Raw genomic sequence first — 57671 nt, 5'->3', positions numbered from 1 at the left:
ATGCGGGTCGCTGACATCGTAGAGCCGCAACATGCCCGGAGAAGCGTTGTAGTTGATGGTGGCGAGGGTGCGTCCGTCCGGGCTGTACGCGAGTCCTTCGAGGGGCTGGTCGTCGATGACGGCGGTGCGGGTGGGGTTACGCGGGACGGCGAGATCGTAGAGGCGCAACCGGCCCCCGGCCCCTCCAGTCACGTCGCTGCTGGTGGTGACGAGGGTGCGTCCGTCGGGGCTGAAAGCGAGACCGGTGACGGCCTCGTCGTCGTCGACGCTTGCCGTGGGGACGCGCGGGTCGCTGACCGCGAAGAACCGCAGCCGCCCCTTGCTCGCCGATCCGACCTTGCTGATGGTGGCGAGAGTGCGCCCGTCCGGGCTGAAAGCGAGACCGTCGAGGTCCTGGTCGTCGTCGACGCTGGCGGTGAGCGCGGGGTGGTGCGGGTCGCTGACGTCGTAAAACCGCAGCCAGCCGCCGTCCCCACTAAAACCGACCGTGGCGAGGGTGTGCCCGTCGGGGCTGGCGGCGATGCGGCCGGGAGTCTGGTCGACGTCGACGCTCGCGGTCACCGTGGGACGGTGCGGGTTGCTGACGTCGTAGAAACGTAGCCGGCCGCCGCCTCGGTCCCCCGTGTCGTAGCTGATGGTGACGAGTGTGTGGCCGTCGTGGCTGAAGGCGAGTCCGACGAGAACCTGGCCGTCGTCGAGGCTCGCGATCGGGACGCGCGGATCGCTCGGGTCGTAAAGCCGCAGCCGGCCGCCGTCCTGGCTCCCGTCCAGCTGGCTGACGGTGGCGAGGATCCGCCCGTCGGGACTGAACGCGAGACCGTTGAGAAGCTGATCGTCGTCGACGCTCGCCGGTGGACGCCGAGGGTCGCGGGTGTCATAGAGCCGAAGCCGACCGCCGGTCCTGCCCGCCACCTGGTCCTCGATGGAGCTGACGGTCGCGACGGTATGCCCGTCGGGGCTGAAAGCGACATCGGCGAGAGGCCGGTCGTCGTTGAGGCTCGCTGCCGGGACGCGAGGGTCGGCGGCGTCGTACAGCCGAAGCTGGGCCTGGGCGCCGGTGCCGCCGATGGTGGCGAGCGTTCCTCCGTCCGGGCTGAACGCGACCCCGTTCAGGTTCTGGTCTTCCTCGGTGGTTGCCGTCCACGGGGTGGTGGCAAGGGCTGACGCGAGGTTGGTCCGGGTGTCGAAGGTCGAGGTGAGGCGTTCCGCGGCGATGTCGAGGCGGAGCGCGGTCTCGGGATCATCGGTCCGCTGCTGATCGGCCCGTGTGTCCAGCTGCTGCGCCGTGGCGAGTGCGCGTTGCCGGGCTGTCTGCGCTCGCTGGCTCCGGGCGTCGCTCCGCTGGCTGATCGCGACGAAACCAACGGCGGTGGCGAGCAGCAGGAGCGTGCTGAGCAGGGCGACGCGCCGGCGGCGGCGCTGCCGGCCGTGGCGGCGGCTGGTGTGCAGGAAGTCGCGGCCGGTCGAGGTGAGCTCGTCGATGCCCAGGGCGGCGAGTGTGGCCGTGGCCCGGGCGAGGTTCCAGAGCCGGTCGGTGGGTCGGCCACGGCGGATCCAGTCGTCGCCGGCCGACTCCACCTCGCCGCGCAGGCGCAGCAGTTCGGCGGACTCGGTGATCGCGGCGGCCAGGGGGGGCCAGACCGTCAGGAGGCTCTCATGTGCGACGTCGATGGCGACGTCACCGTCGGGCGTGGTGTCGACGACCAGCAGCCGGCGCGCGACGAACGGCGTCAGGTCACCGCGAGTGGTCGCCGGGAGATGATCGAGGGGTACTCGTCGCCGGACTGGCTGGCCATCGGCGTCGATGGTCACCAGCCGCAGCAGGGACGCCAGCACCTGGGCGTCGGTGTGCCCGGTGGCCGCCCTGGCATCGGCGAGCGCGTTCGCGGCCTGCCGGATCAGCGCGCCTCGGACGCCGCCGACCTCCTCGTACAGCGCCGGCGACAGGGTCGCGCTGTTCGCGTCGCGGGCGGCGAGGTCGAGCTGCTGCAGGGTGTAGGCGAGCAGCGGAAGCGCCTGACCGTCGACGGTATCGAAGACCATGCGTCGGACCAGGTCATCGTCGATGGTCAGCCCGGCCAGCCGGGTCGGCCCGGCGATGACCGCCGGAAGCAGAGCGCGATCAAGCGGCGGAAGGAACTCCGCGCGCACCCGGAGCCCGACCGCCGTCGCGAATCCCACCAGCCGGTCAAGGTATTCCGACCGCAGCGTCACGACGACCCTGGTCCGGCCAACGGCCAGGTCCGCGATCGCCGCGAGGAAAGCCGTCCGCGCGGTGTCGTTGACCTGAAGGAGCTCGTCGGCCTGGTCGATGACGAGCAGCAGCCGGTCAGCAGCCGGAACTGCCGCCAGGAGCTCCTCGGCCAGCCTCGTCGCCGCGCCGGGCTCGGTGAGGATCCCCGTCAGCTCGCGGACGTCCCAGGCGAGGCCGTGTAGTCCACCGGCGCCGGCCAACGCGTCGGCGAGCGCCCTCGACGGCTCGCCGCCCGGGACGACAGGTGGGAGGACGAGCCACTGCGGCCTGCGAGCGAGTGCCGCTGCCAGTCCGGCGGCAGCCAGCGAGGACTTGCCGCACCCCGACGGGCCGACGAGGGCCAGCACCTCGTTGGTGTTCTCGCCCAGCGCGGTCACCTGCTCGACGAGGCGGTGGGTCTCCTGGTCACGGCCTTTGAACACCAACGCGCGGCTGACGTCGAACGCGGCCAATCCGGGAAACGGCGACCGGCTCTTATCCCACTCGGCGCCCCATGGCCGTGACCACCCGGGAAACCGCGGCGGCTCACCAGCCGGTTCTTCCGCGCCGAGAAACCAGGCGGAGGAAGCCGTCCCGCCCAGCGCCACGGCATCCAACAGCCTCGCGCGGGCAGCGTCCTGATCGAGAGTGAACAGGTCAAGGCAACCTACCGGCGGACCCAGCAGTCCCGGCCGCGGGCAGTCCTCCACCCGGACCGTCAACAGGCTGCGGCCCGTCGGCTCCCACACAGCCTGCCATTCCGCGTTTCCCGCAGCCGAGGTCAGATAGGCCGCGGACAGAACCGCGACAGTCCGCGGCGCCGTCGAGACGGCCCGATGAAGCTCCGCGACCTCCCGCGAGCCGGCGGTGAAGTCCCACGCCCGCAACAGGATCCGCAGACCGCTCTCACCGAGCTGCCAGCCAATCCACTCGGCCCACGCCTCGTCCGCCTCCGTATACGACACGAACACGTCGACCCCGCCCAAGGCACCGCCCGACCCTTGGCCGCCCCCCGTGACCATGCACGGAGCGTGTCACAGCCGCCGTCGAGCGCACACCCCCCGGGCAGGCATTTCCCGGCTATTCGGGTGCCTTTACCACCGTGTGGGCCATTGGCCCGGCGCATACTAGGCGACTTGTCTTGGGTCGATCACCGTAGTCGTTCGCTGATCCGCGCCGGGACCGCGCTGGCCGACCGTCGTCAACGCGGCCGTGTTCCTGGTCGTACCGTTCGTCCTGTCGGTGCGCGCGACCGCGCGGTTCACGTGGGCGTGGAGTATGAGCATGCGGACCCGCGCCTGGGACCACTGCCACACAAAGATTCGTGCGATAGCTGGGGCCAGCAGACACCGCACCAGCAGCGGTCGGTCGCACCGCCCTCAGGGCGGACGATCACTGAAGCGGAAGGCCCACGAACGTGACTAGCTGGCCCGGCTAGTCGGCTCGGCTGGCGATGTGGCCCAGGCGCTCTGGACCGGGGGCCGACACACGGTCGCCACAGCGTCCGCCGATGGCACACTTCGGCACTGGGACGTTTCCGACGCCGAAGGCGACCCACTGTCCGGGCCGCCGCCCTCCGGCGCGGATGGGCTCGGGACCGACGCCACCGAGCTTCTGGTCCAGGACGGGCGGCTGCGGCTCGGGTGATAACCAGGCGCGCGACGACATCGACCGGGACAAACGCGGCGAATCACCGTAGGGACCAGGTCCCCGGGACTCGCGGATCAGATCGGGCTTGCTCTGCAGCAAGATCTCTGCCGAAGCCCCTTTCGGCACCGACTTCTTCCCATCTGATCCAATTGATCAGCCGCACCTGTTCCACGGCCGGAACTTCCTTGGAAGCTTCAGCCGCTCCACGCCGAGCCGGACCGTGATCGTGCGCCGCGGCAAGCAGTCGCGGGTCGCGTCGAACCAGGAATCTACGAGGTCCGCCAGGCGTCCGGCCGAGATCAGCACGACCACCGCGTCGAGAGATTGGCTGATGTCAGACCACTTACGACGCTGAGGCAGCCGGTGTCGCGACGAAACGCACGCAGCGTGTCGCGGCTGCGGCATCCGCGGGCGCGTGCACGACCTGGACCGTGAGTGGGCCGTGGCCGCGACACGGACGACTCACGACTGCGGCGGCCACCCGATATTGCCATAGGCGCACCGGAGCACGGCGACAGGCGCTCGCTACAATCGACCGACATTCGAGGCGATGCGGCGGGAGCCAATGCCGAGCGGAGACAGGTCGACGGAGGATCGATCCGGTACGGACGCCACAGTCGACTTTTTCATCTCCTACACCGCGGTCGACCAGACGTGGGCGGAATGGGTCGGCGCCGAACTCGAGCACGCTGGCCACCGCGTCCAGCTGCGGGCCTGGGACCTGCTCGTCGGGATGGACATCGTCGGCTGGGTCAGCGCCCAGCTGGCGGCGGCGCGGTGCACCATCGCGCTTCTCTCAGAGGCGTATCTGGCTGCCGGACCGTGGTCTCGCGAATGGACGTCGTCGCTGGACGTGGATCGCCTCATCCCGCTGCGCGTCGCGCCGTGCGACCCGCCTCCGACGCTGGCCGGCCTCAGCAGCGAGGACCTCTTCGACGTCGACGCGCCGACCGCGCGACGACGCTTGTTGAAGGCCGCCGGGATCGTCCCCGTCCAGCGCGTCGCGCTCGCGGGTTTCCCGGGTGCCGCGCCGGTGGCACATTTTCCAGCGCGGCTACCCAAAGTCTGGAACGTTCCGGCGCGCTATCGCTGGTTCGTCGGTCGAGACCGAGAAATGACCGACCTGCGGAGACGTTTCCGCGACGAGCGGCTCGACGTCGTCACGCAGGTCGTGCAGGGAATGGGTGGATCCGGAAAGACCAGGTTCGCGGCCGAGTACGCCCATCGTTTTGCCGCGGACTACCAGCTCGTGTGGTGGATCTCGGCCGAGACTCCAGACGAGATCGCCGAATCGTTCGACGAACTCGCGACCGAGTTCGGCTTGCCGGAGGATGTCGACCTCGTCAGTCGGGCTCGGCGGGCGCTGCGGTCGCTGCGATCCCAGCCAGACTGGCTGCTGGTCTTCGATAACGTCACCGATCCGACGGCGCTCGCGCGATGGTGGCCTAGCGGGAACGGCCACGTCCTCGTGACGGCCCGGAGTCGATCCGCGGACGCGCTAGGCGAGCTTCTCAGCCTCGGCGATCTCAGCGAGGCCGAGGCCGCGCTGGTGCTACGGCGCCGGGCAGGTCACCTGACCGAGGCCGCCGCCGCACCGATCGCGCGGGCCCTCGGCTACCTGCCCCTCGCGGTAGACCAGGCCGCCGCCTACCTCGCTGTCGGCCGCACCGATCCGGACGTCTATCTGCGCCTGCTCGATCGCGGTATCAGCCACGCGATGCCGCAGGCCACCTTCAACTACCCGCCCGGAGTCTGCGGATCGGTGACGCTCGCGGTCGACGCGCTGCGCACGTCCGATCCCGTAGCGCACACGGTCGCCATCACGCTGAGCTACTTCGCCCCGGCCCCGGTACCACTCGACGTCCTTGCGCCGCTGGCCGAAGCGGATCCCGGCTCTGACGCTCTCGTCCCTCATCTACACGCGCTCGACCGGTACGCGCTCGCCGAGACCGACGGGCCGGTCATCCAAATGCACCGGTTCACTCAACAGGTCATCCGCGATCAGCTCGCCCAGGACGAGAAGAAGTTGGGCACGCTTCTTCGGGCACGCGATCTCCTCGCTACCGCCGTGACTCGCGTCGGCGACCCAGAGGATCCCACGACCTGGCCGAGGCTGAGTGCCTTGACCGAACATGTCTCTGCCCTGATCGCCTACCTGCGGCGGGCGACCGGACCGGACGACCGCCCGAGCGACACCGCCACGCATCAGCCCTCGAACGTCCCGGCCTACCGGGACGTCGAAACCCCTGAGCTACGCGCCGCCGCGCTCGTCGCGGGGTGGTACCTGGAGCACAGCGGACAACTCGACGCCGCCCGACGGCTCACCGAGACCGTGATGGGCCTGTGGTCAGGCCCGGAGCCGGGCATCCGCCCGGACATGCTCCGCGCAGCCCGTCTCTGGGCGTCGATCGTGCGACGCTCAGGCCGCCCGGCTGAGGCACACGGACGCAACCAAGAAGTCCTCGCCGAATGGCACGAACTCGCCCGGCAACGCCATTTAGTCGTGGCTGACGGAAGGGACGCGACGTCCGTGCCCAAAGACAGCTGGGTTCGAGGCCTCGCGGACCTGGGCGTTCTCACCGAGGGGGAACAGCGCGAGATGTTGCTCAGCGCCGACGCAGTCGCTAGTGGACTGCGGGACACCGGGCAGCGGGCAACGGCCAGGGACCGACGCCGGGACGCCTACGATGCGGCGTACGCCGCGTTCGGCCCGGACGACCCGCTGACGCTACGGCTCGCGAACAACCTCGCCTTCGACCTGTACGGTCTCGACGACGTCCAGGCAGCCCACGACCTCGATGACCAGACGCTACGGCGCCGACGGGCCGTGCTCGGCGACGACCATCCCGACACGCTCGCCTCACAGTTCGGCCTTGCCCGTGACCTGCGGTCGCTCGGGAAGGTAACCGCGGCGCGCGAGCAGCATGCCGACGTCTACGCCCGGGCGTGCCGAGTTCTGGGCGACTCCCACCCAGAGACGCTGCGCTTCGGCAAAGCGCTCGCCGTCGACCGTTACAGGCTCGGCGACTACGCCGAAGCGAGAGAGCTGCACACGGTGCTCCTCGAGCGGGCCCGTAACACGCACGGCGACGAGCACCCGTTCACCGTTCGAGTCGCCAACGACCTGGGACTCGACCAGTTCCGACTCGGCGACCTCGACGAGGCGCTGCGCACCCACGAGCGTGGGCACGCCCAGGCCGTCGCGCTCCTCGGCGCGGACCATCCCGACACGCTGCACGTGGCGCACAACCTCGCGCGCGACCTCGAGTCTCTCGGCCGTACCGACGAGGCGGCCGCACTGCTGCGCGACACGCTGACCCGTCGGACCGCAGTTCTCGGCGCCGACCACACCGAGACCCGCCGTACGGCCCGCAAGCTGACCGAGCTCGCGGGCGAGCCGTAGGACTGACGGATCTCATTCGGTCCAAGCCGTCCTCGTGGGCCTGCACCACGGCGACCTCGACGTTGAGGACGTGGCGCATGGGCCAACGATCGCTGAGGGTAAGCGGCTGGAAGCGGTCGAGGACTCGTCGCCAGCGGAGCTCCTCACGGATCTCTGACGCCACCGCGGCGATCTCCCCCGGCAAGCTGCAATACCTTCAGCACGCCACGGGCCTCGGCCGCGCCAATCGCGGTCTCCAGCTCATCAAACCCGGGCACCACCGACTGTCGAGGCGATCACGACGCTGCGCGCGCTGCCCGCCCCGGGATAACCCGGGCCGCCGACCTCCCACCCGCCGACCAGAAGCGAAACCCCGCCGAGGACGTGGAGCAGGCGCCCACCTGAGCGACAACGGGCACGTCGCCACAACCAGACAGCACGATTCAACATCAACACCGGTGGCAGGTCAGCCCGCGATCACACCTGGCCAAGACACGAAGATCTGGGTTAGCTCGCGGCGGACACCATCGTCCGGACCTGCGGTTCAGTGCCCCGCCAGGGCCGCCGCGTCGCTGCTACACCGTTTCGCTGCGGGACAGAAAAGCACCTCGCTTCTGTTCGCGTCTTCAGTGGGTCTGGTCGATGCCACCAATGCGGGGTCCCGCTCAAAGGACACACGGGGTCCGGTGCTACTGTTGGGCGGCCCAGGGGGAGGGTGAGTCGATGGTGCTTGGGAAGGCTCGCAACGGCCGTACCGTGTCTCGGCGCTTGCTGATAGACAAATCGAATAGGCCCCGACTCGGGCCGCTCCGGGACTACAAGTACAACGTCTTTATCTCGTACACCCACCAGGAGCCTGACAAGACCTGGGCGGTCGGCATTCAGCGGGCTCTGCACCGCCTCGGCCATCGTTGGCCAAAGACGCGCGCGCTGAGTGTCTTTCTGGACAAGTCGAACATCACGCCGAGCGGAAACCTCGAGTCCTACCTGCGCAGAAAGCTGGACGCCGCCGAGTTTCTCGTGCTCGTCGCCAGCCCGACGGCCGCGTGTTCCGACTGGGTGAAACTGGAGACCGAGCACTGGCTGGCCACCCGTGGCACGGCGGAGAAGATGCTGATCGCGTTGGTCGGCAACGAGCTGGAGCCGTCGCTTCCCCCCGCCGTGCTCCAGCTGGTGCGGCAGCGGACGCTGCAGCAACGCCCGTTGTACGTCCGCCTCGTCGACCGTGACGGGCCGCTAGACACCTCACGCAGAAACGAGCGGTTTCCCGACGCCGTCGCGCGACTCGCCGCAGCCGTGCACGGTGTCGACAAGGACGTGCTCATCGACCGGGACCTTCGCGAGGAACGCCGCAACAGGCGGCTCCTGGTGGGTGCGGTCGCGGCCGGCATCGCGCTGCTTCTGTTCGCGTGCAGTACGGCGGGGCTCGCCTGGGCACAGCGCGGTCACGCGCTCGCGGAGACGCGCCGCGCCGTGCAACTGCGCAACCTCGCCGAGTCACGCCAGCTCGCGGCGCAGGCGGCGACGCTGCGCCAGTCGGACCCGAACCAGGCAAGCCTGCTCAGCGTCGGCGCCTACCGTCTCGCCCCCACCGCCGAGGCTCGCGGCGCACTGTTCGCCTCCCTCGGCACCCCCGGTTTCATCTCAGCCGTCGACCCATCGGGGGCCGTCTTCAGCCCGGACGGAACCCTCATCGCGATCCCGATCGGGGACGGCATCAAGACCCCCCGCGCGGTCATCGTGTGGGACCGGCGCACACACCGGCAGCGCTCCCTCATACCGGTGTTCTCGGCAACGGTCGCGTTCCTGGATTCCGCGGGGCGATATCTCGCGACCGGTGGGGCCATCGGAAAGATCCAGATCTGGGACACAGAACACCCTGCCAAGCCGACCGCCGTCGTACCTCTGCCAAGCGACATCGGCGAGCTGAGTTCGAACCCATCTCGAGGGGTGCTCGTTGTGACGGGCAGAGGCTACGAGATCAGCATCTGGGACATCCGCGATCCTCTACGACCGGTGAGAACCGCAGCCCTGTCGGCGACAGGACCTCAGGCAGCGGCGCTTTCCGCCGACGGCAAGACTCTCGCGCGCTCGGTCGGGGATGAAGCGGAGGTCTGGGATATCACGGACCTGGCTCGGCCGAAGAAGCTGAGCGAGGTGAGAACCGGTTGGCGAGTGATCGAGATGATTCTCGCGGTCAGCGCGACGTCGTTGCTGACGTCGAGTTCGGTGGATCCGCTGGAGTCCGTGCTGTGGGACGTCACATCGGCTCGGCCACGAAAGGTCGCGACCCTACCGGTCACTATGGGTGCCTTTGCACCGGAGCGTCCGCTCCTTGCCGTTCCGTCCGGCCATCAGATCACGGTCTACGACGCCTCCCAGCCGGCAGCGCTGAGCCCGATTGCCCAGCTTACGGCGCCCGGCGCTTTGACGGGCCTGGCGTTCAGCCCGGACGGACAGATGCTCATGGCATTGGCCGCCGACGGTGTCTGGCTGTGGGACGTGTCCACGATTCCGGACCAGGGCGCAGTCGCGAGCTTCGTCGACGCTACCGGCAGCGATGTCACCGCGCTGGCGCTCGCCCCGCAGCGCGGCATGCTCGCGGTCGGGACCACCGCCGGGACCGTCGAAGCCTGGAGCGTCACGAACGAACGCAGCCCCCATCTCGTGGCGACGACCCACGAGCCGGCCGCCGTTCGCCACTTGGCATTCAGCGCGGACGGACTTACGCTCGTCGCGGCCGGGAGCAGATATGCGTCCGGAGATTTGGACTACAACGCTGACAGCAACACCAGCTACGTCCAAGTCTGGGATATGACGACCGTACCATTCGGCGCCTCGCTCGACCTTCCCGCCCAACCCTCGATCAAATCTCTGGAATTCTCCGCGGACGGCTCTCTCGTGGCGACTGCCGGTAACAACGGTGTCGATGTCTGGGAAATCGACCCGAAAAGGCTCTCCCGCAAAGGCCACTGGGCGGACGCAGCGGATAGAGAAAGGACCTTTCTCGCTGGTGACTCCAGCGGCCGCACGCTCCTCGTGGACGAGGGTGTGAACACGGTTTCGGTAGGCCCGAACGTTGTTCCGGTCGCCACATCGCCGGTGCCCGCCACTGGACCCTTCGCGCATCATGACTCGTTGCTCGCACTCGGCTCGGGCGACGATGACCGAGTTCGTCTGCTCGACGTCGGCGACCCCGCCCGGCCGACAGCGCTCGGCGTGACGGCGCCGCTAGCGGGTCCGGCGCGCTCGCTCGGCTTCGTCGCAGGCGGCCTTCTCGTAGCGGGCTCCGACGACGCGGCCCCCCAGATCTGGGATGTGGGCACGCCGGGTTCGCCCCGTACCGTCGCATCCCTTCCCGCGGTTGGCGCGTTGCCTGCCGTGGCCGCTGCGCCCAGCACGAGCCTCGTCGCCGCGGGTGGGACCAAGGGGCGAATCTCCCTGTGGGAGACGGACCCACATCGCCAGATTGCCGAGATCTGCTCCGCGGTGGGCGACTTGGTAGACCTGCGGACCTGGGGTGACCTCCAGACTGACGGGACCGCGCCGTGCGCCTGATCGATCGCGTCCTGCCTCATGCAGAGCTTCGGCCAGCCGTCGAGCGAAACGCCACCAGCCGTAGAGCGCGCGCGGTCCGCACGATGGTCGTCCTGGTTGTGTCGCTTCTCGCGGCCGGCGGGTTCGCGGTCATCGTCCTGCCACGCGCGCCCGTTGGGCAGACCTCGGCGCAGCTGTCGGACGGCACGGCGTGGCTCGTGAGCAACCCGATCGGCGAGATCTCCCGGGTCAACGGGCTCGCAGCGACCGTTGAGGCCAGTCGCGCGTTCCCGAAAGCGGGTTCCTACCGCATCGTCCCGACATCACGGGACGATGCGGTGTTTGCCGTCAGCTCTACGTCGGCCGACGTCGTCAGGCTTGACTCGTCCGACCTCGCCTTCGCGTCGACCGTGGTCGCGCCGAAGAACCCGAGCCCGGTCCTGCTCGTCGGAGACAGCACACGGATGTATGCGGTCGTCCCCGCTAGCGGAACGGTGATCCGCCTGGATCCCAGCACATTGCATGTGATGGGCTCACCGGTGCGGCTCGGCGGGAAGCTGGCCGAGACCCTCGTCGCGGCGGACAGCTCGCTGTGGGTGAGCGACGCCACCTCAGGCGCGGTCACCCGTGTCGCTCTGAATGGCGCCATTACACGCGTCACCCGCGGGGACGGCGACCTCGTCGCTCTCGGCCTGGCCGCTGGGCAGGTGGTCTCGGTCGATGCCCGGACCGGTGCACTGAGTGAGCTGACGACCGCCGGACCGAGCAGCGCCGGGAGCTCTCAGATGGGCAGTGCTCCTGCGCCGCCGCTGCTCCCCTCGGCCGACCCAGGAAGCATCCTGCCGGCACTGGCGAGCGACGGAACCTTGTACCTGCTCGACATGAGGTCGCACACGATTGCGCGGTATCACATTGCCGACATCAATCCAGCAGACCTTGGCCGGCCGGTGGTCGGAGATGGGCGCGTCTATGTACCCGACAACGCGAACGGGACTGTTCTAGCCGTCGACCTCACGACGCGCCATCCGACCCCTCCCGTCGTCATTCCCGGCGCAAAGGCGCTGGAAGTGTTCGCGAAGGATGGCATGGTGTGGGTCAACGATCCGGACGGCCCAAACGCCGCGGTGATCTACCACGGCCGGCTGCGGCCAATCGTGAAGTATCGAGACCTTCCGACCCCGCTGACCGGCACCCACGCCCCGACCAGCGCCGTCAACGTCAGCCAGGACTCGCCAGGCAACGCGACCGCCGCGACACCTCCCCCCAGCCCAGTCACGGAACCCACCGTCTCGCCGCGGCCGGCGGCCGTCTCGCCGCAGCAGTCGGCTGCCACGAGCCATACCCCCGCCGGTCCGGGCTCCCCAAGACCCGTCACGAGCCCCCCAGACCAGCCGTCGGCCAGCCAGATCCCCGGCGGCTCCGCGGCCGGCGACCTCAACGCAGGCCAGGGGAGATCGGCAGGCGACGATGGCACGAAAGGCACGGGGACAGGCGGCACGGTCGACGGAGACGCCGGGCGAGGCAACCCGGCGGCGCCCGGCGGCGCCGATGCCGCGCCCGCGTCAGCCGTCGGTCCCACACTGACGGTCACGCTCCAGCCGGACCTCGTCCGGATCACGGTCAACTCCGCTGGCAGCGGCTACCCCTTCACCTCCTACGCCGTGACCGGAGAGAATCCGGCATCAGCGAGCGGCCCGGCGACCCAGGTCACGCCACGTCAACAGGGGCGACAGACCTTTGTGCTCGATATGTCCGATTGCACCAACGGCGTGACTTTCCGGGTGCTTGGCCAGGACTCGTCCGGCAAGCGGACCGAGCTCTACTCGATGTCGGCCAGCGGTTGCCTGAGCAGTGGCCAATCGTTCTCGGCTACACCCGGGAACGGCGTGGCTGACGTCTCCTGGGAGAACCTGTCGGACGCAGCTGGATCCATCACCGTGTCGATCGGCGGTGACGGCAACAACTATCCCCGAACCCTGCCGGCCTCGGCCACGTCCGCACACCTAACTATGGGCAACGGAAACACTGCCGTGGGGTATCGGAACAGCTACGCGGCAGTCGGCGAGGATGCCAATCAGCCGGACATGAAGATCGGTTTCGGGCCGCTGTGGCGGGCATGCCGAGTCCGCGACTACTACTGCCCCTTCGGGTACTCGAGCCCGCTGTCGCTGCGGGACACCCCGGGTGGCTCTCCAACAGGGGTCTACATACCGCTACCGGGCCCAGACGGCTTTGGCCCTCCCGTCCAACTCGTCTGCCAGGCCCAAGGAGCGTCCGATGAAAGCGTCGATGGCGTCTGGGACAAGATTTTCTATTCCGGCCAGACCGGCTATATCAATGACGATTACCTCAACACACCATCGAACTCGGGCGAGCGCGGAATCCATCCCGATGCTCTTTGGGCCGGCTTCGGCGGTCTACCGATCTGCTCATGACGCTGATAGAGGACTCAGGCAGGGGGACGATGTCAAGTTTTGCCGACGGGTTCGCGGAGCTGGTCGCGAGCCTCGACAGTGTGATCCTCGGGAAGACCTCGGTGACGAGGATGGCAGCGATCTGCGTCTTTGCCGAGGGCCATCTTCTTCTGGAGGACTACCCCGGCGTCGGAAAAACCTCGCTCGCGAAGAGCCTCGCCGCGTCGATGGGGACGGTCTCGCGCCGCATCCAGTTCACCCCGGACATGCTGCCGACCGATGTGACCGGGACGAACATCTTCAACGAGAAGACGCGGGACTTCGAGTTCCATGAGGGTCCGGTCTTCGGGCACGTCATCATCGGCGACGAGATCAACAGAGCCTCGCCGCGGACCCAGTCGGCTCTCCTTGAGGTGATGGAGGAGCGTCAGGTGACGACCGATACGGGCACCCTGCGTCTTCCCGGGCCGTTCATCGTCCTCGCTACCCAGAACCCGATCGACATGGAGGGCACGTACGCCCTACCTGAAGCGCAACTAGACCGCTTCCTCATGAAACTGCGAATCGGCTATCCCGATCTCGACGCCGAAACGCAGATGCTTGCCCAAGGCCGCGGTCACGAGGCCATCGCGTCGCTGGAGCCGGTGTTGTCCCTCACCCAGGTGCGTCAGATGATCGGCGATGCGCGGTCGAGGCACCTCTCGGAGTCGCTGCGCCGCTATGTCGCGAGCGTGGTCGCGGCGACACGCGAACATCCGGACGTCATGCTGGGGGCCAGCCCGCGGGCCAGCCTGGCGCTGGCGCGGGCGGCCCAGGTCCATGCGGCGGCGGCCGGCCGCGACTTCGTCGAGCCGGATGATGTGAAGACCCTGGCGGAGTCGGTGCTGGCACACCGGCTCGTTCTCACGGCGGATGCGCGGCTGCGCGAGCGGAAACCCGAGAGCGTTGTCCGGTCGGTGCTCGCGACCGTCCGCGTCCCCCGCTGGCCGGGCCGCGGGTAGTGGGCGTGGCCTTCCCTCGCCCACCGGGCCTGGCCGGTTTCGCACTGACCTGGGCTGGTCGCACGCTGCTCGCCGGTGGCGCCGCCGGGTGTGTGACGGCGTATGTTCTGGCGTATCCGGAACTCGCGGTCCTCGCTCTGGCTGTCTGGTTGGTTCTCGCGGGTGCCCTGGCGCTGCTTCTGATCGGCCCGGCCGCGGGAGCCACGCTGTCGCTCGACACCAATCGGGTGCGGCGAGGCATGGCTGCATCCGCGGTTGTCACCGTGCACGAGACCCGGCGCGGCGCGGTGGGCGTGATTCTGCAGAAGCTCGGGCGCGGCCGAGGACGGGGCCGACGCGGCTTCGCCGTCGACCTGCCGGTCGGTACGCGACTCGTCACTGGTTATGTCCGCGCTGCACCTGCTGGTCAGGTGACAACGATGACGATCGCGCTGCCGACCGCTGTTCGGGGTGTGCACACGGTCGGTCCGGCCGCCGCAAGCCTCCTGGATCCGTTCGGCGCGCTCCGCCGCCGGATCGGCCTCACGACGACTGAGACGCTGATAGTTCACCCGGAGGTCCATGACACGTCCCCCGCTCCCTCGCGGCGCCGGGTCGGCCACGCCGATCTCGACGGTGGCCGTGCCGCGGGTGCGGGACTCGCGTTCGTCTCCGTCCGCGAGTACGTACAGGACGACCGGCGGCAGGTTCACTGGCGGCTCAGCGCCCACGCAGGGCGCCTTATGGTCCGTCAAGGCGTACTGCCGCCGGAGTCCGCGACCGCTGTCGTCCTGGACACCTGCGCGGCCTCCTACCCGGCCGGCGAACGCGACAGCGCCTTCGAAGCAGCGGTGGACGCGGCCGCCTCGCTGGTCGTCGCCTCGGCCGCGGCCGGAGCATCCGTCCATCTCCTGACGACGACTGGGGGCGCCATCGACATCTCACGGGGTCGCATGGATCCGACGCCGGCGCTCGACCTGCTCGCCGCCGTCGCGCCAAGCGAGCAGGACAGCGTCAAGCGCGCGCTCCACACCGTCGCGCAGGCCGCGCGCCGCCCCTCGGCCGCCGTCCTGATCACCGGGACGGCCCGGGAGAAGGCGTCGGCTGAGTTGTTCGGGCTGAGCCAGAGAATCGAGACGGTCGTAGTCATGCGGATCGGCGCCGGGATGAACACTGCCCGCCACGTGGGTCGCACGATCGAGTTGGACGGTCGCGACGCGGCCGCCGCCGTCCTCGCCTGGGATCGGATCGTCGTGCACGGGGCAGGCGCTCGGTGACGGCGGCTTCCGTTCGGTCCGCGGCGATCCTGACGGCGAACGCTGCGTGCGCCGGCCTCGCGTTCGGGGGCGCGTTCTCGCCGCGCACGGTGCTCGTACCAGTCCTGACGGCTGCGGTGGGGGCGGCGGCCTGTGCCTGGGCTCCGCTCCCGCGCCGTCGGCCGCCACTCGCTGTGGCGGTGACGCTCAGCGCCGCTGGCTTCGCCGCCGCCTGGTGGCTCGTGCTCGGACGACACGACGGCGACCCCTTCGCCATCGGAACCTGGGCAGCGCTCCGCTACGGGCTGGTGGACGGCTGGGGGCTGCTGCTCGACACCGCGCCTCCCGCCTCGTCCAGCCTGCTCGTGATTCCGATGGCGCTGACGTGGGCCGCGGCCGCCGCCGCGACGCTGGTCGCCACGAGAACGCGGTTGCGGGTCGCGCCCGTGTTCATCCCCGCGGCGTTGTTCGCCGTCGCGACCGGTATGTCGTTCCCGGGCCGGCACCCGGCCGCGCTTCTCGGCGCGGCGCTCGCGGCCTGCGGGGCACTGTTCGTCCTGGCGCGGCGATCCGAGCTTGACGGGGCGCAGACATCGACGGGTGCTCGGCCTCTCTCACTCAGGTCAGGCGCTGCGCCTGGCGTGCTCATCGCCGTCGCCGCCGTCGCTCTCGCCCTGGCCGTCGCGCCACAGCTGCCGGCGCTTTCCGGGCGAACGCCCTGGGACCCGCGCGCCTCGAGACCGGTCCGGCCGGTGGCCGACGTCAATCCCCTCACCGCACTGACGGCCTGGCGAACCGGGCCCGACCAGGTGCTGTTCGAGGCCCAGGCCCCGGCGCCGACACGGTGGTCGCTCGCCGTCCTCGACCGGTTCGACGGGTACGAGTGGACGTCGTCCGGACGCTACCTGCGCGCCCCGGCCGGCGACAGCGCCGGCGACGGTCACCCCATGGGCTACCGGATCGAGGTCCGAGGCCTCACCGGGACATTTCTGCCCACCGCGCCCGGCCTCGTGCGGGTCAGCGGGCCGGGCCTGGCGATCAACACCTCGCTACTTACGGTCATCGCGCCCGCCAGCATCCGTGGGCCACTCGCGTACAGCGTCTACTCCTCGCCCCACCACAGCCTGAGCCGGCAGCAGTTGGAAGCACTACAAGTAGCCGACGACGCAACGACGCAGGTCGACCTAAAGCTACCGAGCCAGATCGACGACCTGACACAGCTCGCGCGCAACATCACCCAGGGAACCCCGGCCCCCTACAGCAAGGCCATGCTCATCGAGCAGTACCTGCGGGCGTCTCTCGGCTACGACCCCACCGCCCCTGGGGGTCACTCGGTGGGCGACATCGACGACTTCATCACGCGGTCCCACCGCGGCAGTTCCGAACAGTTCGCGGTCAGCTTCGCCGTCCTGGCCCGGGCGGTCGGCCTGCCGACCCGGGTCGTCGTGGGCTTTGAACAGGGCAGCCGGGTCGCAGGCACGGACAGGTACCAGGTGCACGCCCGCGACGCGGTCGCCTGGGACGAGGTCGACTTCACCGGGATGGGGTGGACGTCGTTCTACCCGACGCCGGACACCACCAAGGTCGTCGACGACACCTCACTTCAGGGCGGCAACGCGTCGGCCGCAGCACCCGTCCAACCGCCGTCACCCGCCTCCCACGTCACCGGCGCGCACCCTCCGAAGCCCACCAGCTCTACCTCGTCCAAACCCCGCCACGACGCGGCCTACGCCTTGTGGTGGCTGCTTGGCGCCGTCCTGTTTCTTGCGCTGGCCTATCTTGCTGCGGTTCTGATCGTTCCTTGGCGACGCAGGCGCGAGCGGCGCGGCGCTCGCTCACCCCAGATCCGGGTGCTTGGCGCTTGGATGGATTGCCTGGAGACCATGACCATGGCCGGCTTTCGGACGCCGTCCTCTGCTACCGGGGCCGAGGTCGCCGCGATCGGGGGCGACGCCCTACGGGACGACCTTGTGCCGCTCGCACGCCTCGCGGTCACCGCGCTCTTCGCGGCCGAGATCACGTCCGCTGATCAGGCAGATGCCGCCTGGGCGCACCGCGACCGTCTGGCGGCCCGGCTACGTCACGGACGGAATCTGCCGCGGAGGCTTGCGAGCACCGTTTCGCCCCGCCGGCTACGAGCGACGCAGCTTCGCGGGTCTGAGATGCCCAGCCCGCGAGAATATGTAGCTCATTGACGGCCCGGCGCCGTCACCTCGGGCGTTTTGGGGCGTGACCGGCACGGCTCGCTCCACGGGGCCACGGGCGACGGACGAGCAGCGGATCGCCACGGTCGCCGTGGTTACCTTGGGCCGGCAAGAAGCGCACCAGGCCGTGGCCAACGCCGGTCTTCTCCGGGATAGCGACTCGACCGCGGGCTACCCGGAATGGCACCAAGGCGCAGGTGGGGACGGCCTCTGCGAACTCGGCGCCGGCTTCGCTGCCCCAGATCCGCGGCATCCTCGCCACCTTTCGGCGGGGGACGGTAGAAGACCGTAGTATCGCGATAGCTCATCTACAGTTTGAATCCGGGTATCGAGCGAAGTGTCAGGCACAAGGTGTCTAGCCAACGATGGGCTTCGCCCACGACCTTGACATCGCGTGGCGACTCGAGGGTGAAGCTGAGTGCTATTCCAGCGGAGCTCGCAGTCGCTTCGACCCGTTCCAGAACACCCGTAGGATCTCCGTGGGCCTCGCGCCTCTCACGAACAAGACGATAGAAGTCCTGAATCGCGCGCACGTAGTGTTCAGTCATCTTAGTCGACGGCCGCTCCAGCATGAATTTGTCGGCAATGGGTTTAAGAGCTCTGTGTAGTTCTGTCGCCGCGGACGCGAGGCCAATTTTCGGGCCTCCGACAACGGGGCGCACCGACGGCTCGGGATTCGGGGGATAGTAACCCCCTTCATCATCCCCGTCGACCGCGATCATCTATACCGCTAGGCTCCGAGTGCCAACTGCCCGGCAAGGTGGAGCGCTCTCAAGAACGCCCGGCAGGTCGACCTCACGGACGCGAAATCGACATCGCGGTCGGAGACGGCAAAGATCTTATTTAGTCGCTGAAACTCTGTTTGCAGATCATCAATTGCCTGGAGGAGGCGCAGAGAGTTATCCCGCGCGGCAGCACATCGCCCGACGGAGCCGATAATATTCTCGGCTTCTTTCATCCAGTTTTCCATACTAAAGAGCCAAGATATCGTGGCACCCGGTGAAGCCACCTCCGGCGGCTCGGGTACCGCAGCAAAATCATCGAGAGAAGCTATGAGCTCGATCGCCGCGTCGCGGAAGGCGATCGCGCGTGGATTGTTGACGACCGGAATACTCGGAGACCCGAAGTCTGCGCTTCGAGTCTCTATCGAAGTAGCTCTTCAAGTCACGGGTGGTCTGGGCGGCAAATTAGGCACCGGCCCCGGAGCGGGAAGGACATACAAAGGTTGACCGGTGAGGTCTCGCAGGAGATCTGGGAGGCCTATCTCCGTCTCAGGATCAACCCGATACCACACAATTCCGGCCAAAATTTCGGTCGGAACTTCATTCACCGTTATCCCTGGCAGTAGAACAGCGCGAACTTGATCCCGGAATTTGTCCTGATCGCGATTAAACAGCCCTTTTAGCGTGTCGATCTCGCGGGCGGCACCGGCACCCTGGCGCGGATCGTTGTGGCCTTCCCAGCGTTCGCGGTATGCGATACTCGGTATTATCAGAGTGAAGTCACACTCAGCAATCTGTTTTGGCCCATAGCGGCTCCAATCGTGCACATTCGATGCGTCAAAGAGATCTAGGTGCAGTGTGAGACCGTTCTGATGGATGCGTTCGCCTAAGGCTCTCACCGTGTCACGCCACGCTTCCGCTTCTGCGTCGGACATGTTCTGATTGCGGTGAGCCCAGCTGATGAAAACGCTTCGCGGCGGAGGCGGCATGACACAGATCGTACCGACGGCGCGCGCCCTCGTCAGCAAGAAGGAGACGTCGCCAAAGTCGGACGATTTGTCCGTATACAAGTCCGACGTGCACACACGCATGGGCGCGCGATGGTGCCGCTGCGCAATTGGCAAGCGGTGTCAGGCACCGACGAGGTACCTGGGCGCATGCGCCAAGCACGTTCGTCTCCGTCGGCGAGCCGACGCCGAACAGATGTTCACCATCGGATGAATCCGCACCACGGTGCCCCGTCGGCCGGGAAGTCCTAGCTCCTCGGCATCTGGAACTCGGCGGGTTGGGTGGTGCGGCAGGTGTCCTACGACGACGTCGAGGTGTATCGGCTGTCCGCGTTCGGCGTCGGTGCGCTCGAGCATCAGCGAGTCCGGCGCGGCCAGGAACTCGTAGTGCCGCGGTCCAGGACGGCGAACCGGGTGGCGGTCGAGTATGACTGCCAGCCGTGCAGCTCGGGCTCGGTCACCTCGACGTCGTCCGACCAGTGCACCACGGTGATCCCACTCGGGATCACCGTGGCCGGTAGCGGCCGGCGGTACACCCGGTTGACCTCCAGGCCGAGCTGCAGCACCTCCAGCGCCAGCTCGATCAGCGCCGGGTGCGGCTGCCCGCCGCGCAGCACCGCAAGCAGCTCCAGCTCGGCCACAAGCTCGTCGGTGCAGTCCAGGAACCGGCCGTGCGGGCAGCTGCGCGGGGCGACCTGCGCCGACGCCACCAGCCGCGCCGGCGTGGGCAGCCAAGCTCGGCGAACCGGCGCGCGGTCTCGTACGCCGGCAGCGCTCCCGCGCAGTGGCTGAAGAAGGCGCAGGGCCGGTCCAGAGTGCGGCAGCAGGGCCGGCACGAGCACCTCGGCCAGTTCCTCGTAGCGGCCGAAGTGCGGCTCCCCGACCGGTTCTCGCGGCCCGGCGGCTGATCGCGCACACCTCGACGCCGCCGATCCACCGCGGGTACCAGCGGACACCAAGAACGATCACCTCGGACGGGAAGCGGAACCCCGAGAACTCCCAGGCCGGGACGACAGGCCGTACCCGCCGACACGCGCTACTCGATCATTCCTGCCCGGATGGCCAGATTGCTGTCCTCAGCGAACGCAACAACGCCGTCGGAACGCTGGCCGCCGCTGGTGACGCCCGGGCGACCGCGGCCAGGTTATGAGGCGTTGCGGTCTACTACGAGAAACGTTACCCTTTAAATGTTCTCGATCACTAAATGTAATCGGTAACTAGCCGTATACGGTGGGTGATGACGCGCAGCTCGGGTCCGTCGGGTGGCTCGTACAGGGAGTGGGCCGCTGCCGAACGCGCGGCTCAGCGGGAACAGGAGCAACGCGCGCGCAAGGCAGAGAAGGACCGCGTCGCGGCTGAGGCTGCCGGACGCGACGAGGAAGCCGCCACGAAGACCGAGGACATCAGCCGCCGCGTCCTGGACCTGGAAAATCTGCTGCGGTCCTCTCTCGACCGGGATCCGCGCATCGTTCTCGGTTCCCTGAAGATCACAGGCGAGATTCCACCGTTGCGTCCCGGCGCACTTGCGGATCCGATTGCTGAGCCTGCCCGGTCGGACTTCGCGCCGAAGCCACCAAACGGGCTTACCCGGATGCTCGGCGGCGCCCGCCGGTATCAGATTCTGCAGGACACAGCAGCGAGCGAATACGCCGCTGCCAGGGAAACGCATCTGCAGCAGGAAAACACGAGACAGCGCAGGCTCGCAGAAACTCGGAGCGCGTGGGACAGGAAGGCAGCCGACGCGAGACGCAGGGCCGAGGCCCACAATGCGCATATCGACGAGATCGCCGCGGGCCTTCGCATACGCGACCGGTTTGCCGTCAGCGAGTACCTGCAGATGGTACTGGACAGATCGCCGTATCCGGCGCTCTTCCCCACCGAACGGCATGTTGGCTACGTTCCCGAATCCTCGCTGGTGGCAGTGGAGTTTTTCCTGCCAACATTCGACATCGTCCCCGCACACAAAAGCTTCCGACATATAAAGACACGCAAGATCGTAGAGCCTGTAGACCGTTCCTCGTCAGACAGGCAGCGTCTGTACAACTCGGTGATCGCCCAGATGGCCGTGCGCACGATCCGCGAGGTGTTCACCGTCGCCCCGGAGAGCGTGGTGAGCACCGTTGTCTTCAACGGTCACGTCGACACCGTCGATCCAGCCACCGGCCGTAAGATCAGGCCGCCGCTCATTTCTCTGCGTGCGACCAGAGAGAAGTTCGACGAGCTCGTGCTCGCTGAGCCACGGTTCGATCCCGTCGCCTCGATCAAACGGCACTTTTTCGCGACCATCTCCGCCCACCCCGAGGAGCTCAAGGCCGTCGAGCCGGTGATGCCGTTCAGCAGGGCAGATCCGCGCGTCATCGAGGCCATCGACGTGATCTCCGGCCTCGACCAGCGACCCAACCTTCTCGATCTCACTCCGACGGAGTTCGAGTCATTCGTCCAGAACCTGTTCACTAAAATGGGTTACGAGACAGACCAGTTCCGGCCAGGCCACGACGGAGGTGTCGACTGCATGGCCTACAAGCGCGATCCTGTCGCGCCGATGAAGATCGCCGTACAGGCCAAGCTCTACACGAACACGGTTAAGCCCGGCTATGTCCGTGAGCTGTACGGCACAACGGTCGACGAAGGCGCCACTCTGGGGATCATGATTACCACCTCCGGGTACGGCCCGACCAGCGAAGCCTTCGCCAACGGCAAGCCCCTGCACCTCATCGACGGGCCCGGCCTGATATCGATCTGCCAGGAACACGGCATTCCGGCCCGGATCCTCGGTCTCGGTACCCGCAAGCGCAGGTTGTGAATCCACCGAACATCACACTCCGATACCTGGGCGAGTGGTCACGAAGCTTCCATTGAGGTGCCAGACACCCAGCCGTGCCCTTAGGAGACCTCGATCCACCCGCTTACCCTGCCGCGGTCACGCGCGCTGGCCGCTGTAGTGCGTGGAAATACGCTCGATATCGACCAGATCGGGATCGTCCGTCAGCTCCACCAGCCGACCCCTGGAGGCTGACGTGGATATACCGGTTTTCCGCCTGGAGAATGCTGGGCGAAACCCTCGGGTCAGCCCTCAGGTAATCGAGCCGTTTCCGGCCCTCATCCATGTTGACAAGAGCCCGGCCACCCTCCCACAAGTACCACGTCGCCACCGAGACCGGCTGGCCGTCCGACCGCGGACTCGTGATGACGCACGGGTTCAGCTTCGCCAGGGAAGCACTGACCTTCGCCGGCAGGGGGAGGTTCGCCATGGCACCCTTCCCACACCTTTTCGTTGGCCACACCACGGTCGCAGGCGGGGCCGAATCCCTGGGCAAGGAGCGCGGGCGGCTCACCGGAGGGCCTGGCCTTGATCAGGATGCGACAACCGGCTCTGGTAAGTTCAGTCCCGCAGCACAGCACTCGATGGACCTACAGCACATCCACAGCAAGATCTCTCCCCTGTGGATCGGCCGGTTCGGGGTTCGACTCCCCGAGAGTGCGCGCCTGGTTGAGGCAGGTCAGGGCCCCGCAGCCGCCGACGGGTGGCGCGGGGCTCTGACATTTCCGGACCTACAACTGCCTCCATCCCCGGCCCGGCTCTCAGGCCCCGGCAGTCCGAACCTGGATCTCAGCCGGTCGCGCCGGGATGTCCGGCCGCGTCTTCGATCTTGGTGTGGGTGTCGCTGCGGAGCTGGCCGACGAGGGTTCGGGCGGTGCCGGCGCTGACGTGGAGTCGATCGCGCAGCGTCGCCGCGGAGATCGGCCGCCGGTGTTGCTGCCAGTGCAGGACGTCCTCGGCGCGGGCACGGTGCAGGAGATCCTGCTCCCGAGCCCCCGGCTCGGCCTGAGGGGTCCCGCCTTCCCGCAGCGCCTTCGCCTGTCCGTTCCGACGGGCCTGTGTCGAAATCGCCCGCGGATCGGACGGCAGGGCGGTGGCATCGGCAGCCGGCGGGCCTGGCACGGGCATGCTCGTCTTGGCTGGGTGCATGGCCTGGATCAGGCCGGGGGCGACCTCGGCCCAGCCGATCATCAGCAACGGGCCTACAGCGTCGAACGCCGCCTTGCCGTACCGGCCAGCCAGCAGTGGCTCCGCGATATTCAGAGCCAACGTCACCAGACTGGCGAAGACCAGCAGCCGCCGCGCCGACCGCTCCACACCGGCCGGGTCGCCGTGGACGGCCAGCTGACGGAGTCCCAGCAGCAGGCCGACCACCGACAGGTCCACCGCTGGTGCCACCAACGGCGCGATGAAAACCGGAACCCCCAGACGCAGACCCAGCGCGAACGAGTTCCCGAATCCGAAAAGAAACGTCAGCCCCACGACCACCACGACCAGGGCCGTCACCAGCCTCGCCGCATAGGGACTTCCAGCCACAGCCGGGCCAGCCTCGCGAGGCCGCGCCGCCGATTTCTCCCTGCGCCGGCTCACGGGGCAACACCCCCGACCGGCCGGGAGGCGGCGAACCCGGTAGGCGACGTCAGGCCAGAGTGACGACTCGTGCCCGACGCGGGCCTCTCGCCGACCAAGCGGAACTCGACCTGACCACCGGGCTGGCGGCCGAGGAGGATCGGTGGCACCGTCAAAGCCGTGAACCGGCCCAGGTGTGCGCAACGTGTGCGCGCACCCGCCGTCTCCACCTGGCACCCACCGACACAGACCGACACCGTGAAGCCCTCTCCGCCGGACGGAGCGGGATCGGTCGGCATCACGCGGTACCGACAAGCACGACAATCAGCGCACCGATTTCAGATGGCCAGTCGGACGGACATGGCCGCCACGTGCCGTTCCTCGTCTCGGCGAACGGCACGGCACTCAACGGCATCCTGCGGCACCAGCAGCCCCTTTCGATCTTCATGCGTCTCACGTGTGCGCGAGGTGTGCGCGAGCGCTCCGCAGGACGCCCCAGTCTGCGGATGAGCGACCGAGCGGGACGAGCCAGCCACACACTCGAGCGAAGATCAGATAGAGCAGGCGTACGGGCATAGTTGATCATCGTGCTGGCGGCTCATCCGCCGTATCGGCCCAAATCACATTGACAGCGGTTGAGTCAGTGGGCGTGCACACGTCGGCAGCCTCGGGCGCGCGGAGTGGCTACGCCGGTGAGAACGAGCACCGAATGTCGATGACGTCGGGCACCATTCGATCTTGAGTGCACGCTCAAGATGTCGGCACGTTCGAGCACCGGTCTCGACCAGCCGAGCCAGAGTTACGCGGGATCTGTCTTGGCGGCCGGGCACCCGGAGCGCTTCTACTACAGGCAAAGGCGCACCAAGGACAGGCCCGGGGTGACTTGATCTCGAAGGCCGCGGTGGTCGTGGTGCTCGATCTCATCGACACGGCGACGTCGCCCGCATCCCGTGGTGCTCGACCTCGGCGACAGATGGTGCTCCGTCCCGTCGACAGAACCACGCGGAGGCTCGTTGTTGGGTGCCACAGCCCTCCGCTACCCTCCGGAGTCGTCGAAGCTACCCCCGACGCTGAGAGGACCTTGCTGACCCGTCACCGCCGCGGGCGGTTCCTCCCCGGCGAGCTGGTTCTCCTCCAACGCTCGCGCCGGGCGAACCTGTGGGATCGGCGGCTACCAGCCTCGGCGCTCGGCGATCGCACCCTCGACGTCGAAGCCGAAGTGAAGGAGTCGGTCGTCCCCTGCTTCCGCATGCAGTTGAGCAAGCCGGTGGGCGGCCCACCAGTCGCCGGAGCGTGCTCTGGCTCGGAGGCCCTCGTGATCCCCGGCCTCGGCGAGCAGCGTCGCGAGCCGGATGGCAGCTTCGCGGTCGCCGTCGTCGGCCCTTGCCCGCAGGCCCTCGTGATCTCCCGTCAATGCGAGCAGTGCCGCCAGCTGCTCGCCGGCCTCGTCGTCGCCCTCGTCGGCGAGAGCCCGCAGGATCTCGATCGCGCCGGCGTGGTCGCCGCGGGCGGCGAGTAGTTCCGCCAGCGGTCGGGCAGCCCAGCCGTCGGCGGCGTCGAACCGTTCGCGTAGCGCGAGGTGGTCACCGGCCGCGGCCAAGAGCGCGTTGAGCTTGCTGGCGGCCCATTCGTCGCCCTTGTCAGCGTTGACGCGAAGGGCATCGCGGTCGCCGATCTGGGCGAGGAATCTGGCGAGCTGGGCGCGGGCGCCCCGATAGCCGGCGTCGGCCAACGCCTCAAGACCGTCGCGGTCCCCTGCATCGGCGAGCAGCGCCGCGAGGCGGCTCGCGGCATCCCAGTCCCCCGCGTCGGCTCGTTCCCGCAGGATCGCGACCGCGGTCGCACGGTCTCCGTCAGCGGCGTGGAGCTCGGCCAGGCGAATCGCGGCGTATACGTCGCCACCTTCGGCACGGGCATGCAGGCAATCACGGTCCCCAGCCTTGGCGAGCAGCACAGCGAGCCGGTCAGCGGCGTCCCCGTCGCCTGCGTCGGCCCGGACCCGGAGCCGCTCCTGGTCACCGGCCTCGGCCCCGAGCCGGTTCAGTAGCCGCTCGTCGAACAGGTCGCCCGCTTCGACGAGCCCTTCCAAGATGTCGATGGCACCCTGACGGTCCCCGTCCTCGGCCAACAACGCGGCAAGCCGGTCCCCGGCCATCCCGTGTCCAGCCTCGGCCAAGGCGCGCAAGCCATCCCGATCGCGATCCCGCGTCAGGAGATCCGCCAGCCGATCGGCCGCGAGCACGTCGCCAGCGTCGGCCCTCGCCCAGAGCGCCCCGCGGTCGCCGGCGTCGGCCAAGAGATCAGCCAGCCACTCACCGGCACCCGCACAACCGCTGTCCGCCAAGGTCGCCAGACCTTCGCGGTCACCGGCGTCAGCCAGCAACCAGGCCAGCCGCTCGCCGGCCTCGTAGTCGCCATCGTCGACGAGAGCGCTCAGCAGCGGCACGGCGACGACGTAGAGACGGCGGTCGCACGCCGCGGAGGCGACGCGTTCGAGGTCATCAAGATCGGTCAACGTGTCGCACAGAGCAGTCCACAAACGAGCGGGAGGCCATACGTCACGGCGCACGCGGGTTGCGTGCTGGACGAGGTAGTCGGCGGGACGGTAGCCAGCGATCTCCCCCGGTCCCTGGCCTGCGACCGGCTCAAGGGCTGCGGCGGCACCGTGCATCGTCGTGTTATCGATCGCGTAGGCAAGCGCGTCGTCGAACCAGCCCTCGGGCGCACGTGCCCACTCCCGATCGGAGTAGTACCCGAGCGCGGCACGGCCCAGAAGCTCGGGAGACAGCGAGCCTCGGACGCCGAGCCGGGCGGCATCCAGAGCCGCAGTCAGCAGCGCCGACCGGTAGGGCCCGCGCCCCGGACCACCGATGCCTTTCGCCTGTTCCCAACGGGCCACCAGCTGCGGCGCCGCCGCCAGCGTCTGCGTCAACTCAAGATCCGTCGCCGCGAGCGCTGCGCGCAGCTTGCTGTCGCACCGTGCCGCCGCTTCGGCGCGGTCGCGTTCAGCGCGGCTGAACCTGTCCGCCAGGTTCACCTGATCGGCCAGGACCAGTACCTCGCGATGCGCCCGGTAACGGTCCTCATCACTGTTCCGGTCCGGGAGGCCGATATAGCGGTGCAGACGGTCGGGCCAAATCGTCGCGACCACGACGACCGGCCCAGGACCGTCCAACAGCTCGCCGATGACACCGGCGGTCAGTGGCCGATCCCCATCGAAATACTTCTGGATCTCATCCAGCCAGACGACCAACCGACTCGGCCGCTCCCCCACCAGGGCCGCAGCCGCCGCCGCGTCCGAGGGATGAGCTAGCCACCAACCTCGCAGCCGGGCGCGGACCGCCTCGAAGGCGGTCCGCGTCTTTCCCACGGACGAGTCCCCGACCAGCATCACAAACCCGCCGCGCTCCGCCGCCGCGGCGAGTTTGGCCCGCACGCCGTCAGCCGATCGATCCACGTCACGTTCCACATACGCGGGCAGAACATCATCCGCTACCCCGGCCACCCGTATCGGACGGTGCACTCCCAGCCGAATCGGGTCAGTATCCTCCACCCGCCGCCAGCCAGCAGGCACCGTCCCACCCTCCGGCCCAGCGACAGACCAGACGCCGGCCTGCGCGGGTTCCTGTCGCGCACGACCTGGACACACGCCCGCGGCCAGTTCGCCAGAGTCAGCCTTCGGCGGAAAACCACGCTCGGCCAGCGCCATGCGCCAACCATCAAGATCGTGACCGCCACGCCGCCGAGCAGCCATACCAGCCAGGTGGAGCAACTGCGTCCACCCCAGACGGGCATGGTCAGCAGTCACGTCGGCGAGCTGGCGCTGAAGCCAGACGGCTGCTTGCACCGACCCGGCCTGGGTGGGCTCCTCAACGGCGATCTTCCAGACGACCGCGCACCGCAAGACCAAGGCGCACAGCTCGTCGTCCAGTCCCAGCAAGGTCACGACGCGGTGCAAGACCTCCGCCTGGGCAGCGGTCAGCGCGCCGGGTATCGAGAATCGGCGAGCCTCCAACACTTCGCGTAGATCACGCATCGAGCCGGACAGCCAGCCCGCCGCGACCACGAGACGATCTCGGGACGGATCGAGCCCGCGCCGCGCCGCCACCGCCCACTGCTGGACAACCTTCGGCAGAACAGCAAAGGTCAGCTTTCGCTTCGCCTGCACACACACAGTCCAGCCAGACGAGAACTCCACCCGCAGGTCATCGACCGCATCGTCTGTCTCCAACACCACGGCTCGCACCCTCGCCCGCGCCGGGACCCCCATGCAATCCAACGGCTGGCCGTCAAGCCCCGCGGCGACCACGTAGGCGGCGACTCCGCGGCGGAACTCCACACCCGCATCGCCCGAAGAACCCCCGATACTCCCCCGGTTCACCATCTGATCATCATAAAGCTGATCAGATGGTGAGCCGGCGGCCAGCGAGACCGGACATGGAGCCGCGAACGTGATGCCAGCCAGCAGTGAGACGGAAGTGAGGGCGTGGTTCGGGGCCCCACGCTGCCTCAGCGCCGTCGCAGCAGTTTGTACTGGCATCACACGCCGCCAAGGGCAGTCGCGACGGACAGCGCGATCGACATCGCGGCAGCCGCTGCGGCGCCGCCGGCGAGAACCGCCCTGACCGGTCTCGCGCCACCGACGGCCGTGAGAATGCCGGCCAGCAGGCCGGCGATGAGTGCAAACGCCACGCACAGCGCGACAGACAAGATCCGAACCACGACGGGGTCAGACACCGCGGATAACTCCCTTTGATCGAGACCACTCCCTTTTGGGAGAGACCACGACCTGCGGTGCCCGCTACGCTTCCTATCGATCAGCACGGTGATCGTCAAGGACATCTCGAGGGGCATCTTGGGGCATCTTTGTGCCAGCCAAGGACGAATCTCCCCCTGCGTCTCGCCAGCAATACCGAGGCTCGGGCGCCCACCGGCTCGCCCAACCGCCCGTCCGCCAGGCATCCGACCAAAGGCGGCCGTCACGAGGCAGCCTTGGTCGCAGGTCAGCGCCTGTTTGACAGCCGCCGCCGATAGCGTGGCCCAAAAAGGCGGTGCCAGTCTGCTCTTCGTATGTCAAGGACATCGATGGTGACATCTGGGGCGTCTTTGTGACATCTGGAGTGACGTTGCCAGTCAACTCCGGCTGACTTCCCAGGTTCCGGTGCCAGTTCTTGAAAACAGGAGTCGTCTGGGGCTCGCCGCGCGGGGCGTCGGGCGAACTCGTGATCGTCTCTCGCTGCTCAACGACGTCGAGGCGAAGCTGTCTGGTCCTACCGGCAGTAGTCCCTACCGCCCGAGGCACCACTGTGAGGTTGGTGTCCTGAGATCTGCGGAAAGGCGACGATCCTTGGGCCTGACCTGTCGTGACAGGAAGCCGGCATCATACCTAGGGCACGCGTCGGAACCGCCCCGTCGCGGCACGCGCAAATGATCTTCGTGCAGCGCGTGCGGCCGATGCAGCCGGAGGATCAGACAGTGATCACAACCTGGCATCCGGCTCTGGCTGGATGGAGTTACAGGACATTCAAGGCGAGATCTCGCCCCTGTGGATCGGCCGGCTAGGTTTCGATTCCCTGGGAGGGCACGCATGGTTGAAGCAGGTCAGGACCCCGCAGCTGCCTACGGGTGGCGCGGGGCGTTGGCATATCCGGACGGACGCTCCTGGGGTAATCCGCTGGCCGCCGAGTGACTCGGCCCGGCGGTCCTCGCTGGCTCGATCTCCCGGAGGATCGCTGAAACGCAAGGTCGAAGGCGCGACCAGAGGGTCTGGCCCGGTCGAACACCTTTCAGGACGGACGGTTAGGCCAGGAGGGGGTTGGCAACCGGGCATCCTAACCCTGTTACGGGGCAGCGAAACGGGTCGTAGGGCTGGTCAAGTCCAGCGAGGACACGGCTGTGGTCAGGCCAGTCCCAGCGACACCAGCGCACTACGCAGAGCACGGTGACTTGGGAGGCGCCTGCGTCGCGGAGCGTGAGAGCAGCTGACTGGGCCTTGGAGCCGGTGGTCCAGGTGTCATCGACGACGAGGACGTGTCGGCCGGCGACATGGGGCTGATACTCGGAGGGTAGGCAGAATCGGTCGGCGAGGATCTCTCGTTTGTCCTCGCTGATTCGAGGGCCCGGGCTGAGAACGATGCGCCGTGGCTGCTCGCCTTCCACGAAGACGCTTCGTGCTAGTCCGGCCGCAGGGTGCTGCGCGATCGGCAACTTCCGACGAGTGGATGGCACGAAAGTGAGGACATCCCACCGCGACCCGGCCGCCGCAGTCAGGCATGAGCCGTGCAGGAAAGTCGCGGCGGTGACGAGAGTGTGCATGTTCTGGCGACTCACCTCGTCCGGCGGATCCCACTTGTAGGCGTACGCGGTCCGCACCGACTGGTGCCGCATCGTCGGATGACGGTCTTGAGCATACGTCAGCGTAAACACGTTGCGCGCGAGCCTGCCACCGAGTGCTTGGACATGGCCGTCGCATCGCGCACAGATCTCAGTCTGAGACGGCCCTGTGCACGCTGCGCAGGTAAGGCCGGGAATCCGGAATGTGTTTCTAAAGTATCCACCGACCCGGGGCAGGAGAATATCGCGGAATGCTTGAGCGTGCGGCAAGGGCATACGTCAGCCGCTAGCGCCGCGCGACATCATTTGGGTGATCTCAGCGAGCCGATCGTCCAGGCTAAAGATGTGATCGATCCTGTCAGCAGCTTCTTCGACGGTAGCAGCGAGGTACACACCGGGCTGGCCGATAAGCGCCCGGCCCCATTCGGTCGATTCGGCGACACGGCGAGTAAGGATAACCGGTCGGCCGTGGGCGATCGCTTCTCGGGCCTGGATTCGGGCGCCACTGTGCTCACCAGCCGCGACTACCACCGTGGCGTAGCCGTATGCACTCATCGTGGCATTGCGCATCGGGAACGACCGCTTAGTTGGTGACGCATCTGGCCAGAACTGAGAAAGTACCAAACCCGTCCGCGCGATCTGATCCTGCAGCCCATGATTCTGCGGAGGATAATATTTTCGTATTCCAGTGCCAATCACCGCAACTGTCCGCCCATTCGCGTCGAGCGCCGCCTGATGGGCTGCCGTGTCGACTCCGGCAGCGAGCCCCGCGAGCACGGTCAGGTTGCGATCGACCAGCGATCTCGCGAGCGTCGCTGCAAAGGCGAGCGCATTGTCGTCTGCCTGGCGAGATCCGACGATCGACACGGCTTTCTCGTCGGGCTTGGCCTGGCCCGCGTAGAAGATGACGGGCGGGGTTTGACGTACCCCGCGTAGCCGCCGCGGATAGTCGTCGTCAAGGAACGTCGTAAAAGTGAACGCCTCGTCGCGCCACGCCGTGACAGATGCAGCGGCGTCGTGGAGGGCGGATGCCAGGTCGGTGTCTTCGAACAGCGTCGGAGGCACGAGCCGGTCCCACACAGCACGAGCACTGCCAGACAGCCCGACCAGTTCCACGATGTCCTGCCAGGCGATCCCGGACGGCCGGACCTGCAGCAGCGCGACCAGCGCTGCGGCCTCCCGCTCGTCCAGGCTTGACATGGCCAGCATCGTAACGAGACCTACCGTCAAAACCTCACCGCCATCCCACCCCTGGTCACCTACGTCACCAGACGCACACCAGCTGAGACACCCAACTCGTAGACTCGACCGCCACCAGGGCGGCTCCGGCACCGCGAACGATCACGAGAGTCGATCGGAGGCGGCAATTAGCGGCTACCTGGCGCCTCCTCCTACCAGCGAGCTGCTGATCGGCCAAGCACGTGTGGTGGTCGCTTACATGCAAGCCCCAGCAAGGCTGCTCATGGCCACCGCCACGGCGAGCCCTCCGTTGGTCACGGATGACGGCCAATCAGTGAGACCCGCCACTTGTCGGCAGCGGCTAGCGACCTGTCCATGCGATCGACGACCAATTGGGCCGAGATCTACTGCCTCCGCCCTTACAGGCACGGTTTGTATGACGGTCTCGCAGGCGTCGCTGTCAGCGACGCGGGACAGCGCCGCCCGCTAAGTCCCCGCACGACACACGCCAGCGTCGCAGTCACCGCACCGGCAAGGATGCGGCGACGGCCGGAGACGATCGGCGACTCCGAAAGCGCCTTCCACCGAGGGTGGCCCCACCTACGATCAGCCGTATGTCTGATCTCCTCGTGAGCGGGCTGCCTCGCGCCGCAAGGCGGCTCAACTACGCTGACGCCGTGGTGGGGTCTAGCGTCGACGAGCAGACCGAGCTGGTTGCCCTGCTTCGAGAGCGTCCAGGAGGGTTGACCTGGCTCCAGCTCGCTGGTGCGGTCCTTGAGCACGGAACCGCCTCCGTTGCACGCGCAGAGCTCACCGACGCGAGCGTGGTCGACGCCGGCGAACGTGCCGCACACCTCGAGGAGGCTCGCCGCGACGTGCAGGCCTGGCTCGCCGACGGACTTGAGTTCTGGACGATCGCGGACGCCCGCTACCCCGCCCGCGTCCGCGACATCCAACAGGCCCCACCCTTCCTGTTCGCCCGCGGGCATCGCGTCGATGGCGACGCCGCCGTGTCGGTGGTGGGCTCACGCAAGGCCTCAGAGCGCGGCTTGCAACTAGCGAGGTCCATCAGTGAAGCGCTCGTCGCCATGAGCGTCACCGTCGTCGCGGGCCTCGCCGCGGGCATCGACACAGCCGCCCATGAGACTGCGCTCCGCGCGGGCGGCCGGACGGTCGCCGTCATCGGCACTGGTATCAACCGGTACTACCCTGTGGCCAACCGGGCGCTCCAGGCTCGGATCGCCCGTGACGGCCTGGTGTTGTCCCAGTTCTGGCCAGATGCCCCGCCGCAGCGTCACAATTTCCCGATGCGTAACGCCATCATGTCTGGCTACGGCATCGCGACGGTCGTGGTCGAGGCCGGAGAGAACAGTGGCGCCCGGATACAAGCAAGGATGGCTGTCGAGCACGGACGCCCGGTGATCCTCACCGACCTTGTCATCAGCACCACCGAGTGGGGCAAGGAACTCGTCGGTCGCCCCGACGTCTACCTCGCATCGTCTCTGCAGGACCTGACCGGCATAGTCAGCGAACTCGTCGCCAGGCCGCGCAAGCTCGGAGCGGCGCTCGGCCAGATCACCCTCTGATGCCAAGCCGCGCGGCCGCACTGGACACGTTCCGGGACCACATCGTCAGCACCGGTAGTGCCTTCCTGCGAAACGTCCGTTGGACACCGAATGTCACCTGCAGAACCTGCACCGGCATCCCAAACCCGGGTTACGCGGACTGTTACAAGTGCCATGGTCGAGCCGGCTCCGCTGGACTCGCAGACACCCTCGGCTTCATGACCTACGCCTGGCCTGACAGCCAAGCAGGCCGCACCATGCGCGCCTACAAGGCCAACGGGGCGGCGAGCTACGAACTCGTGTCCTCCCTCCTGACCTACGCAGTCGCCGCGCACTGGGACTGCATCGCGACCCGCACTGGGAGCCACCCAGACGCGTGGGCATACGTTCCATCGCTCGCGGGGAGAAACGGGCAGCACCCTCTTGCACGGATCGCGTCTGGCGTCCTCGGCAGGATTCCTCACGTCCAAGTGACCGCCAACAACTATGACGACGACGCTCGCGCGTTCAACGCCTCCCACTTCACCGCTCCGCCGACGACGGCGTCACACGTCCTGCTCCTCGACGACACCTGGACGACAGGCGGGCATCTTCAGTCCGCCTCGGCCGCGCTCAAGGCCCAGGGTGTCCTACGGATCACCGGACTTGTGATCGCGCGATGGCTCGACCCGAGCTGGAGCACGACCAAAACCTTCATAAGCGAACTCGCCCAGGACTTCGACCCGACGCTATGCCCCTACACAGGCACACCCTGCTAACCGTCCCGTCCCACCTCCGACACAAAGAGGGCTTTCCTGGGTCGCCGTCGGAGTCACGCAGGTCGGCCGGCGTCGGCCGCTTGTCAGCGCGCAGCTCGGAGGCGCGGTTGATGACCGTCCGGGGTTCCGAACCGATAGCGCGACCGTCTGTCGTCATGCAGGCATGACACAGATCGACGAGCAGTCAGTCCAGCCCACGGAGCGGCCCATGACGGATGTCCTCGCGAGCGATGATCGTCAGCCCACTGCGGCCGGAGTACTGGCCTGGGGTCGCGGCGACGCCCTTCTGCCCGACAGCGAGGCGACGCCGGAGCAGTTCCCCGCGGCTGACGAACATCTCGGCCGCCTTCTTCTTCGACGGTGACGTCCGGCGTTGAGCTGGTGACGGTCGCCGCCGACGTCAGGTGGCCCAACCTGCGCCCCTCGCCTTCCCCTCGCACCCAACGTGCCGACCCGGCGCCGACGATGCCGGCCCGAGCACTCACAATAGAATGAATGATGCACGAGGGGGCCACGAAGATGCGAGAGCGACAGCTCAGTCGGGTCCGAGCCAGGCTGCAACGGCTTTCGAGCAGCCAAGACCGGGCCGCGGTACTGGATGCGGACGCCGTTGCGGACGTCGAGGCGATGGTCGAGTCAGTCTCTGACTTGAGTGACGACATTGAGATCGCTCACGCGGCCGGTTGGCTGCACTGGATGCGCTACCAGCTACTCGACGATGGGAACGATCAGCAGGACCTCGCGGCGGCGTTGACCTTCTTCGCGCATGTGTATAAGGACCGACCTGACGCGGTTCCCGACCAGGTTCGCGTTCATTTCAGTGAAAGTCTTCCCACGCCGCCCAGCACGCCCGAGGTGCTAGCAACCCACGCCGCCGTGCGATTAGATATGGCGCAGCGATCGGGCGACCGGGGCGCGCTCGATGCCGCAATCACATTTCTCCATCAGGCATTGACTGCCTGCCCACCCGACGATCCCAATCAAGCAGTTTATCTGTCCGATCTCGGCGTCGCGCTGAAGATCCGGTTTGAACAGTCAGGAGTCCAGTCTGACATTGACTCCGCGATCGAGGCCGGCCGGGCTGCCGTAGCCCTCAGTCCGCTTGACCATCCACGCCTAGCCGCCGCGCTGAGCAACCTCGGTCTATCATTGCGCACCAGATTCGAGCTGGCCGGCGCCAAGTCCGACCTGGACGCCGCCGTCGAGGCCTTGCGAGCCGGCGTAAGAGTTGCCCCCACAGGCAGCCTCGATCGGGCTATGAACTTATACAACCTCGGCTTCGCGTTACAGGCTCGGTTCGAGCGGGCAGGTGCCGAGTCCGACTTGAGAGCTGCTATCAAAACACACAGTGCCGCGGCGGCGGCGATCCCCTCCGACTACCCTGACCGTGCGATAAGGCTCTCGGAGCTCAGTTTTGCGTTGTACGACGGATTCGAGCGGACCGGCGATCAGGCCGATCTAGATGCTGCGGTCCATGCGCATCGGGAGGCGGTCGAGGCAACTCCCACCGACCATCCAGATCGCGCCATGCGGCTATCAAACCTCGGAGGTCTTCTGCGCGCACGATTCGAGCGGACTGGTGCCGCTACCGATCTGGACAAGGCCATCAAGGCAATTGACGCAGCGACAGCAGCGGCTACAGACGACGACCCGGGTCGTAGCATGTATTTTTCGAATCTCGGTGGGGTGCTGCACGTCCGGTTTGATCTGACCGGTTCTCGATCTGATCTGGACGCTGCCATCGAGGCCCACCGAGACGCTCTGGCGGCAGCCCCAGACGACGCCCCGAGTCGGGGCTTTAATTTTTCGGATCTCGGTGAGATGTTTCACCTCCGGTTTGATCTGACCGGTTCTCGATCTGATTTGGAGGAGGCCATCGAGGCCACCCGGACGACTATCGCGGCAATGCCGATCAATGACCCGCGTCGTGCTAATCCGCTTTCCAACCTGGGTCGCATGTTGCGTACGCGATTCGAGCAGACCGGAAATCTTAATGACCTAGACGAGGCTGTCGAGGCCGCTGAAGCCGCCGCGGCTGCAATCGACGCCAGCGACGCCAGAAGAGCCATGCTTTCGTCCAACCTCGGCGCCGCATTGCACACCCGGTTCCAGCGCAGAGGGTCCCAGGCAGACCTGGACGCCGCTATGCAAGCGTGCAAGGCTGCCGTGGCTGCAAGTTCTGCCGATGATCCGGACCTTGGCATGTATCTGGCGAATCTCGGAGCCGGTCTGCGTATTCGGTTCGAGCGGACCGGGGCCATTTCTGATTTAGATGCCGCCATCGAAGCCAGCGACGCTGCGGTCGCGGCTACTCCTACCGGCCATTCCAATTACGCAACGTACCTGTCGAATCATGGGCTCGCTCTACAAGTCCGTTTCGAACGGACTGGCGCCAGGTCTGACCTAGACGCCGCTGTCGAAGCGGGCCGAGGCGCCGTCGCAGCTACATCCGTGGACAATCGCGACCGAGCTTCCTATCTGACGAACCTAGGGGTCGCCTTGACAACACGTTACGGTCTTCTAGGCACCCAGGATGACTCAGACGAGGCCCTTGAGACCGTCCGATTCGCTCTGGACGCGGCATCCGCCGACCATCCTCACTACCCAGATCACCTGAACAATCTCGGGAATATTCTTCAGCTCCGATTCAGAAAGACGGGTTCTCAATCCGACCTCGATGCTGCCATCGTGGCTAGCCAGGCTTCAGTGACTGCGAGCCCGGCCGATGACCCGCACCGTAGCGGCCGACTGTTGAACCTCGGCATGGCTCTGGGAAGCCGCTTCGAACGAACAGGTTCCGAGCCCGACCTCATCGCAGCCACCCAGGCGTGCCGCGCGGCTGCAAAGGTTCAGGAAGCGTCGCCGCGCTCGCGCGCGGTAGCGGCCCGCTATTGGGGCCTTAGCGCGGCGATGGGCAAACGCTGGGCAGACGCGGCAGATGGATTTCAAACTTCAATAAACCTATTGGGTCACATAGCGCCGCGTCACTTAACCCGTCCGGATCAGCAGCATATCCTGGCAGGAATCGGCAACCTGGCCGCGGACGCGGCGGCCTGCTGTGTGCGAGCCGGCATGGTCGGGCGGGCCGTCGAGTTATTCGAGCAGGGCCGCGGAGTGCTCCTCGGCCAAGCCTTGGACACCCGCACCGACCTGACCGCGCTCACCGAACAGCACCCCGAACTGGCCACCTCCTTCATCCATCTGCGTGATGTCCTCGACCGGGCCAACGACCCGCCCCCGCAAAGTCAGACCCCACCTGGCAACGACACGGCCGGCGCCAACCAGCGCGCGGCGGGGATGGCATTCGAGGAACTAATCACGTCAATCCGTTCGCTGGCAGGATTTAGCACATTCCTTCGGCCGCCGCCGATCGCCGAGTTGCTCACGACCTCCACCGATGGCCCGGTCGTGGTCGTAGCGGTCTCGCAGTTCGGGTCGTACGCGCTGCTACTGAACAGCAGCCACGTGGAAACAGTCTCGCTGACCGAATTGACCCCCCAAGCTCTCTACGACCAGGTGACCGGTTTCCTCAGCACACTGTCCGACGCTACCTTCTCTGCGGTACAGACCCGGATTGGGGAACTTCTCGGCTGGCTGTGGGATGTGCTAGCGGGCCCGATTCTCGACCGCCTCGGCTTCGTCAGCCCACCTGCCGACGGCGCCGCGTGGCGGCGGGTGTGGTGGTGCACCTCGGGACTGCTGTCGTTCCTGCCCTTGCATGCCGCCGGCCATCACCACACCCGGTTCGACACCCACCCCGCCACGGTCCTCGACCGGGTGATCTCCTCCTACACCCCTACCATCCGAGTCCTAGACCACGCACGGCGCAGCGGCCCCACGGACGCGGCGGGTCAGGTCAGCCTGGGCGCAGAAGGCCGGCTGGTCGCGGTCGCCATGCCCCATACCCCAGGCGCCTCCGACCTACCCGGCGCGGAGACCGAAGCGAACAGCCTGCGGGCCCGGTTCCCTGGCCATGTAGACGTGGTCACCGGCGAACTGGTCAGCCGACAGACGGTGCTCGACCTGCTACCAGCTGTCCGCTGGGCGCATTTCGCCTGCCACGGCGCCACCGACTTGGCCGACCCCTCCATGAGCCGCCTCCTACTCGCCGACCAGCCCCTCACCGTGCTGGACATCAGTAAATTGCGCCTGCCCGACGCCCAGCTGGCCTTTCTGTCCGCCTGCTCCACCGCCATGCCCAGCGGGCAGCTGATCGACGAGGCGATCCACCTCGCCTCCGCGTTCCAGCTTGCCGGCTACCGGCACGTGATCGCGACGCTCTGGCCGGTCGAGGACGCCGTCGCCGCCTTCCTCGCCGACGAGATTTACAGCGATCTTAGTGGTCCGTCCCCAGGCAAGCCCGCTGCCGCGCTGCACCAGGCTGCCCGCTGGCTGCGCAATCTGGATCTTGAGCGGCCGTCCCGGTGGGCCTCCCACATCCACAACGGCATCTGAACCAGCGAGGCGCCTTACCCATCACACCTGCGATGGCTCGGCCGCCGCCCTTGGGCTCGCGCCCAGCGCGACAGCCCACGGGACGAGTTAGTGCTGATCGCGCTTCCTCCGGCCAACCCAGCCCGGCGGCGCGGGCATCACTTGACTGGGCCTGATAGGAAATTAGGTTGCCGGAGGGCCTCAGGCGACCCCGATCGGTTCGAAGCGGATGGTCAGGCCGAGGCTGCTGGCCTGCTTGATCATGCGGCGCATGGCGCGTTCGGGATCTCGTCTGGCGAAGTGATCGGCGCCGAGGTCCTGGTGTCTAGGGCGAACGGGGGTCGAATTAGATCGACAAGCCCCCTCCGCCAGATACGGCTCCGCGCGTCGGATGTCCTGCTCGACGACGAGTGAGCCAGTGCAACCCAGCCCGCCGAACCGAAGATCCTTAAAAGGCGGCTTCGAGAGTTCTTAGGGACCTGGGTTGGCTGGCTGGGTGTAGGTGAGTGTCGGAGGGTAGGTGCCGCGCCAGAGAAGCGTGGTGAGGGCTCGGCCAGCGGCGGGTTCGTCGGCGGGGCCAGGCGGTGGGGTGAGGCGCAGCTGCTGGTAGAGCGCGGTGCGGTGGACGTCGAAGGTGGCGTCGATGAGGTCGGCGAAGATCCGGGCACGGGCCGGCACGGTGACGGTCACGCTGATCGCGGCGAGGGCGAGTCCGAGGGGTAGGGCGGGCCAGGCGAGGGCGGTGAAGGTGCAGAAAAGCATCGACCAGACCGTCGCGGCGACAGCTGCGTCGAGACTGCTTCGGGCGGCCAGGAGTGCTTGGCGGGTCGGTTCGGGCAGCACGAGCCAGAACCGGGGCCACACGACGACGGTGTCGAGGCCGTAACGGATGGTGGGGCGGGTTTCCGCGGCGCGCAGCAAATTGCCCACTGGGGTGGGCAGGTAGTCGGCGGGGGCGATCGGGCGGTGGCGGTGGCGGCGCTCAAGCCGGGCGACGAGGGCACGGTCCGCTGCCGTCGGCTGGGAGCGCAACCGGGCTCGGGCGGCCTGGAGTCTGTTTCGGTCACGGCCGGCCTGGCGCAGGGCGTGGCGGGTGAGCAGACGAGTCATTGGTCCAGCCCAACGGGGCCAGTAGCCCTCAAGCAGGCGGAGCACGGGGCCGGTGATCACGGTGACGAGGACACCGCTCGCGGCGACAGTAAGCAGCGCCGCGAGCAGAAGTGCGACCTGGGTAGCAGCAGCCTGGTGTGTCAGCCAGTGGGCGTCGCTGTCAAGCCGGCGCTGGCTACTGCGATGCCAGATCCAAGCTGCGAGTCCGCCGAGCCAGAAGATCAGAGCCGGGGTCGTCACCGTGGACCATCGGTCGGCGAGTTTCCCACCGACGGCCCCCCAGAACGCGGTGATCACCGCCGGTCAGCTCCTGACCAGTGCGACGTGGTGGACAGGGCACTCGGGGATGGACTCGCCGGCCTGGAGGTGCTCCCATTCGTAGTCGCCTTGTGGGCAGCGGTAGAGGTCCGCGTCGATGGGTCCGGGATCACCCGCCAACAGATCTATGCCATCGGACCGCTCATTCAGTGGGCCGCCGTCGGGTTCCAGCAGCGTCCGGAAGCTGGGATCGTCGAGGAACCTTCGGAGGAACCGTGCGGTGTCGTCGTGCTCGTCAAGCAGCGCGCGCACGGCCGCGGCCGTCATTGCGGGCTCGCTACTGTCGGCGGCGAGGATTTCGTCCAAGCGTTCGGCGGCGTCGGCAGCAGCAGCCGGGGCGAGTATGTCCTTTAGCCGCGGCTGGATCGCACGGCCGGCCGCGAGGGTCGCCTCGGTGTCCATCGGGGTTTGCCTTTCTCGTAGTTACATGGCCTCTGCGCGTCATTGCGAGTGTCGGAGGCCGGTACGGGTCAGATGCCGTTGTGGATGTGGGAGGCCCACCAGGACGGGCGGTCGGGCTGCAGTCCACGCAACCATCGGACGGTCTGATGCACGGCGAGGGCGAGTGGGCGCGGGCGCGGATCGGTGAGCGCGCTGTAGATCTCGTCGGCGAGAAGGCCGGCGACGGTGTCGTCGATCGGCCAGAGGGTGGCGATGACATGCTGGTAGCCGGCGAGCTGGAACGCGGAGGCGAGGTGGATCGCCTCGTCGGTCAGCCGTCCACTGGGCATGGCGGTGGAGCAGGCGGAGAGGAACGCCAACTGCGCGTCGTCAATGCGTAGACGGTTGACGTCGAGGACGGTCAGCGGCTGGTCAGCGAGCAGGAGCCTCCCCAGGGAGGGGTCAGTCAGGTTGGCAGCGCCGTGGCAGGCGAAATGCGCCCACCGACCACCCGGCAGCCGGTTGAGCACCGCTTGCCGCGTGGCCTTCTCACCGGCCAGCACGTCAACCTGACCGGGGAACCGGGCTGCCAAAGCGGTAGTTTCAGTAAGTGCACCGGGCAGGTCGGGGGCGTCGGGAGTGTTTGGCATAGCAACCGCGACTAGCCGTCCATTGGCCAGGCCGACGCCATCACCGCCGCCCGTGGGGACGGTTCGGCGGGCATGAGCCAGCGCACGCAGCGTCGGAGTGTAGGACGAGATCACTCGATCGAGGACCGTTGCGGGTTGAGCGTCGAACCGGGTTTGGTGATGGCCGGCGGCGTGGACCGGCAGGAACGACAACAACCCCGAGACGCACCACCACAGCCGCGGCCACGAGTCACCGCTGGCCGGGGCGCCGGTCAGGTCTAGGCAATCGAGGACCGGGCTGGCCAGGACATCCCACAGCCAGCCTAAAATCTCATCGAGCCGACCTCGCGCCGTTGCCGAGGTGGCATCATCCAACGCCTCGAGAAACGCGCCGACCTGGTCGAGGACGCTAAGCGGGGTCAGCTCCGGTAACGCGACTGCCTGCGTCCCGCCGCTGGTCAGCAGCAGCGCGTAGGACCCGAACTGTGAAACGGCCACGGCCACGATTGGGCCCTGGTTGGCCATAGACAGTAGGTCGCCGGCAGGCGGAGGCTCGAGAAAGGTCTCGAAGCCGTCCAACTTGCGTATCGACGCGATCAGCTTCTCGAACGCGACGTCCGCCGCCCGCCGGTCGGAGACCGTCCCGTCTGCCGCGAGCCCAACTGGCCCGGGCTGTCCGGGCTCAGCCGGGCCGCTCGGCCGGTCTAGTAGGTCTCGCAGTCGGGCGAACGACGCGGCCAGGTCGGGATGCTGCTCGCCGAGGGCGGTCACGTCAGTACGAGTGTCCAACGCCTGGCCCAGCAGCACCCCACGGCCCTGCTCAAACAACTCCACCGCTTGGTCGACCAGCCCGGCCCGCACACAGCACGCCGCGGCGTCCGCCCCCAGACCACCGAGTTCGGCGAGCAGATGCTCCTGATCACTGCGGGACAGACTCCGGGGCGCCACACGTCCGAGCAGCTTCACTGCCATCTCAAATCCCGCCACCGCCTCATCCCACCGGCCCGCCGCCGCCGCCGACCGTCCCCAGCCACGCGCCGCAATTGCCCGCCACCGCGGCGCCGCACCCATCACCCCCACCCCCGCTCGGTAGACACCGATCGCGGCGTCCAGGTCCGCCAGCTCCCCAGCCCGCTCGGACCGACTCCGCAGGGCCATGCCGAGATTGATTGACCGCCCGGCGCGGTCTGGGTGATTCGGTGGCGTGGCGTCGACGGCAGCCTGACTAGCGTCGATCGCGGCATCGAGGTCCGCCAGTTCCCCAACCCTGTCAAACCGGTTCCGAAGGGCGAGGCCGAGGTTCGACAGATACATAGCATGGTCAGGATGGTCAGGTGGGATAGTGTCCACGGCGGCCCGGTAGACGTCGATCGCGGCGTCCAGGTCCGCCAGCTCCCCGACCCGCTCGAACCGGAGGCGTAGGGAGTTGCCGAGATTGGACAGCAATGCGGGGTGATTGGCTAGGGCGGTGTCTACGGCGGCTCGGCCAGCGTCGATCGCGGCATCGAGGTCCGCCAACTCCCCAACCCGCTCAAACCTGCTCCGCAGAGCTAAGCCGAGGCTGGATTGCCATCCGGCACGGTCCGGGTGGTCAGGTGGGGCGGAGTCTATGGCGGCTCGATCAGCGTCGATCGCGGCATCGAGGTCCGCCAACTCCCCAACCCGCTCAAACCTGCTCCGCAGAGCTATGCCGAGGTTGGATAGTCGTCCGGCGCGTTTGGAGTGACCGGGAGGTGTGGCATCGACGGCGGCTCGGCCAGCGTCGATCGCGGCATCGAGGTCCGCCAACTCCCCAACCCGCTCAAACCTGCTCCGCAGTGCCAGGCCGAGGTTAGACAGCCGTCTAGCTCGGTCGGGATCGTCCGGTGCGGCGGCGTCCACGGCGGCCCTACCGGCGTCGATCGCGGCTTCCAGGTCCGCCAACTCTCCGAACCGCTCGAACCGGTTCCGCAGGGCCAGGCCGAGGTTAGACAGGTAAATGACGTGGCCGGGGTCGTCTGGCGAGGTCGCGGCCACTGCAGCCCGGCCAGCGTCGATCGCGGCTTCCAGGTCCGCCAGCTCCCCGACCCGCCCAAACCGGCTCCGTAGAAAATTGCCAAGGGTAGACAGCATCGGGGCGCGACCAGGGTGGTCGGGTGGGAGTGCGTCCACGACGGCCCGGTAGAGGTTTATGGCGGCTTCCAAGTCCGCCAGCTCTCCGAACCGCTCGAACCGGCTATTCAGAGCGAGGCCGAGAGCAGACAGCCCAATGGCGCGGTCTGGTTGGTCGGGTGAGATGGCGTCCACCGCCCGTTGGAGGAGGCCAATGGCCTCGTCCAACGTATTCCGGTCTCCGCTCTTCATCGCCTCGCTCGATAGGCCGACAGCACGGTAAAGCAGTGCAGCGGGCGTCTCGGCTGCGTTGTGCCCCCGCTGGTCGAAGTGGGCGCGCACTGCGTCGGGGACAGCGTCCGGACGGATCTGGTAAACCGGCGCGAACAGCGTCAGGGCGGCAGTGAGATCCGCCTGATCCTCACCATCGGGCAAGAGTTCGTAGCGTACCCAGTGCAACCATCCGGCCACCTGGACAATCTCCAGGTCCGTGGCCGGGCTGCCGGCCGTGCCTAGCAGGGCTGTCACTTCCGCGACCGCTTCCTGATCCAGGACCGCGTCCGGGTCTTGGTCGACAGCGAACCGTTCCAACCGCGCCCGCACCTGTTCGAGCAGACGATCCCTCATGCCCATGTCCCCCGTGCGCGTCGTCGCCGCCGCCACAACTGTGCTGACACAAATAGCGTGACTGGTCACGTTCACACTAGTGGGCGGGCCCGTTAGTTCGTCGGGGGCTCATGCGGCTTGTGGGCGTGGCGAGTGCCGGTCGTGGTTGCTGATGCGAGTGAGGAGCTGGTTGAGGTCGGTGCGAGTGAACTTCCAGTCGAAAGGCCTGGCTGCGGCGTTGGAATGCTTCTCGAAGGTGAGGATCTGGGCGGCGAGCTCGTCCAGGCCCTCGAAGTCGTCGGGGGTGAGGAGCTTGCGCTGGATGACGGAGAAGTCGGGGTTCGATTCCCCGGGAGTGCGCGCCTGGTTGAGGCAGGTCAGGGCCCCGCAGCCGCCGACGGGTGGCGCGGGGCTCTGGCATTTCCGGACCTGCAACTGCCTCCATCCCCGGCCCGGCTCTCAGGTCCCAGCAGTCCGAACCTGGATCTCAGCCGGTCTCGCCGGGTGGCCCAGCCGTGTCTTCGATCTTGGTGTGGGTGTCGGTGCGGAGCTGGTCGACCAGGGTGCGGGCGGTGCCGGCGCTGACGTGGAGTCGATCGCGCAGCGTCGCGGCGGAGATAGGGCGCCGATGGTGCTGCCAGTGCAGGACGTCCTCGGCGCGGGCACGGTGCAGAAGGTCCTGCTCCCGAGCCCCCGACTCGACCTGAGGCGACGTACCGCCTTCCGACGGGGTTTTCCCCTGCCCGTTCCGACGGGCCTGTGTTGATGACGCCGGCTGATCGGACGGCATGGCGGTGTCGGCAGGTGGCGGGCTTGGCGGTGGCGTGCTCGTCTTGGTCGGGTGCATGGCTTGGATCAGGCCGGGAGCGACCTCGGCCCAGCCGATCATCAGCAACGGCCCGACCGCGTCGAACGCCGCCTTGCCATACCGGCCAGCCAACAGCGGCTCCGCGATATTCAGAGCCAACGTCACCACACTGGCAAACACCAACAACCGCCGCGCCGACCGCCCCACCCCCGCCGGATCCCCGTGCACGGCCAGCTGACGCAGTCCCAGCAACAGGCCGACCACCGACAGATCCACCGCCGGCGCCACCAACGGAGCGATGAAAACCGGCACCCCCAGCCGCAAACCCAAATCAAACGAGTTCCCGAACCCGAAAAGAAACGTCAGCCCCACAACCACCACGACCAGCGCGGTGACGAGCCTCGCGGCATAAGGACTCCCAGCGATAGCACGGGCGTCCTCCCGCAGCGGGACCGCCGATTCTTCCCCGTGGCGATTCATCGGGTAACACCCCCGACCTGCCACGAGACGGCGAACCCGATCGGCGAGACCAACCAGACCGGCCCGCAACCGTGGCCGACGAACCGCCCGGCCTCGGCTGCCGCGACGACGACGCACGCTCCGGGCCGATGTTCCACCGCGACACACCCACCGAGATCGCCACTGCGGTCGACTCGGCCGTTGAGCTGGCGGCCCACGAGGATCGGCGCCACCATAGAAGCCGTGAACGGACCCAGGTGTGCGCGGCGTGTGCGCGCACACGCCGTCCCTGCCTGGCACACACCGGCACACACCGGCACCGCGAAGCCCTGACCACCGGACGCAGCGGGATAGGTCAGCATCAGACATCACCGACAAACACGACAATCAGCGCACTACGGATCAGAAGGTTGGGGGTTCGAGTCCCTCCGAGCGCACGCTGGTTGAGGCAGGTCAGAGCCCCGCAGCCGCCGACGGGTGGCGCGGGGCTCTGGACTTTCCGGGGTCTGTACTGCAATTCGTACTGCAATTGGAAACGATCAGCGTTCCGGCGCACGGGAACGTTTCGGCCGTTCGTCACGGTCCGTGACATCTTCCGGACCGTGCAGGCGAGTAAGGATGCCGTCCATCGTCCTGGCCGTGCCGCGTCGGACGTCTTCGAGGACATCGACATAGATGTCGGCCGTGGTCCCGATCCGGGTGTGCCGCAGGAGCGCGCGGATCTCGTTGAGGTCGACGCCCGCGCGGAACAGCAGCGTCGCCGCGGTGTGCCGAAGGTCGTGGACACGGACCCGCCTCACGCCGGCCTGTGCGCAGACCGCGTCCCACCACCGGTTGACGTTGCGGGGATCGATCGGGCGCCCCGCCTCGGTGGTGAGCACCAGGCCGTCATCCGCCCACAGCTCCGCGACATCAATGCCGTGCTTCTCGGCCTTCTCTTTGGCTTCCTGCTTGGCCTGGTCTTGCCGGCGCTGGTGTTCGAGCAGGACCGCGACGACCATTTCAGGCAGAGCGAGAACGGCCTTTGATCCTCTCGTCTTGAGGTTCTCGTCCTCGACCAGCTCCCATCGCTGTTTGCCGGTTTCCGGGTCGATACCGGCACGCCGCCGTCGCTGCTTGCGGACGATGGCGATGGTGCCCGCGTCCAGGTCGAGCGCATCCCAGTGCAGCGCGAGCGCCTCCCCCTTGCGCAGCCCGAGGGCCAGGAGCACGAGCCACAGCGGCGCCATCCGGTCGACGAGCGCGACCGCGACGACCTTCCGCGCCTCCTGCTCATCGAGCGAACGCACCTGCGCGTCTGCCTTGCAGGGCGGTTGGACGAGCGCGGCCACGTTCCGCGTGATCAGTTCGTCTCGGACTGCGTCGCCGAGTGCCGCTGTGAGGATCGTCAGCGCGTAGGCCACCGACCGGGCGGACAGCGGCTTGACCGGCTTCCGCTCCGGCGCGGGAGTCTGCTTTGTCGCCGGCTTCCGCCGTGCCCGGCCGGATGGCGCCCGTTCGGCCGCTTCCTTCGCCCGCTGAGCCGTCTTCTCGGCCGCGGCCTTGTCCCAGGCTGCCCGCTGAGCCAGGCCCGCCGCGGACGGCTCGGTGAGCTTCCGCGTCATCCACTGCCGCACGTGGGCCGGGGCCAGCTTGCGCAGCTCGTGATGGCCCAGGATCGGCACCAGGTGCAACCGGACCTGGTCCGCGTACGACTCCGCCGTCGACTCGGCGAGCGTGCCCGACACGACGCGGGACGGCAGAACGACCGTGACCCACTGGTCGAGGTATTCCCCGACCGTGATCCGCGTCGTGACGACCGGAACACCGTCTTCCACCGCCCGCAGCGCCTTGCGAATCTTCTCCTGAACGTCCTCCCGCGTCGGACCGTAGAACGTCGGACGAGAACCGTCAGGCAGGCTGACCTGACCCGCCCAGCCGTTCCGGTACCGGTAGATAGAGCCCTCGTTGTTGCCGCCCCGGCTACCTTTCTTCGCGGCCATCAGACAGCGTCCGGCTGGTCGCTGGGGATTTCCTTCGCGATCGCGGCCATTGCGAGTGCGTGACGGGCCGCCGCGATGGTGTGTTCGTTCGCGCGTCCGGCGACGAGTTCTTCGGCGATGTACCGCAGAGAGCCGCAGGCGTAGAAGTACCGGCCCTCGGGTGAGTAGGTGGCCAGTTCGGCGCGCGCCCTGTCGAGTTCGGCCGCCGTCGGCTGGTAGTCCGCTGAGTCGCTGGCGGAGGGGTCGGAGCTGTTTTCGGGCATGACGGATCCAGGCTCCTTGCCGGAAGAGAACGGGAGAGTGCCGCCGGCGCGGGTGCCGCTGCCGGGCGCGAGTGAACGTTCCGGTTCTCTGGCGTGGGGAGGGTCCGTCGGGGAGCCGGCCGCGTCCAGGGCGCTAGCGCGTCGCTACGCGATCGACCTTCGGCCGACCCTGGACACGTCCACCTCCCCGACGGCTTGCAACGCCACCAGAGAAACGGAAAAGAAATGGGGGTGGTGCAGGCAGGGGTATCGCTATGGGCGGGAGACGCCTGCCGCCGCCGGGACCAGCGGGGACACCGGGACGAGCGGAACGCTCTCGGGAGCCGGGGGCCCGGCCGGGTTGCGGCGGAAGAGCAAGACCGCTTCGACGTCGTTGAAGTGCTCGACGAACACCGCGCCAGCTGGGACGACCGCGAGCGCCGCGGTCACGTCCTCCACGTCCGCGCCGGGGTGGATCGTCACCTCACACTCGCCCGTGGGCAGCAGGGTGACCAGGACGAGCGCCGGGCCGGTTTCGGGGGTCCGCCACAGGCTGGAGTCGTCGAACGAGAAGATGCCCATAGGGCTTCGCTCCTTGTGAAGGCAAGGGGTGGGGTCTCAGGTCCCGGTTGGGTGTTGGCGCACCCGCCGGGACCGCCTATCGGTTCTCGACACTTGACGGTTGCCTAGTACCTTGTAGGTGAGTCTGCGCCACGAGGTAGGCAACCGTCAAGTACGGTTCTCGTGTGCACCACCTCATGGGAGCCGCCGAGATCGGGAAGCGTCTCGGCGTGAGCCGCCAACGCGTGAGTCAGATCGCTGCCGGTGACCCGACGTTCCCGAAGCCGGTGGCCGATCTGGCCGCCGGCCGGATCTGGCACAGCGAGGACGTGGAGCGCTGGGTTGCCGAGCACCGGCCCGACCTCGGACCGCCGGACGACGACAGATCGTGACCCGCGCCGCCCCAGTCTCCGGGCGGGAGGTCCGCGTGCTCGCCCGTCTGCTCCCGGTTTCATGCGGCCTCCCCGTCGTGTCCACGTAGCCGACCGACGTAGGCGATCAGGGAGTCGTGTGGGATGCGGCGCAGACGGCCGATGCAGATGGATTCCAGCTCGCCGGATGCCAGGAGCTCGTAGACCCGTGAGCGGCTGATGCCGAGTTGTTCGGCCGCTTCAGCGGTGGTGTGCAGGAGCCGAGTCACGGCGTTGTCTCCTGTCGCGGGGCGGGGCGGACATCGGCTCAGGCCGCGGACGGCCGGGCGTCGCCGGGCGGCCCCGTCGCGTCGGGGGGCGCCAATTGCGCGCGCCAACGTTGCCGGTTCGCGATCGCATGCAAGATCAGGTGTTCGCGGCGGGGTGCGTCCGGGTCGCCGGGCCGCACGAGTTCCCACGCGACCCGCGGCGCATCCATGCCGTCGGACGAGCCACCGGCGCGAGCCTGCCCGCCGGCCGGGCTGTGGGGGTCGGCCTGCTTGCCGAGTGCTTGCAACTGTTCGCGCACGAACGCGACCCGGTCGGCCTTGTGGTCGCCCAGCGTTTTGCCGGACCACTTCCGCGAGACCAGAACGCGCCGGCCGCCGAAACCGAGCGTCTCGCGCCGATGTGCCTTGCCCCTGCACCGTCCGGGGACCAGGCCGCCTCGGGCGTTCTTGGGTGCGATGCCGTGGAGTAGCCAGTTGGCGCAGGTCGGCGAGCAGGGTTCGTAGCGCAGCGCCGCCGCGAGCCGGTCAACGTGGGCGCGTTGCCGGTCAGAGGTGATGGCGTGGCATTCGTCGAGCGACTTGGTCAGGTACTTGGACAGATAGCCGATCAGCCGACCGGCGGTGTCGCTGTTCGAGGTGACGCCGTCCGCGCGGATCTGCGGCCCGAACCGCACGACGTGCGCCGGTTCGTCGTCCGAGCCGATCGCGTCCAGCGCCTCATCCCACGACACCAGCTCCGCCCCGGTCGTCGGGTCGAGGTAGCCGCCGGTCTGCTCATCCCAGGTCGGGTGGTCAGACCCGCCCGTCGGGTGGATCGGTTGGTCGGTCGGTGGCCACCAGACCTGGTGGTAGGTCGCGGCCGCGACTTGGCGCAGCAGGACGCGCGGGACCGTTCCGCGGAACGCGGCGTGCAGGTGCGGGGCGAGTCGCCGTTGTGGTTCCAGGACCGCGAAGTACTGGACCTCCCAGCCAACCGCCCGGCGCAGGTTCTGCCAGAACCGATCGATCAGCTTCGGGAAGTGGATCGCGTCCCGCGCCGCGCGCCGGTAGTCGTAGGTGTCCGGGTCCACCGGCGTGCCGTCGGCGAGCACCCGTCCGTAGGTGTCACACGTCAGGGTGAGGAACATCGACGGCCGCCAGGCCGTGCCATCCGGCGCCGTGTAGGTCCGCCCGACCGTGCGCTTGTCCACCGGCAGCCGGGGCAGGTCCGGGGCGTCTTGGCGCCGCCGGGTCGATCGTGTCCGCCGAGGTCGTTCCCGGTCGTCCGGTGCCGCTTTGCCCCGGACGCCAAGGTCTGTGAGGTGCTCGTCGACTTGCCCGATCATCTCGTCCGCATCGGTGACCCCGTCCGTGTCGCCAGCCTGCTCTGCGTCGGTGCGGATCGCTTCGAGGTCCGCGCGTAGCCGGCCGAGTTGTTTGGCTTCATCGTCGGGCGGGTCGGGTGGGGGTAGCGGTTCGTCGTCCAGGTGCCAGCCGGTCTTGCACTGCGCCATCCGCAGCCGGCGCGCTCGCTCTGCGCACGGTGGGCATTTGCTCGCCAGCGTCGCGCCACACGGAGCCGGGACGATCGTCGTCTCGCCGGTGTCCAGGTCCACGCGGCGCAACGCCACCGGCCGCATACAGACGCCTTCCTGCGCCGCGACCGCTTCCACGACCTGACGCGCCAGAGGCATCCGCATCCGCGCCGCCCGCGATCCGGGCCGAGGTTCCTCGCCGGTCGTCTGACCGGAGTCGGCGCCGCCCTGGTCCATGGCGGTCACTTCTCGTTCCAGGGGTTCCCGTACTCGGTGAGATCGGGCAACCAGCCATCCGCCGGCCGGTCGAGATCAGGCACCCAGCCCGCCTGCGGGCCACGGTTCGGACCCGGACCGTCTGCCTTGCGCCATGGCCAGGCCAGCCGCCGACGTCGAGCCGGTCCGTCGAGTCCAAGGAGGTGCCCGAAGCCACGGGACCGCAGGATGTCCGCGATGTCGGGGGCGATCGTCGGCCCGGCCAGCGCCCCGCGCGCTGGTACCAGGCGTGCTGGAACCGGGCGCACAACCGCGATGGCACCGGCGGTGGGAGCGCTGTAGCGGTCGATGGTCCGGCGGATCTCCGCATCGTCCGGCCAGGACGCCCGCACGCGAATCGGGTCGCCGCCGCCGTCTTCCGCGACGTAGCCGGTTCCCTGGAGGTTCGGTGGGATGTCCTGGCAGCGCGCGCCCTTGTCGTGGGCGCCGGCCCCGAGCACGAGGTCAACCTGTTCGGCTTCCACCAGGCGCAGCGCGACCCTGACCGGGAACAGGTCACGGAACGGCAACGTCTCCTTGCGCGGGTCCTGCACCGCGGCCACGACGACGACGCCCGGCGCGCGGCCCTGGGACAGCAGCAGGCCCAGCGACGCGGAGAGCCGCCGCTTAAGATCACGATCTGTCACGTAGGCCGTCAGGGCCGCGATCTCGTCGACCAGGACCACGATCAGCGGGTCACCGACCGTCGGCGTGTGCAGCCGGGCGACGCCGCGTAGCCCGTCCGCGCGGGACTGCATCCGGGCGACCGCGTCGTCGAGGAGATCGGCGATGGAGGGCAGGTCGTAGGCAAACCGGGCGAACAGCGGCGCGCCCGCGGCCATCTCCATGCCGCCCTTGGGATCGCACACCCACAGCTCCGCGAGCCCTGCGGCGACGGCCGGACCGAGCGCGCGGATCAGCGACCACAACACCGACCCCTTACCCGACCCCGTCGCACCCGCTACCAGGACGTGCGAACCGCGAAGCGGCAGCAACCACGGGCCGCCGTCTTCACGCCGGCCGATCGGCAGGTTCTCCAGACCGTCCGGTCCGCCCAGGCCGTCGACAGGTGCCGGGGGCACAGTCTTGTCGAGGGGATCGCGGCGGTAGAAATCCAGCCAGACGAACCCGACCTGATCGCAGCGCACCCGGCACGCCCGCGCCCGGTAGACGTGGCGCAGCGCCTCGGCCTGCTCTGCCCACTGCTCCGGGGTCTGTCCAGGGAGCAGCTCGACGCGCAGCGACTCGACCGCGACCGACGCGCGGAAGCCGCGGATGCGGGGGAAATACTCGTCGAAGCTGACGGTCTCGGCGTTGGACGCGGGGATCTGGATCGCCAGGCCGCAATGCAACGTCGCCGGCCGCCACTTCCGCCGGTAAACGGCCACGAGCCGCAGCCGTCCCCAGGTCCACCAGGCCGCCCGGTCAAACGACGCCCGATGCGCGAGCCGCCACGCCGCCGAGACCAGCACGACGAAGCCGGCGAGCGCACCCAGGCCGAGCACGCCGGTCTGGCGGCAGAACGCCGTCAGCACGACGAGCACGCCGACCGCGACCGGATGCCGCAGCACAACGAGTAGGCAGCGGCCGGCGAGGCGGCCGAGCATGCCGACGACGATCCACCACAGGGGTATGCGGATCTTGTCGTGACGTGCTGGCAGCGACGGGAAACGGCGATCCCCGTTGATTCTGCGCATGACAAATACCACCCGTTTCACGGCAGGGCAAAGCCAAGGGCAAGAAAGGAAGAGAAGAAATGCGGGGCAGGTCCCGGGGCAGCCGACGTCTATGTCAGGCCGGCGGCCCCGGGACGCCCGTGAGAAACGTGCTTAAGCGGCGCGTGAGCCCCGAGAACGACCCGCCGACGAGGGCGCGGCCAGTCCGGTCGGCGGGTGGACCAGCTCCGCCGCCGGGTCGGCGTTGAGGGCGAAGCGGGTGCAGTCCTCGGCGAACCGGGCCGCCGCGTCCGCGAGCTCACGGACGAACTGCATCGCCGTCGCGTCGAGGTCGGTGTTCGACATCGCGATCGTCACCGAGACGTCCCCCGTGGTCAGGGTCAGGATCGGGGACCGCTCCGGGTAGACGTTGAGGTGGACCGAGGCCCCGCCACACACCGAGAGGTGCGACGACAGGCGGGTGCGCGACTTGACCGTCCGACCGCTCACGCCGCAGCCCCCGAACCCCGCCGGCCCGCCGCAGGCGACGCCGGACGCAGGCCCGAGGCCCGCAGCGCGAACATCTGCTTCGGCCGCGCCCCGTTCGAGTCCACCCACGGAATCACCTGGATACCGTCCAGCTCCACCGGCCGAAACGGCGTCCCCGGGATCGGGTCCGGCATCACTGGAGCCACCTCAGCGGCGATCTTCACCTTCAACTCCGCGGTCCGCGCCGTCGGATCCGCATCCATGATCCGCACGACCCACATGGGCAGGCCCGTGTCACGGTCACGCTCCTGCACCGGGGGCGCCCCCGGCCGGGACTTCTCGAAATCGTTGGACTGCTCTACGCCGAGCACGTAGGCACCGTTCGGGAACGCGTCCGCGAACGCGATCGGAATCCGGCGAGGAATCGCCACAGTCGCACACCTCCGCTAGGAAAGACCCGACATCCGGCTATCCGGACACATCGGGTGTGTCCTAACCATGCGCGCTCGTGAACCGCTCGCCAACCTGCTATGCGCCTGTGTATGACGTCATGGTATAAATCGCGATGTTGTTTGCTTTGGCGACAAAAGCCGGGTTGGCTTGCGTCATGGAGATGACAGACAGCCGACCGGCGAAGCCGCACACCGCGCGCGGACCGGTCGACGGCGAAGACTGGCTCGCCGTCGCGAACTGGCTCAACAGCCGTATGGCCGAGCGCCGGATCGGTCAGCAGCAGCTTGCCGACGCCGCCGGGGTATCCGTCGCGACCGTGCGCGTGCTCCAGCGTGGAGCGGGCGGGCGCCGCGTGCAGAACGAGACCCTCGCCGCCATCTGCCGCGCGCTTGGCTGGCCCGACAACCACCTGCTGCGCGTCCTGGTCTCCGATCCCGACGCCGCCGGGCTGATTCCCGCGGACACAGCCGCGCAGCTCCTCGCCGCGGTCCTGCGCATCGAGCGTCAGATCGACCGCATCGAGAACCGCCTGTAGCAGGTAACACCCGCGGCCCCGCTCCGCCAGGACACGAGCGCTCACCCACGGCACGAGCCATCGGCCGCCAGGCGTGGGGGCGGTGTGCATGCCGCCGCAGGGAACGACGAGAGCCGGACCTGCGGGTTTACTCGCCCGTCAGGTCCGGCCCACTGGCGGTCCGGGATGAGGCCGCTACGACGCCAGGGCCACCGAGCCGTGGTCCGCCGGTACTTCCAGCACCCCGGTAAGCACGCGCCTCACCGCAGCGAGGGCGTCCGCCTGCCCGTCGGCGAACGCCGTACGCTCTGCCGCCGTCACGTAACGATCGCCGGCCGAGAGCCCATCCGGCCCAGCCGGCCCGACGAGCGCCCCGCCGCGTTCCACCGCCCCAGCCGCGAGCAGGTCAAGCAGTCCAGCGCTGGACGGAGGCTCGGTCGCCGGCCGGTAGACGAGGACCAGATCGACATCCCCGAACGCCTCGGCGAACGCGAGCCCTGCCGGAAGCCGCGCGATCTGGTCGTACAACTCCGCGAGATCGGAGCCCGACGCCACGACCAAGGCCCAGTCCTGCCCGTCCCACGGGGTCGCGACGACACCGGGCGTCTCCGGTCGCCGCACCTTCGTATCCGTATCGGTGCCCGCCGAGGCCGCTGGATCTTCTGCCGATTCATCGAGCCCACGGCCCGCATCGTCGTGTTCTGCGAGGTCAGGTGTCATCCGGCCCTTCCCATCATCCGTGCCGAGCGAATGTCACCCCGCGTCATGCACCACACGGCGGGGTTGTCGCCCAGCCTTTCGGCGACGCGAGCGCAGCGGAAAGAGCTACGGGCGTATACGAAGGGTGGCTACACTTCCGCATAGTGCCGCCACCGACACGGTAGGGATACGCCGCCCGCACGGAAGGCCCGCGTCATGACCCCACGCCGCCCGCGCCCCGTCCCCCCGGCCGATTTCTGGCATCGCCCCGAAGTCGCGGAAGCCCTGGCCAACAGAGATATCGGCGCCTTCCTGAAGATCTACCAACGGTGGAGCGGCGCGACCCAGACTCAGATCGCCACGGCATGTGAGGTCCCGCAGTCGCACATCTCGCACATCATCCGAGGAAAGCGCCAGGTCACCAGCCTGGATATGTACGAGCGGTTCGCGAGCGGCCTGGACATTCCCCGCGCGCTGCTCGGACTCGCCGAGCCGGCCGCGGTGCATGAGCCACCAGCCGCCGCCGAGCACACTGGCCCAGACCGTCGAATCGTTCTTGCTGCGACGGCCGCGACCGTGGTCCTGGCCGCGGATGAGGAGCTGGACGAGGTCACCCAGCGGATGCAGCTGTTCGCCGCGACCAACGTCAACGAGTCCGCAGTTCAGCAGCTCGACATGAGCGTCGACCTGATCGGCCGCCGGTACGAGAGCTCCGACGCCGCGACCGCGTATCCGACCGCGCTTCGCCAGCGCCGCTATGTCGCCGAGCTGATGAGCGGCCACCAGCACCCGCGTTACCGCGGTGACCTGTACGTCGTTGCCGGAAAGCTGTCCGGACTGCTCGGCTACCTCGCGTTCGACCTGGGCAACGAGTTGCTCGCCCGCGCCTACTGCAACGAGGCGATGAGCCTCGCCCAGGCCGCCGGCAACCGCGACCTCGCCGCATGGGTCCGCGGAACGCAGAGCTTCGTTGCCTTCTACGCCGGCCGCTACAAGCAGGCGTTGGATTACGCCCGCGACGGCCAGCGCTACGCGGCCGGAGGCCCCGCGTCCATCCGTCTAGCGATCAGCGGCGAAGCCCGCACCCTTGGCAAGCTCGGCGACCGTCGCGGCGTGGATGACGCGGTCAGCCGCGCCCTTGCAGCCCACGCTCGGGCCGACCACGTCGACCCGGTCGGCTACTTCCTGTCGTTCGAGCCGTTCGGCGCCGCTCGCCTCGCCGGCAACGCCGCCAGCGCCTACCTCGCTTTGGGCGCCGTCGACCGCGTCCGCGAGTTCACCGACGAGGCCATCCCGATCTTCGCCCGATCGAACTCGGCCGCCAGCCACGCGCTGACGCTGGTCGACGCGAGCCTGACCTACCTGACCGACCGCAACGCCGAGCCCGACCGCGCCGGAGTCCTGGTATCCGAGGCGCTGACCGTCGGAGCGAAGCTGCGATCGCAGATCGTGGCCAGCCGCGCCAAGGACTTCGTCACCAGCGCCGCCCCCTGGGCACACGTACCCGAGATCGCCGAAGTTGCCGAAGCCGTCGCCGCCTGGCGTGTCCCCAGCGCCTGAATCGCCCCGGTTCTAGCCTGACGGAGTGCCGCACTCCCACGAGGACCAGGTCGACGCCGAAGACTGGGAAATCTTCCAGCGCACCGAGCAGCTGGCCAACCACTGGTACTGGCGCCCCGGCCACCGGCCAGGACGCAACTACCTGACGTGGTACTTCGTCTTCGACGACCAAGCCCTCCGTGACCACATCGCCCACCACCAGCAGGCCCTCGCCGACCTGAACTACCTAGACCCGGTTCCCCCGGACGGCATCCACATGACCGTCCAAGGAGTCGGCTTCCCCGACGAGGTCAGCCCCGAGGCCGCCGAGCGGATCGGCGAGAACGCCGACGCCCGCATGGCGGACATCGCCCCGTTCACGCTGACGATCGGCCCGATCGCCTCGTACCCGGGCGGCACCTTCCTACGGGCCGCCCCCTGGCATCCCGTTGCCGAAGTCCGCGAGCGCCTACGCCAGGCCATCGCCGACGAACTCGGCGCCGACCAGGTTCCCGCGGAACCCGCCAGGTTCAAGCCCCACGTCAGCGTCACCTACTGCAACGCCACCCCACCCGCCGGCGAGGTCATCCGCCGTCTCACCGAACTCCGTCAGGAGCCAGCGATCGTCGTCCCCGTCGCCAGCGTGAGCCTCCTCGAACTTCGCCGCGAGGGCCACACCTACCGCTGGAGCACCCGCCACACGGTCACGTTCACCGGCCCGTAGATGCGAGGCGCGACCAACGAGGCCGCCACCTGCCGAATTGCTCGTTTTGAGATCAAGCAGACTGGCCGCGCCGCGCGGCGGCTGCGCGTGGCGCTGGCGCGCCATGCTCGCCGGAGCGTCGCATCTGGGCTGCCATCTCCTCATATCGGCTTGACCGCCCCCTTGCCAAGGCGGAACAACTGCGGGACGATCACGCGACGGGGGTGAGGGTGGACGTCTTTCTAAGCTATACGGGCGAAACCGTCGACATTGCGCGCGAGATTGCGGCATACCTTAGGCAGAACTCGATCAATGCGTGGCTCGCCGCCGATCATGTTGCGCCAGGCGACAATTGGTCCGCGAGAGTTTCGACACAGATCGAAACAGCTGACGCGATCGTGATTATCCTCTCAAAGGATTACATGCGCAGTCACTGGGCGCGAACAGAGGCCGCCTTCGCCACTGCAAGAACGATCCAGGAATCGGGTCCGGTTGTAATACCCGTCTTCACGGATGACTCCGAGATACCCCCACTCCTTGCTTACATACAAGGCGTCGAATACGTCCGGGGTGCCGACAACCATCTGGCGCTGGAGCGCATAGTATCCGCAGTTCGAAGGAAGCCGCTCCACGGAACTAAGATTGACCTCGACAACCAAATTAGAGCCATTGATGCTAACCGCCGACTCCTCAACGCCGAAGAGGTCGACTGGTATCGCAGGCGGCAGACTCGCTCGCGACAGACGCTAACATTTCTCGTACTGTTTTTGGTGCCGGTCGTAATTCTTGGAATTCTCTCCATTCTTGTCTTCTTATTGCGCAGCTGGCATGGCTCATCGGCTGCGGGAGTAGCCATCGGCGTCTTGGCTACCATTCTGGTCGAGACAATCGCACTCTCGTTCCGCTCCCTCCGCCGCGGTCCGAGTAGCTCAACTGACCACGAGGGGCCGGCGCATGACTAGCAACGCCGGACTTCCAGCACCGGGCGCCGTTCAATCTCCCGAAAATCAACAAGCTCCAGAGCCTGCTACGATGAACGATCGTATTCGTTACATGTTCGAGAACGAGGCGCTGCGCCAGCAAATAGAGGTCTTTGAGCGCCGGAAATCTCAGGACAGAATCTGGGATGCCATGCGACTAGTAATGGCTGCGGCTTCAATTTTTCTAATGATGTTTGTGGTCATTATCTGTGCGTGGATTATATTTCAAAGTCGAAACTTTTCACAAGAAACAGTGGCGATTGCTACCTCCGCAATTTTAGTAGACGTCCTTGGCGCGATCATCTCTATTTGGCGGAGCATTATTGGCAAGGAGGGGCCGGGCAGGCTGGCCCCAGTGACATCAAGGCCTGGTATGCCGGCCAGCGCGCAAGCAGACCAGGGGCAAAGCAGCGCTAACGTCCCAGACGCCAACGAAACAAAGTGACCTAGCGCAGAGCCGCTGCTCTATGGCGGTTCCTCGCCAACTGCCGGGGTCACAGGCGAGCTGCCGCGCCGCTTCCGCTCCTCGGTGCTGGCGCACCTGCGGTACGGGTCGACTTGCCGACGAAGATCTTCATCCGCTGATCGCGGGGATGCCGAGTCGAAGGCAGGTCGCGATCATGCCGCGCGGTGACCACTCCTCGGGCCTATGGCGGCCACGCTGGCAGCCAAGCTGGCCGAGTGGCGTGGACGAACGTGGACGTCCATGGAACCGGCGACCGTCTGACCTAGACCGGTGGACGTCGGTGGACGTCGGTGGATGTCTACAGACGAGTATCCGGGAATCTCATAATCCCATGATTCGCGAAATCAGTCGTTGGTGCCCGATTGGGCGGAGGTCACCACCTATGCAAGTGGAGCGTAGGAGCACACCGAGGGGTCAGGCGGCGACCACGGGGACCGGCAACACGTTTTCCAGGATCTTAGTGCCTGTCCTGAATCTTGGTGGTGTGTACCGGTTGTGGTCCGTTCCTGATCTTGCCGGCGTGGTGGCGTGAT

The 57671-nt window shown here is 67.7% G+C and carries 38 protein-coding genes and 1 pseudogene (1 of these 39 running past the window's edge); 16 read left to right on the top strand and 23 right to left on the bottom strand.

Translation table 11 applies throughout. The features are described from left to right. On the bottom strand, positions 1–3255 hold the 5' portion of the coding sequence (locus I6A60_RS13825; protein ID WP_203014069.1) for a toll/interleukin-1 receptor domain-containing protein. 990 nt of this gene lie to the left of the window's left edge; the window shows 3255 of its 4245 coding nt (coding positions 1–3255); it begins with the start codon at positions 3253–3255; its stop codon lies beyond the left edge, outside the window. 1178 nt (positions 3256–4433) lie between these two features. Here I6A60_RS13825 and fxsT point away from each other — a divergent pair. The 6 genes from fxsT to I6A60_RS13795 all read left to right on the top strand — a co-directional run bounded on the left by fxsT (position 4434) and on the right by I6A60_RS13795 (position 17647). Further along, the gene (gene fxsT / locus I6A60_RS13820; protein WP_203014071.1) at positions 4434–7286 is read left to right on the top strand and encodes an FxSxx-COOH system tetratricopeptide repeat protein; all 2853 of its coding nucleotides are present in this window, start codon (positions 4434–4436) and stop codon (positions 7284–7286) included. A 702-nt stretch (positions 7287–7988) separates the two neighbouring features. Next, a complete protein-coding gene (locus tag I6A60_RS13815; RefSeq protein ID WP_203014074.1) occupies positions 7989–10823 on the top strand; it encodes a TIR domain-containing protein in 2835 nt (944 codons plus the stop codon). Between the two features lie 197 nt (positions 10824–11020). Further along, positions 11021–13237, top strand: coding sequence for a PQQ-binding-like beta-propeller repeat protein (locus I6A60_RS13810; protein ID WP_203014079.1), 2217 nt, complete (start codon positions 11021–11023; stop codon positions 13235–13237). Beyond that, positions 13234–14217, top strand: a complete 984-nt coding sequence (locus I6A60_RS13805) for a MoxR family ATPase (RefSeq protein WP_238435390.1) — start codon at positions 13234–13236, stop codon at positions 14215–14217. The genes I6A60_RS13810 and I6A60_RS13805 overlap by 4 nt, the downstream gene beginning before the upstream one ends. A 5-nt stretch (positions 14218–14222) precedes the next feature. Then, positions 14223–15473: a DUF58 domain-containing protein gene (locus I6A60_RS13800; RefSeq protein ID WP_203014081.1), complete on the top strand. Its 1251-nt coding sequence runs from the start codon at positions 14223–14225 to the stop codon at positions 15471–15473. Further along, the gene (locus I6A60_RS13795; RefSeq protein WP_307873671.1) at positions 15470–17647 is read left to right on the top strand and encodes a transglutaminase domain-containing protein; all 2178 of its coding nucleotides are present in this window, start codon (positions 15470–15472) and stop codon (positions 17645–17647) included. Before I6A60_RS13800 ends, I6A60_RS13795 begins: the two co-directional genes overlap by 4 nt. 1168 nt (positions 17648–18815) lie before the next feature. On the opposite strand, the gene I6A60_RS13790 is transcribed toward I6A60_RS13795, so the two are convergent. After that, positions 18816–19313, bottom strand: coding sequence for a hypothetical protein (locus I6A60_RS13790; RefSeq protein WP_203014087.1), 498 nt, complete (start codon positions 19311–19313; stop codon positions 18816–18818). 428 nt (positions 19314–19741) lie between these two features. Next, complete coding sequence (locus I6A60_RS13785; protein ID WP_203014090.1) at positions 19742–20341, bottom strand: hypothetical protein; 600 nt, start codon at positions 20339–20341, stop codon at positions 19742–19744. Between the two features lie 281 nt (positions 20342–20622). On the opposite strand from I6A60_RS13785, the gene I6A60_RS13780 reads away from it, so the two are divergent. After that, on the top strand, positions 20623–22188 hold the full coding sequence (locus tag I6A60_RS13780) for a restriction endonuclease (protein WP_203014093.1): 1566 nt from the start codon (positions 20623–20625) through the stop codon (positions 22186–22188). A gap of 80 nt (positions 22189–22268) precedes the next feature. Here I6A60_RS13780 and I6A60_RS13775 read toward each other — a convergent pair. The 5 genes and pseudogenes from I6A60_RS13775 to I6A60_RS13755 all read right to left on the bottom strand — a co-directional run bounded on the left by I6A60_RS13775 (position 22269) and on the right by I6A60_RS13755 (position 31308). After that, positions 22269–22636: pseudogene (locus tag I6A60_RS13775) on the bottom strand (pyridoxamine 5'-phosphate oxidase family protein). A gap of 359 nt (positions 22637–22995) precedes the next feature. Then, complete coding sequence (locus tag I6A60_RS13770) at positions 22996–23742, bottom strand: hypothetical protein (protein ID WP_307873670.1); 747 nt, start codon at positions 23740–23742, stop codon at positions 22996–22998. A 1204-nt stretch (positions 23743–24946) separates the two neighbouring features. After that, positions 24947–28159, bottom strand: coding sequence for a hypothetical protein (locus tag I6A60_RS13765; protein ID WP_203055625.1), 3213 nt, complete (start codon positions 28157–28159; stop codon positions 24947–24949). 155 nt (positions 28160–28314) lie between these two features. After that, on the bottom strand, positions 28315–28512 hold the full coding sequence (locus tag I6A60_RS13760; protein WP_203042728.1) for a hypothetical protein: 198 nt from the start codon (positions 28510–28512) through the stop codon (positions 28315–28317). Positions 28513–30387: 1875 nt separating this feature from the next. After that, positions 30388–31308: a DNA-processing protein DprA gene (locus I6A60_RS13755; RefSeq protein WP_203014099.1), complete on the bottom strand. Its 921-nt coding sequence runs from the start codon at positions 31306–31308 to the stop codon at positions 30388–30390. Positions 31309–31901: 593 nt separating this feature from the next. Here I6A60_RS13755 and I6A60_RS13750 point away from each other — a divergent pair. Both I6A60_RS13750 and I6A60_RS13745 read left to right on the top strand, forming a co-directional pair. Further along, positions 31902–32873, top strand: coding sequence for a DNA-processing protein DprA (locus tag I6A60_RS13750; RefSeq protein WP_203042727.1), 972 nt, complete (start codon positions 31902–31904; stop codon positions 32871–32873). Positions 32874–33322: 449 nt separating this feature from the next. After that, positions 33323–33610, top strand: a complete 288-nt coding sequence (locus tag I6A60_RS13745; RefSeq protein ID WP_203055624.1) for a hypothetical protein — start codon at positions 33323–33325, stop codon at positions 33608–33610. A 184-nt stretch (positions 33611–33794) separates the two neighbouring features. On the opposite strand, the gene I6A60_RS13740 is transcribed toward I6A60_RS13745, so the two are convergent. Then, positions 33795–33947 (bottom strand): hypothetical protein, encoded by a 153-nt coding sequence (locus I6A60_RS13740; RefSeq protein ID WP_203014104.1) that lies wholly within the window; start codon positions 33945–33947, stop codon positions 33795–33797. A gap of 158 nt (positions 33948–34105) precedes the next feature. On the opposite strand from I6A60_RS13740, the gene I6A60_RS13735 reads away from it, so the two are divergent. Then, positions 34106–38065, top strand: coding sequence for a CHAT domain-containing protein (locus tag I6A60_RS13735; protein ID WP_203014106.1), 3960 nt, complete (start codon positions 34106–34108; stop codon positions 38063–38065). A 450-nt stretch (positions 38066–38515) separates the two neighbouring features. On the opposite strand, the gene I6A60_RS13730 is transcribed toward I6A60_RS13735, so the two are convergent. From I6A60_RS13730 to I6A60_RS13695, 8 genes are all read right to left on the bottom strand, one after another. After that, on the bottom strand, positions 38516–39451 hold the full coding sequence (locus I6A60_RS13730; protein ID WP_203014109.1) for a hypothetical protein: 936 nt from the start codon (positions 39449–39451) through the stop codon (positions 38516–38518). Between the two features lie 6 nt (positions 39452–39457). Continuing rightward, entirely contained in the window at positions 39458–39874 is a 417-nt protein-coding gene (locus I6A60_RS13725) for a hypothetical protein (protein WP_203014112.1), read from the bottom strand. 68 nt (positions 39875–39942) lie between these two features. Next, positions 39943–43200 (bottom strand): CHAT domain-containing protein, encoded by a 3258-nt coding sequence (locus tag I6A60_RS13720; RefSeq protein ID WP_238435388.1) that lies wholly within the window; start codon positions 43198–43200, stop codon positions 39943–39945. A gap of 108 nt (positions 43201–43308) precedes the next feature. After that, complete coding sequence (locus tag I6A60_RS13715; protein WP_238435387.1) at positions 43309–43614, bottom strand: hypothetical protein; 306 nt, start codon at positions 43612–43614, stop codon at positions 43309–43311. A 52-nt stretch (positions 43615–43666) separates the two neighbouring features. Beyond that, positions 43667–44467 (bottom strand): hypothetical protein, encoded by an 801-nt coding sequence (locus I6A60_RS13710; RefSeq protein ID WP_203014114.1) that lies wholly within the window; start codon positions 44465–44467, stop codon positions 43667–43669. Positions 44468–44985: 518 nt separating this feature from the next. Next, the gene (gene xerC / locus I6A60_RS13705; protein ID WP_203014116.1) at positions 44986–46428 is read right to left on the bottom strand and encodes a tyrosine recombinase XerC; all 1443 of its coding nucleotides are present in this window, start codon (positions 46426–46428) and stop codon (positions 44986–44988) included. Next, positions 46428–46691, bottom strand: a complete 264-nt coding sequence (locus I6A60_RS13700) for a hypothetical protein (RefSeq protein ID WP_203014118.1) — start codon at positions 46689–46691, stop codon at positions 46428–46430. Before I6A60_RS13700 ends, xerC begins: the two co-directional genes overlap by 1 nt. A 252-nt stretch (positions 46692–46943) precedes the next feature. Further along, on the bottom strand, positions 46944–47252 hold the full coding sequence (locus tag I6A60_RS13695) for a hypothetical protein (RefSeq protein ID WP_203014120.1): 309 nt from the start codon (positions 47250–47252) through the stop codon (positions 46944–46946). Positions 47253–47428: 176 nt separating this feature from the next. Here I6A60_RS13695 and I6A60_RS13690 point away from each other — a divergent pair, with 176 nt between their 5' ends. Beyond that, a complete protein-coding gene (locus tag I6A60_RS13690; RefSeq protein WP_203014170.1) occupies positions 47429–47623 on the top strand; it encodes an AlpA family transcriptional regulator in 195 nt (64 codons plus the stop codon). A 59-nt stretch (positions 47624–47682) separates the two neighbouring features. On the opposite strand, the gene I6A60_RS13685 is transcribed toward I6A60_RS13690, so the two are convergent. The 5 genes from I6A60_RS13685 to I6A60_RS13665 form a co-directional block, all read right to left on the bottom strand. Beyond that, entirely contained in the window at positions 47683–47871 is a 189-nt protein-coding gene (locus tag I6A60_RS13685) for a helix-turn-helix domain-containing protein (RefSeq protein ID WP_203014122.1), read from the bottom strand. A 38-nt stretch (positions 47872–47909) separates the two neighbouring features. After that, entirely contained in the window at positions 47910–49622 is a 1713-nt protein-coding gene (locus I6A60_RS13680; RefSeq protein ID WP_203014173.1) for a replication initiator, read from the bottom strand. Between the two features lie 5 nt (positions 49623–49627). Then, positions 49628–51337 (bottom strand): FtsK/SpoIIIE domain-containing protein, encoded by a 1710-nt coding sequence (locus tag I6A60_RS13675; protein ID WP_203014124.1) that lies wholly within the window; start codon positions 51335–51337, stop codon positions 49628–49630. A gap of 132 nt (positions 51338–51469) precedes the next feature. Then, a complete protein-coding gene (locus I6A60_RS13670) occupies positions 51470–51805 on the bottom strand; it encodes a hypothetical protein (protein WP_203014126.1) in 336 nt (111 codons plus the stop codon). Continuing rightward, a complete protein-coding gene (locus I6A60_RS13665) occupies positions 51802–52215 on the bottom strand; it encodes a plasmid replication, integration and excision activator (RefSeq protein ID WP_203014128.1) in 414 nt (137 codons plus the stop codon). Before I6A60_RS13665 ends, I6A60_RS13670 begins: the two co-directional genes overlap by 4 nt. A 134-nt stretch (positions 52216–52349) precedes the next feature. Between I6A60_RS13665 and I6A60_RS13660 the strand changes: the two genes are divergently transcribed. Next, positions 52350–52772 carry a helix-turn-helix domain-containing protein gene (locus I6A60_RS13660; RefSeq protein ID WP_374113497.1) on the top strand — a complete coding sequence of 141 codons (423 nt, stop codon included), beginning with the start codon at positions 52350–52352 and terminating at the stop codon, positions 52770–52772. Between the two features lie 174 nt (positions 52773–52946). Here the strand turns inward: I6A60_RS13660 and I6A60_RS13655 are convergent, their stop codons facing one another. After that, the gene (locus tag I6A60_RS13655; RefSeq protein WP_307873669.1) at positions 52947–53372 is read right to left on the bottom strand and encodes a hypothetical protein; all 426 of its coding nucleotides are present in this window, start codon (positions 53370–53372) and stop codon (positions 52947–52949) included. A 294-nt stretch (positions 53373–53666) separates the two neighbouring features. On the opposite strand from I6A60_RS13655, the gene I6A60_RS13650 reads away from it, so the two are divergent. The 4 genes from I6A60_RS13650 to I6A60_RS13635 all read left to right on the top strand — a co-directional run bounded on the left by I6A60_RS13650 (position 53667) and on the right by I6A60_RS13635 (position 57117). Beyond that, positions 53667–55010, top strand: coding sequence for a helix-turn-helix domain-containing protein (locus I6A60_RS13650; RefSeq protein WP_203014134.1), 1344 nt, complete (start codon positions 53667–53669; stop codon positions 55008–55010). Positions 55011–55035: 25 nt separating this feature from the next. Further along, entirely contained in the window at positions 55036–55713 is a 678-nt protein-coding gene (locus tag I6A60_RS13645; protein WP_203014137.1) for a 2'-5' RNA ligase family protein, read from the top strand. Positions 55714–55916: 203 nt separating this feature from the next. Further along, positions 55917–56654: a toll/interleukin-1 receptor domain-containing protein gene (locus I6A60_RS13640; protein WP_203014140.1), complete on the top strand. Its 738-nt coding sequence runs from the start codon at positions 55917–55919 to the stop codon at positions 56652–56654. Next, complete coding sequence (locus I6A60_RS13635) at positions 56647–57117, top strand: hypothetical protein (protein ID WP_203014143.1); 471 nt, start codon at positions 56647–56649, stop codon at positions 57115–57117. The genes I6A60_RS13640 and I6A60_RS13635 overlap by 8 nt, the downstream gene beginning before the upstream one ends. Positions 57118–57671 lie beyond the last annotated feature (554 nt).

Source organism: Frankia sp. AgB1.9 (assembly GCF_016786355.1).
GTDB lineage: Bacteria > Actinomycetota > Actinomycetes > Frankiales > Frankiaceae > Pseudofrankia.
This window is presented reverse-complemented; position numbering and strand designations above follow the sequence as displayed.

Bases quoted from the DNA above. Each gene is read 5' to 3' on its own strand.
- fxsT (WP_203014071.1), top strand. From the start codon at position 4,434: ATGCGGCGGGAGCCAATGCCGAGCGGAGACAGGTCGACGGAGGATCGA.
- I6A60_RS13815 (WP_203014074.1), top strand. From the start codon at position 7,989: ATGGTGCTTGGGAAGGCTCGCAACGGCCGTACCGTGTCTCGGCGCTTG.
- I6A60_RS13805 (WP_238435390.1), top strand. From the start codon at position 13,234: ATGACGCTGATAGAGGACTCAGGCAGGGGGACGATGTCAAGTTTTGCC.
- I6A60_RS13790 (WP_203014087.1), bottom strand. From the start codon at position 19,313: ATGTCCGACGCAGAAGCGGAAGCGTGGCGTGACACGGTGAGAGCCTTA.
- I6A60_RS13780 (WP_203014093.1), top strand. From the start codon at position 20,623: ATGACGCGCAGCTCGGGTCCGTCGGGTGGCTCGTACAGGGAGTGGGCC.
- I6A60_RS13765 (WP_203055625.1), bottom strand. From the start codon at position 28,159: ATGGTGAACCGGGGGAGTATCGGGGGTTCTTCGGGCGATGCGGGTGTG.
- I6A60_RS13755 (WP_203014099.1), bottom strand. From the start codon at position 31,308: ATGTCAAGCCTGGACGAGCGGGAGGCCGCAGCGCTGGTCGCGCTGCTG.
- I6A60_RS13750 (WP_203042727.1), top strand. From the start codon at position 31,902: ATGTCTGATCTCCTCGTGAGCGGGCTGCCTCGCGCCGCAAGGCGGCTC.
- I6A60_RS13740 (WP_203014104.1), bottom strand. From the start codon at position 33,947: ATGTTCGTCAGCCGCGGGGAACTGCTCCGGCGTCGCCTCGCTGTCGGG.
- I6A60_RS13735 (WP_203014106.1), top strand. From the start codon at position 34,106: ATGATGCACGAGGGGGCCACGAAGATGCGAGAGCGACAGCTCAGTCGG.
- I6A60_RS13725 (WP_203014112.1), bottom strand. From the start codon at position 39,874: ATGGACACCGAGGCGACCCTCGCGGCCGGCCGTGCGATCCAGCCGCGG.
- I6A60_RS13720 (WP_238435388.1), bottom strand. From the start codon at position 43,200: ATGAGGGATCGTCTGCTCGAACAGGTGCGGGCGCGGTTGGAACGGTTC.
- I6A60_RS13710 (WP_203014114.1), bottom strand. From the start codon at position 44,467: ATGAATCGCCACGGGGAAGAATCGGCGGTCCCGCTGCGGGAGGACGCC.
- xerC (WP_203014116.1), bottom strand. From the start codon at position 46,428: ATGGCCGCGAAGAAAGGTAGCCGGGGCGGCAACAACGAGGGCTCTATC.
- I6A60_RS13700 (WP_203014118.1), bottom strand. From the start codon at position 46,691: ATGCCCGAAAACAGCTCCGACCCCTCCGCCAGCGACTCAGCGGACTAC.
- I6A60_RS13695 (WP_203014120.1), bottom strand. From the start codon at position 47,252: ATGGGCATCTTCTCGTTCGACGACTCCAGCCTGTGGCGGACCCCCGAA.
- I6A60_RS13690 (WP_203014170.1), top strand. From the start codon at position 47,429: ATGGGAGCCGCCGAGATCGGGAAGCGTCTCGGCGTGAGCCGCCAACGC.
- I6A60_RS13680 (WP_203014173.1), bottom strand. From the start codon at position 49,622: ATGGACCAGGGCGGCGCCGACTCCGGTCAGACGACCGGCGAGGAACCT.
- I6A60_RS13675 (WP_203014124.1), bottom strand. From the start codon at position 51,337: ATGCGCAGAATCAACGGGGATCGCCGTTTCCCGTCGCTGCCAGCACGT.
- I6A60_RS13660 (WP_374113497.1), top strand. From the start codon at position 52,350: ATGTTGTTTGCTTTGGCGACAAAAGCCGGGTTGGCTTGCGTCATGGAG.
- I6A60_RS13650 (WP_203014134.1), top strand. From the start codon at position 53,667: ATGACCCCACGCCGCCCGCGCCCCGTCCCCCCGGCCGATTTCTGGCAT.
- I6A60_RS13635 (WP_203014143.1), top strand. From the start codon at position 56,647: ATGACTAGCAACGCCGGACTTCCAGCACCGGGCGCCGTTCAATCTCCC.